54 protein-coding genes (1 of these 54 running past the window's edge) are annotated in these 57671 nt (G+C 51.3%); 40 read left to right on the top strand and 14 right to left on the bottom strand.

The genetic code is table 11. The features are described from left to right. From ACO0LF_RS27150 to ACO0LF_RS27185, 8 genes are all read left to right on the top strand, one after another. Positions 1-4643: beta strand repeat-containing protein (locus ACO0LF_RS27150; protein WP_423019790.1), on the top strand; the 4643-nt coding region annotated here is incomplete at its 5' end. Positions 4644-5147: 504 nt separating this feature from the next. Continuing rightward, a complete protein-coding gene (locus ACO0LF_RS27155) occupies positions 5148-5558 on the top strand; it encodes a GntR family transcriptional regulator (protein ID WP_423019792.1) in 411 nt (136 codons plus the stop codon). Positions 5559-5560: 2 nt separating this feature from the next. Continuing rightward, positions 5561-6430, top strand: coding sequence for an ABC transporter ATP-binding protein (locus ACO0LF_RS27160; protein WP_423019794.1), 870 nt, complete (start codon positions 5561-5563; stop codon positions 6428-6430). A 57-nt stretch (positions 6431-6487) separates the two neighbouring features. After that, positions 6488-7930, top strand: a complete 1443-nt coding sequence (locus tag ACO0LF_RS27165; protein ID WP_423019796.1) for a hypothetical protein — start codon at positions 6488-6490, stop codon at positions 7928-7930. A gap of 14 nt (positions 7931-7944) precedes the next feature. Then, positions 7945-8151 (top strand): hypothetical protein, encoded by a 207-nt coding sequence (locus tag ACO0LF_RS27170; RefSeq protein WP_423019798.1) that lies wholly within the window; start codon positions 7945-7947, stop codon positions 8149-8151. A gap of 56 nt (positions 8152-8207) precedes the next feature. Beyond that, entirely contained in the window at positions 8208-8765 is a 558-nt protein-coding gene (locus ACO0LF_RS27175) for a helix-turn-helix domain-containing protein (RefSeq protein WP_423019800.1), read from the top strand. Positions 8766-9083: 318 nt separating this feature from the next. Next, entirely contained in the window at positions 9084-12800 is a 3717-nt protein-coding gene (locus ACO0LF_RS27180; protein WP_423019802.1) for a two-component regulator propeller domain-containing protein, read from the top strand. A 35-nt stretch (positions 12801-12835) separates the two neighbouring features. Next, on the top strand, positions 12836-13462 hold the full coding sequence (locus tag ACO0LF_RS27185; RefSeq protein ID WP_423019804.1) for a LuxR C-terminal-related transcriptional regulator: 627 nt from the start codon (positions 12836-12838) through the stop codon (positions 13460-13462). A gap of 1 nt (position 13463) precedes the next feature. Here the strand turns inward: ACO0LF_RS27185 and ACO0LF_RS27190 are convergent, their stop codons facing one another. After that, positions 13464-14279 (bottom strand): phosphate/phosphite/phosphonate ABC transporter substrate-binding protein, encoded by an 816-nt coding sequence (locus tag ACO0LF_RS27190; protein ID WP_423019806.1) that lies wholly within the window; start codon positions 14277-14279, stop codon positions 13464-13466. 263 nt (positions 14280-14542) lie between these two features. Here ACO0LF_RS27190 and ACO0LF_RS27195 point away from each other — a divergent pair, with 263 nt between their 5' ends. Beyond that, positions 14543-14998, top strand: coding sequence for a DsrE family protein (locus ACO0LF_RS27195; RefSeq protein WP_423019808.1), 456 nt, complete (start codon positions 14543-14545; stop codon positions 14996-14998). A gap of 174 nt (positions 14999-15172) precedes the next feature. Continuing rightward, entirely contained in the window at positions 15173-15493 is a 321-nt protein-coding gene (gene sugE, locus ACO0LF_RS27200) for a quaternary ammonium compound efflux SMR transporter SugE (protein WP_423019810.1), read from the top strand. A 51-nt stretch (positions 15494-15544) separates the two neighbouring features. Here the strand turns inward: sugE and ACO0LF_RS27205 are convergent, their stop codons facing one another. After that, a complete protein-coding gene (locus ACO0LF_RS27205) occupies positions 15545-15835 on the bottom strand; it encodes a YciI family protein (protein ID WP_423019812.1) in 291 nt (96 codons plus the stop codon). Positions 15836-15974: 139 nt separating this feature from the next. Here ACO0LF_RS27205 and ACO0LF_RS27210 point away from each other — a divergent pair, with 139 nt between their 5' ends. The 6 genes from ACO0LF_RS27210 to ACO0LF_RS27235 all read left to right on the top strand — a co-directional run bounded on the left by ACO0LF_RS27210 (position 15975) and on the right by ACO0LF_RS27235 (position 20576). Next, the gene (locus ACO0LF_RS27210) at positions 15975-16619 is read left to right on the top strand and encodes a hypothetical protein (protein ID WP_423019814.1); all 645 of its coding nucleotides are present in this window, start codon (positions 15975-15977) and stop codon (positions 16617-16619) included. Positions 16620-16682: 63 nt separating this feature from the next. Beyond that, a complete protein-coding gene (locus tag ACO0LF_RS27215) occupies positions 16683-17108 on the top strand; it encodes a hypothetical protein (protein ID WP_423019816.1) in 426 nt (141 codons plus the stop codon). A gap of 167 nt (positions 17109-17275) precedes the next feature. Beyond that, positions 17276-17764: an RrF2 family transcriptional regulator gene (locus ACO0LF_RS27220; RefSeq protein WP_423019818.1), complete on the top strand. Its 489-nt coding sequence runs from the start codon at positions 17276-17278 to the stop codon at positions 17762-17764. Continuing rightward, positions 17733-18650 (top strand): NAD(P)/FAD-dependent oxidoreductase, encoded by a 918-nt coding sequence (locus tag ACO0LF_RS27225; RefSeq protein WP_423019976.1) that lies wholly within the window; start codon positions 17733-17735, stop codon positions 18648-18650. The genes ACO0LF_RS27220 and ACO0LF_RS27225 overlap by 32 nt, the downstream gene beginning before the upstream one ends. 135 nt (positions 18651-18785) lie before the next feature. Next, positions 18786-19223, top strand: a complete 438-nt coding sequence (locus ACO0LF_RS27230) for a hypothetical protein (RefSeq protein WP_423019820.1) — start codon at positions 18786-18788, stop codon at positions 19221-19223. Between the two features lie 597 nt (positions 19224-19820). Further along, positions 19821-20576 carry a hypothetical protein gene (locus ACO0LF_RS27235; RefSeq protein ID WP_423019822.1) on the top strand — a complete coding sequence of 252 codons (756 nt, stop codon included), beginning with the start codon at positions 19821-19823 and terminating at the stop codon, positions 20574-20576. A 166-nt stretch (positions 20577-20742) separates the two neighbouring features. Here ACO0LF_RS27235 and ACO0LF_RS27240 read toward each other — a convergent pair whose 3' ends face one another. Both ACO0LF_RS27240 and ACO0LF_RS27245 read right to left on the bottom strand, forming a co-directional pair. Next, entirely contained in the window at positions 20743-21111 is a 369-nt protein-coding gene (locus tag ACO0LF_RS27240; RefSeq protein WP_423019824.1) for an MmcQ/YjbR family DNA-binding protein, read from the bottom strand. 129 nt (positions 21112-21240) lie between these two features. Continuing rightward, a complete protein-coding gene (locus ACO0LF_RS27245) occupies positions 21241-21651 on the bottom strand; it encodes a hypothetical protein (RefSeq protein WP_423019826.1) in 411 nt (136 codons plus the stop codon). 135 nt (positions 21652-21786) lie between these two features. On the opposite strand from ACO0LF_RS27245, the gene ACO0LF_RS27250 reads away from it, so the two are divergent. From ACO0LF_RS27250 to ACO0LF_RS27265, 4 genes are all read left to right on the top strand, one after another. Continuing rightward, positions 21787-22611, top strand: coding sequence for a helix-turn-helix domain-containing protein (locus ACO0LF_RS27250; protein ID WP_423019828.1), 825 nt, complete (start codon positions 21787-21789; stop codon positions 22609-22611). A 70-nt stretch (positions 22612-22681) separates the two neighbouring features. Next, the gene (locus ACO0LF_RS27255) at positions 22682-23323 is read left to right on the top strand and encodes a glutathione S-transferase family protein (RefSeq protein WP_423019831.1); all 642 of its coding nucleotides are present in this window, start codon (positions 22682-22684) and stop codon (positions 23321-23323) included. A gap of 137 nt (positions 23324-23460) precedes the next feature. Continuing rightward, complete coding sequence (locus ACO0LF_RS27260) at positions 23461-25152, top strand: SEL1-like repeat protein (protein WP_423019833.1); 1692 nt, start codon at positions 23461-23463, stop codon at positions 25150-25152. A 38-nt stretch (positions 25153-25190) separates the two neighbouring features. Further along, positions 25191-26576 (top strand): tetratricopeptide repeat protein, encoded by a 1386-nt coding sequence (locus ACO0LF_RS27265; RefSeq protein ID WP_423019835.1) that lies wholly within the window; start codon positions 25191-25193, stop codon positions 26574-26576. Between the two features lie 59 nt (positions 26577-26635). Here the strand turns inward: ACO0LF_RS27265 and ACO0LF_RS27270 are convergent, their stop codons facing one another. From ACO0LF_RS27270 to ACO0LF_RS27280, 3 genes are all read right to left on the bottom strand, one after another. Next, the gene (locus ACO0LF_RS27270) at positions 26636-27451 is read right to left on the bottom strand and encodes a substrate-binding periplasmic protein (RefSeq protein ID WP_423019837.1); all 816 of its coding nucleotides are present in this window, start codon (positions 27449-27451) and stop codon (positions 26636-26638) included. 435 nt (positions 27452-27886) lie between these two features. After that, the gene (locus tag ACO0LF_RS27275) at positions 27887-28741 is read right to left on the bottom strand and encodes a hypothetical protein (protein ID WP_423019838.1); all 855 of its coding nucleotides are present in this window, start codon (positions 28739-28741) and stop codon (positions 27887-27889) included. Between the two features lie 152 nt (positions 28742-28893). Then, positions 28894-29877 carry a jacalin-like lectin gene (locus tag ACO0LF_RS27280; protein ID WP_423019840.1) on the bottom strand — a complete coding sequence of 328 codons (984 nt, stop codon included), beginning with the start codon at positions 29875-29877 and terminating at the stop codon, positions 28894-28896. Positions 29878-30154: 277 nt separating this feature from the next. Between ACO0LF_RS27280 and ACO0LF_RS27285 the strand changes: the two genes are divergently transcribed. After that, positions 30155-33475: an AAA family ATPase gene (locus ACO0LF_RS27285; RefSeq protein WP_423019842.1), complete on the top strand. Its 3321-nt coding sequence runs from the start codon at positions 30155-30157 to the stop codon at positions 33473-33475. 22 nt (positions 33476-33497) lie between these two features. On the opposite strand, the gene ACO0LF_RS27290 is transcribed toward ACO0LF_RS27285, so the two are convergent. Next, entirely contained in the window at positions 33498-34097 is a 600-nt protein-coding gene (locus tag ACO0LF_RS27290) for a short chain dehydrogenase (RefSeq protein WP_423019844.1), read from the bottom strand. Between the two features lie 283 nt (positions 34098-34380). Here ACO0LF_RS27290 and ACO0LF_RS27295 point away from each other — a divergent pair, with 283 nt between their 5' ends. Next, a complete protein-coding gene (locus ACO0LF_RS27295; RefSeq protein WP_423019846.1) occupies positions 34381-35277 on the top strand; it encodes a LysR family transcriptional regulator in 897 nt (298 codons plus the stop codon). On the opposite strand, the gene ACO0LF_RS27300 is transcribed toward ACO0LF_RS27295, so the two are convergent. Then, entirely contained in the window at positions 35278-35886 is a 609-nt protein-coding gene (locus ACO0LF_RS27300; RefSeq protein ID WP_423019848.1) for a rhomboid family intramembrane serine protease, read from the bottom strand. Positions 35887-36161: 275 nt separating this feature from the next. Here ACO0LF_RS27300 and ACO0LF_RS27305 point away from each other — a divergent pair, with 275 nt between their 5' ends. From ACO0LF_RS27305 to ACO0LF_RS27345, 9 genes are all read left to right on the top strand, one after another. After that, entirely contained in the window at positions 36162-38243 is a 2082-nt protein-coding gene (locus ACO0LF_RS27305) for a TonB-dependent receptor (RefSeq protein WP_423019850.1), read from the top strand. A gap of 212 nt (positions 38244-38455) precedes the next feature. Further along, the gene (gene soxC / locus ACO0LF_RS27310; RefSeq protein ID WP_423019852.1) at positions 38456-39820 is read left to right on the top strand and encodes a sulfite dehydrogenase; all 1365 of its coding nucleotides are present in this window, start codon (positions 38456-38458) and stop codon (positions 39818-39820) included. Then, positions 39804-40826, top strand: coding sequence for a c-type cytochrome (locus tag ACO0LF_RS27315; protein ID WP_423019854.1), 1023 nt, complete (start codon positions 39804-39806; stop codon positions 40824-40826). The genes soxC and ACO0LF_RS27315 overlap by 17 nt, the downstream gene beginning before the upstream one ends. A gap of 178 nt (positions 40827-41004) precedes the next feature. Next, positions 41005-41493 carry a thiosulfate oxidation carrier protein SoxY gene (gene soxY, locus ACO0LF_RS27320; protein WP_423019856.1) on the top strand — a complete coding sequence of 163 codons (489 nt, stop codon included), beginning with the start codon at positions 41005-41007 and terminating at the stop codon, positions 41491-41493. A gap of 212 nt (positions 41494-41705) precedes the next feature. Then, the gene (gene soxZ, locus ACO0LF_RS27325) at positions 41706-42017 is read left to right on the top strand and encodes a thiosulfate oxidation carrier complex protein SoxZ (protein ID WP_423019858.1); all 312 of its coding nucleotides are present in this window, start codon (positions 41706-41708) and stop codon (positions 42015-42017) included. Positions 42018-42029: 12 nt separating this feature from the next. Then, the gene (gene soxA / locus ACO0LF_RS27330) at positions 42030-42863 is read left to right on the top strand and encodes a sulfur oxidation c-type cytochrome SoxA (protein ID WP_423019860.1); all 834 of its coding nucleotides are present in this window, start codon (positions 42030-42032) and stop codon (positions 42861-42863) included. Between the two features lie 10 nt (positions 42864-42873). Beyond that, complete coding sequence (gene soxX, locus ACO0LF_RS27335; protein ID WP_423019862.1) at positions 42874-43521, top strand: sulfur oxidation c-type cytochrome SoxX; 648 nt, start codon at positions 42874-42876, stop codon at positions 43519-43521. Between the two features lie 476 nt (positions 43522-43997). Continuing rightward, on the top strand, positions 43998-45716 hold the full coding sequence (soxB, locus tag ACO0LF_RS27340) for a thiosulfohydrolase SoxB (RefSeq protein ID WP_423019864.1): 1719 nt from the start codon (positions 43998-44000) through the stop codon (positions 45714-45716). A gap of 69 nt (positions 45717-45785) precedes the next feature. After that, entirely contained in the window at positions 45786-46337 is a 552-nt protein-coding gene (locus ACO0LF_RS27345; protein ID WP_423019866.1) for a hypothetical protein, read from the top strand. An 81-nt stretch (positions 46338-46418) separates the two neighbouring features. Here the strand turns inward: ACO0LF_RS27345 and ACO0LF_RS27350 are convergent, their stop codons facing one another. Then, positions 46419-47111 (bottom strand): helix-turn-helix transcriptional regulator, encoded by a 693-nt coding sequence (locus ACO0LF_RS27350; protein WP_423019868.1) that lies wholly within the window; start codon positions 47109-47111, stop codon positions 46419-46421. A gap of 256 nt (positions 47112-47367) precedes the next feature. On the opposite strand from ACO0LF_RS27350, the gene ACO0LF_RS27355 reads away from it, so the two are divergent. From ACO0LF_RS27355 to ACO0LF_RS27370, 4 genes are all read left to right on the top strand, one after another. Then, positions 47368-47712 carry a plasmid stabilization protein gene (locus ACO0LF_RS27355; RefSeq protein WP_423019870.1) on the top strand — a complete coding sequence of 115 codons (345 nt, stop codon included), beginning with the start codon at positions 47368-47370 and terminating at the stop codon, positions 47710-47712. 97 nt (positions 47713-47809) lie between these two features. After that, a complete protein-coding gene (locus tag ACO0LF_RS27360; RefSeq protein ID WP_423019872.1) occupies positions 47810-48004 on the top strand; it encodes a hypothetical protein in 195 nt (64 codons plus the stop codon). Positions 48005-48110: 106 nt separating this feature from the next. Next, positions 48111-48557 (top strand): hypothetical protein, encoded by a 447-nt coding sequence (locus ACO0LF_RS27365; RefSeq protein WP_423019874.1) that lies wholly within the window; start codon positions 48111-48113, stop codon positions 48555-48557. A gap of 112 nt (positions 48558-48669) precedes the next feature. After that, positions 48670-48930 carry a hypothetical protein gene (locus ACO0LF_RS27370; RefSeq protein ID WP_423019876.1) on the top strand — a complete coding sequence of 87 codons (261 nt, stop codon included), beginning with the start codon at positions 48670-48672 and terminating at the stop codon, positions 48928-48930. Here the strand turns inward: ACO0LF_RS27370 and ACO0LF_RS27375 are convergent. Beyond that, positions 48927-50213, bottom strand: a complete 1287-nt coding sequence (locus tag ACO0LF_RS27375; RefSeq protein WP_423019878.1) for an MFS transporter — start codon at positions 50211-50213, stop codon at positions 48927-48929. The two genes, ACO0LF_RS27370 and ACO0LF_RS27375, sit on opposite strands and share 4 nt — an antisense overlap. 297 nt (positions 50214-50510) lie before the next feature. On the opposite strand from ACO0LF_RS27375, the gene ACO0LF_RS27380 reads away from it, so the two are divergent. Then, complete coding sequence (locus tag ACO0LF_RS27380; RefSeq protein WP_423019880.1) at positions 50511-51209, top strand: tetratricopeptide repeat protein; 699 nt, start codon at positions 50511-50513, stop codon at positions 51207-51209. Between the two features lie 84 nt (positions 51210-51293). On the opposite strand, the gene recQ is transcribed toward ACO0LF_RS27380, so the two are convergent. Both recQ and ACO0LF_RS27390 read right to left on the bottom strand, forming a co-directional pair. Beyond that, complete coding sequence (gene recQ, locus ACO0LF_RS27385; RefSeq protein WP_423019882.1) at positions 51294-53144, bottom strand: DNA helicase RecQ; 1851 nt, start codon at positions 53142-53144, stop codon at positions 51294-51296. A 24-nt stretch (positions 53145-53168) separates the two neighbouring features. Continuing rightward, positions 53169-54014 carry an undecaprenyl-diphosphate phosphatase gene (locus ACO0LF_RS27390; protein ID WP_423019884.1) on the bottom strand — a complete coding sequence of 282 codons (846 nt, stop codon included), beginning with the start codon at positions 54012-54014 and terminating at the stop codon, positions 53169-53171. 272 nt (positions 54015-54286) lie between these two features. Here ACO0LF_RS27390 and ACO0LF_RS27395 point away from each other — a divergent pair, with 272 nt between their 5' ends. The 4 genes from ACO0LF_RS27395 (at position 54287) to ACO0LF_RS27410 (ending at position 56675) form a co-directional block, all read left to right on the top strand. Then, positions 54287-54973: a hypothetical protein gene (locus tag ACO0LF_RS27395; protein WP_423019886.1), complete on the top strand. Its 687-nt coding sequence runs from the start codon at positions 54287-54289 to the stop codon at positions 54971-54973. Between the two features lie 168 nt (positions 54974-55141). After that, positions 55142-55594, top strand: a complete 453-nt coding sequence (locus ACO0LF_RS27400; protein ID WP_423019888.1) for a hypothetical protein — start codon at positions 55142-55144, stop codon at positions 55592-55594. 186 nt (positions 55595-55780) lie between these two features. Then, positions 55781-55978: a hypothetical protein gene (locus ACO0LF_RS27405; protein WP_423019890.1), complete on the top strand. Its 198-nt coding sequence runs from the start codon at positions 55781-55783 to the stop codon at positions 55976-55978. Between the two features lie 160 nt (positions 55979-56138). After that, positions 56139-56675: a hypothetical protein gene (locus ACO0LF_RS27410; protein WP_423019892.1), complete on the top strand. Its 537-nt coding sequence runs from the start codon at positions 56139-56141 to the stop codon at positions 56673-56675. Here the strand turns inward: ACO0LF_RS27410 and ACO0LF_RS27415 are convergent. Next, on the bottom strand, positions 56672-57671 hold the 3' portion of the coding sequence (locus ACO0LF_RS27415; RefSeq protein WP_423019894.1) for a methyl-accepting chemotaxis protein. 719 nt of this gene lie beyond the right edge of the window; the window shows 1000 of its 1719 coding nt (coding positions 720-1719); the start codon falls outside the window, past its right edge; it ends in the stop codon at positions 56672-56674. The genes ACO0LF_RS27410 and ACO0LF_RS27415 overlap by 4 nt on opposite strands.

Genomic DNA, 57671 nt, shown 5'->3' on the forward strand with positions numbered 1-57671 from the left:
ACACAGGCAACAACGGTGCTAACTCTGCTGACCTGACAGCTGGTACAGGCATTGAAAGCGCAGTCGTCATCGACGCACGTACACTGAGCGCAACTAGCCGCTTCAGCTACAAAGGCGAAGAAGGTGCTTCCCGCACAGCCGACCGTATCATCTTCACAGATGCGAACTTCAATGGCTCCCACGCGATTGACGGTGGTGCAGTTGACACAATCACGACCAACAACAGCCAAAAGAACGACGACGTTATCGAACTGCGTAATGCAACAAACGCTTCCATCGGTGACTTCAACGGCATCAAAAACATCGGTAACATCGAACTGACAAACGACACAGCGATTACTCAAGTGTCCCAAATCCAGTTGAATGACACCATCGTTGATGCATTGGTTGACAGCTTCCAGGCTGCAAACACAACAACTCACGTAGAACGTCTGACGATCCGTGCTATCGACAACACCAACGTTGCTAACGCAACAGTCGGCGTATCTATCGATGCAGGCGCATTGACAGCACAATCTGCACTGGACGTGACACTGGGCCGTGGCGCCAACTTCCTGCAACTCGGCGCTGGCGCAGACCGCGTTGTGTTGTTGGGTAACTATGTTGCCGGTACATACAACGTGACAGAAAACGGTGTGAACCTGAATGCACAATCCACTGCAACAGCAGCGGCACGTGTAGTCACAGACACCATCAATCTGGGTGCTGGTAACGATACACTGGTGACTTACGGTGCGATCAATCTGGCTGGTGCAATATTGTCTGGCGTGGAAAACATTGTTTCAAATTCAGCAGTCGTCATTACGGCAAGTCAATACGCTGCCTTGATCGCTGCGCGTGCAGCACTGAATCTGTCTGGCCCGGTATTGACCTTCTCTGGTGCAGGTCCACATCAACTGACTATCGTGGATGACATCGCTGGTGCAAACAATATCGACCTGTCGTATATCTCCATCACTGGTGGTACGCTGGTGTATGACGTGACATCAGCTTCGAATGCGACTGGTGGTGGTGTGAATAACAGTACGACTTCCGGTGCTGTGACGGTATCCGGCAGTGGTGCCGCCATCGCCGGTACCATAGGCACCAGCCCATCGAATGGCGGTGGCCAGGCTGCCAATGGTACTGCGCTGACTGCCGGTGGAACATTCAATGGCACGGCTGGTCTCAATGAAAATTTCACAGGCAATGCCGCTGCCCTGGTCGGTACAACCGTCAACGGTAACAATGCTGACTCTGACACCATCACCATCTCTGGTGGTGGTACGGTGAATATCGGTAGTGGCAATACCATCACCAATATCAAGACGCTGACGTTGAACAGTACTGCTGCCAATGTGGTTTTCTTCACGGTAGCGAATTCTGGCATTACCACCGTCAATGGCGGCTCAGGCGATGATTATGTTGATCTGGCGAATAGTGCCAACTCCATGCTGGCTGGCAATATCAATCTGGGTGCAGGCAACAATACTCTGATCATGGAAGGCAAAACCTATACCGGCACCTTTGTAGCTGGTTCTGGCACATCTGATACCTTGTACCTGTTCAATGGCAGCAATATCAGCGCGGCCAATGTCAGTGGTTTTGAAACCGTCAATATCAACAATAACGCGTCTGTCACCATGACAGCAGCACAGTTTGCCAGCTTTACCAGCTTCACTGCCGCAGGGACAGAAACAGTCAACATTACGACTGCCGGCAGTATTACTGGCAATAGCAATGTAGAAAATTATGTACTGGCAAATGGCGGCAACACCTTCACAGCAGCAACCGGTCTGGTCTCTGTAACGGGTGGCACGGGTAATGACACCATCACTGCCAGCTCAGCCATTATCGCTGCTGCCGCCACCATCAATGGCGGTGCGGGGACGGATACTCTGAATGTCGGTGCAGTGACAGCAGCTCTTGACCTGTCTGCCAAAGTCAGCAATGTAGAAGTCATCAACGTCACCGGCGGTACGACGCCAGCCTGGACCGTGACGAATGAAAACGGCGCAGGCGTCACGCTGAACTTTACCAAGTCTGCCGCTAACGACATCAACAACATCACCCTGGGCTCAGGTGGCCAGACCCTCAATATCCTGGGCACGGGTACAGGCCGCACGACCATCACTGGCGGTTCTGGTGCGGATATCATCAATTTGTCCACCACTGCAACTGGTGCGGATGTCATCGCGCTTGGCTCAAACATCGCTGCCATTGATACAGTCAATAATTTCAAGGCAGCAGGTGCAGACATTTTTGCTACCGGTGTTTTGCCAACTTCATTGTTTAATCTGACTATTGCCAATGCCGACAGCAGCAGCCTGGCCGCAGCCATCGCAACAGCGGCAACTGCAGCGGGCGCCAGCCTGGCAAATACAGGTCAGGCTTATACCATTACCGTTAACAGCGGTACTGCGGCGGGCATTTATGCCTTCCAGAATATTGGTGGCAGTGTAGGTGCAGTTGATGCCAGCGATTTCATCGTCAAACTGGGTGGCACAACAGGTACTATCTTTGTCAATGATTTTGGCATTGCCAATGCGGTCTCGGTCACTACGGGCGGCACTTACAACGGTACGGCGAGTACCAATGACATCTTCATGTCCACCATCCCTGGCCTCAATGGTACGACCATCGCCGGTAATGCGGGAGACACCGATATACTGACCCTGACCACGGCAGGCACAGTCAGCATCAACAATGGCAGCACTGGCGGCACACTCAGCAATCTCAAGGTATTGAATCTGGCGAATGGCACCAACACCATCACCTACAATACTTCTGCGGGCTTCACCACCATCAACGGTGGCTCAGGCAACGACACCATCATCCCTAACACGGCCTTATTGCCTATCGTGATCAATGGCGGCCTGGGCACCGACACCATCGTCCTGTCCGCAGCCTATGCTGCTGTCGCCTCCGGTTCGGGTACGTTTGCCAGCAATGTGACAGGTTTCGAAAAATTGCGTCTGACCAGCGTCACCTCCCAGACCGTCGATGTGCAAACCCTGGGTAACTACACCGACATCACCCTGGGCGCAGGCGCCAACGGGCTGACCTTGAGTAACCTGGCCAGCAATAGCACCGTGACACTGACAGGCACCGGTACCGCCATGACCTTTTCCAATGCTGCATTTACCGGCGGTGTCAACGATATCGTCAATCTGGTACTGACAGATGCCAGTACTACTGCCGTTGCCTTTGCCACCACGGGTATTACGGCGTCCGGCGTCGAGACTTTCAATATCACGACAGTTGACGGCCAGGCCACGCCTACAGGTCTTTTCAATGACACGCTGACCATCCTCGGTAGCTCGGTCAAGAACATCTATGTCAGCGGCAATGCAGGTCTGACCATGCCAGCCACCAGCACCTCGCTGATTAATGTCGATGCCAGCGGCATTACCCTCGGTGGCTTTACCTGGACCGCCAATGCCCTGACAAGTACGGCGACTGTCAAAGGCAGCGCCACCGGTACTAATACCGTCAATATGAACTCCGCCACGGCGGGGGTTGACTACACGGGTGGTACAGGTAACGACAATGTCACGATCAATGGCACGGTTTCCAGCACTGCAGCACTGGGTGGTGGCAATAACAGCCTGGCCCTGAATGGCGTAACCATCCTCGGCACTTATACTGCTGGCAATACTGGTACAGACAGCCTGGCCTTCTTCTCGTCTATACCAGATATCAGCAATGCCACTGTCACTGGCTTTGAAAACCTGACAGTCGTCAATAATGCCAACATCACCATGACTGCGGCGCAGATGGCGCAATTTACCGGCACCGTCAATGCTTCAGGAACCGAAACCATCAACCTGACAACCGCTGGTACGGTCACCGCCTTTAGTACCGTAGAAAAGTACAACCTGGCCAACGGCACCAATAACTTCACCTCAGCCAACGTGGCTGTCAGCGTGATTGGTGGTACCGGTACGGATGTCTTCAATTTCACGGCCAACCAGATCGCCAACTTCCTGACCACCATTGATGGTGGCAATGGTATTGACGTTCTCAATGTTGGCACCACCAGCGTCCAGAACCTGGACTTCAGCACCAAGATCGCCAACGTCGAAATCATCAGCGTGGCGGGCAGTACTGGTACAACCAGCATCACCAACCAGGATGGTGCGGGCGTGACCTTGAACTATACCAAGAGCACAGGCGACAATACCATTGTCCTGGGTACTGGCGGCCAGACTCTGAACCTGCTCGGTTCCAGCTCCTCTTCCACCACCATCACTGGTGGTGCGGCTGTGGATACCATCAACCTGCAGTTCTCAGGTTCTGGTTCTGAAACCCTGATAGAAACTGGTGCCAATATGTCGAACAGGACACAGGTAGACATCGTAGGCAACTTCAACTCGACAGGCACTGATTACTTCAAGACTGGCGTCAATGCGGCGAGTGTGGGTTCCTACATCATCGGCAATGCCGATACGGGCAACTACCTGACTACGATTGCTGCAGGCCTTGCCGTCGTTTTTACCCAGACAAACCAGGCTTACCTGATCACGATACAAACAGGTACAGCAGCGGGTACTTATCTGGTTCAGAATACCGGTTCAGATGTCACCCATTTTGATAATACCGACTTCTTTGTACAATTGACGGGCACGATAGGTACGATTTCGACTGGCAATCTGATTGCATAAAGAAAAGCATCATCAGGGCAGGCGTCAATTCTGACGCCTGTTTGCGGTATCGCAGTATTGCATTACTTGAGACGCCAGCTATGCTGGCGTTTTTTTATGGCCGTTTGCTTTTAAGGCATGCATAACAGGGCTAAAAAAATCCTTGAAATTGTAAATTTACTGTATTACTATATTAATACACTGATTGGTGGTGTATTAGACTTGTATTGGTGGTGTATTGGTTCTGTCTTCCTTATTATCAAGGAGGCATGATCAGGACAACCAGTAGGACTTACGCAAAATTGTCCCAGCAAGGCTAACGCTTTTATGAAGCCACCCTTGCATGGGAGGCTCGTTACGTTGGCAGACAACATGTTGTCTGAAACCCCAACTACACCGTAGCGACGAAGACAGTACTTTAGTACCTAATTTGCTAAATGCGGGAGCTGCAACGCAGCTGGGGCGGTTTTGCGTAAGTCCTAACCAGTTAACAACAATGAAAGGTCGGACCATGGAGCATGAAACATGACGCCCCTGCACTCGCGCCAGTTGGGTGCAGAAATATTTCAGGTGGCGACGGGCAGTAGCGAGCCGATATACCGGCAGTTGATCGAGCAATTACGGCGCTTGCAGGCGGGTGGGCAGATTGCTGCCGGAGATGGCATGCCCTCCGTGCGCGATGTTGCCAGTGAGCTGGGAGTCAATCCCATGACCGTATCCAAGGCCTACAGCATGCTTGAGGCTGAAGGCTTGCTGGTACGTCGCCGGGGCCTGGGCATGGAAGTGGCATCCCAGGCCAGCAGCAACTCTGATCTGGAATCCAGACTGGAATTACTCAGGCCCAGTCTGGAACGCATTGCCCTCGAAGCACGCCAGCTGGAATTGGATTCCAAGGCAGTCATCACACTCTTGACCAGTATTCTCAAAGGAAAATGAACATGCAAGCTCAGTTGAACGCACCTCTACAAATACAAGGATTGAGCAAATCCTTCAGCGGTCAAAGCGTATTGAAAAACCTGGACTGGCAGATCGCGCCAGGCAGTATTGTTGGCCTGCTGGGGCGTAATGGTGCAGGTAAATCCACCTTGATAGAATGCTTATTGGGTTTGCGAGATATCGATGCAGGCAGCAGCAGTTTATATGGCGAAGTCGCTGGTCAGCTAAGCGCTGTCACCAAGGCCAGGATCGCCTATGTACCACAACGCAGTGATACATTTGAATGGCTGACTGCCCGGCAAATGCTGGCCTATTTCCAGCAGCTATACCCACGCTGGAATGAGAGCAAGGTACAGTCTTTGATGCAAGCCTGGGATCTGCCGTATGACAAGGTCATCAATAAACTCTCGGTAGGACAAAAGCAGCGACTGTCCATCATCCGTGCGCTGGCGCATGAACCAGAATTGCTGATACTGGATGAACCGGTATCGAGTCTTGATCCTGCCGGTCGCCGTGATTTTTTGCGTGAATTGATAGACCGTGTCATCGACAAGCAAACCACCATCGTGTTCTCTACGCACATCTTGTCTGATCTGGAGAGAGTCGCCATGGATGTCGCTTTTCTTCATGAAGGACGCATCGTCCATCAACAGGCCCTGGATGACCTGATGGATAACACGGTGCGCGTTACCGCAACGCCAGCTGTGCTGCAGCAATTGCAGGCGGTAAAAATCCTGCGCCAGCCAGGACAAGCTGATGGCAAATTGCTGGCGCAATTCAGCGCCGAGCAATTGCAGTTCTTGCAGGCGCGCCCGGATGTGCGGGTAGACAAACTGAGCCTGGAAGACTTGTTCATAGAAATGACACGTTGAAAACATCATGACATATCTGCCTGATCAACAATTCAAACGCGTTGCGAAAGAAAAAATATGAAAGCCATTATTTCCGTATGGATGCAGCCTGTGTATGCACGCATCAATACTGCTAGTTTAAAAGTTATGTATATTTTACTTGGACTGGTTGCCGTGATACCTTTGGCTGTCATGTTAAATCACGCCGGACCAAAAGCAGACTTGAGGCTAGTGCTGCTGGCATTGGCATTGGCAATAGGCTTGGGAGCTGTCCTGGCGCTCTCACTACTGCTCTGGTTTATTTTGCTGGTACCCAGTATCGCCTTGCAATATACGCCTGCCAATGCTGGCCTGGTGCCCGGCATGAAGCGCCAGATGCAGCTGGCATTGGCCCTCCCGGTTCTTTTGATCCCTATCCTTATTTCACTGGCCATCAACTTGAAGTCGCCTGAATATTTCTTCATAAACTGGTTGCTGGGAGTGCTCGTTTTTTTGATGTATTGCGCAACTTTGCGTAGTAAATGGGTCGCCCTGCTGATTGTATTGATGACGCAACTACCTATGTTTTTGGAAGATAAATTCAGCAGGATAGAGCAATCGAGCTGGAATCATCCCCTCTTGTTGCTGCTGGCTGGGCTGGCTTTGACAGCGCTGGTCTTGCACTGGATTTTTGCTATCCGTGGTGATCAGCATTTCAAGCGAGAAGAGAACTTTGCGGCGATGCAAAAAGTCATGAATGGCCAGGAGATGCGCACAAATCAGCAGATGTTGAATTTCGTCAATTTGTATGGTTTTTTGCTGCGTTCATGTCTGGAAAGAGTGCGCAAGGCACCAGATACAGTTGGGCAATTAATTCCATTTTCGCTGGGCTGGCAGGCTTTTTGGTTGAGTAATTTTCTATCGGTGACGGTGATGAGTGCGGGCTTGAGTGTTTACTTCCTGCTTTTCATGGGCCAGTCATCAAAGTTCGATGACAAGAACATGGTCATGGCGTATTTTGCTGCAGTGGTGTCCTATATCCTCCTGCCGCCTATCTATGTTTCTCTCGCACGCCATTCAGTGCAGCAACGCAGGGTTGAGCAAGGCTTGCTCATGCTGGCTGCCAATCTGCCTTCTGCGCAGGAGCAAAGCAAAATCATGTTGAAGTTTTTATTACGTCAGTTCTTTGGCCTCTGGCTGATGACGGTCCTGGTGGTCGGCATAACAGTGCATTTTTCTCCGGCTTCTCAGTCCATGGCTGAAATGGTCTGGATTATTTGTTTTAGCCTCTTGCCCTTGAGTGTCATGAATCTGACCAACTATGCGCGTATTAATTCTGTCTATCAGACTGCCATGTTGAAGGCTTATGGCGTGCCATTCATACTGGGACTGGCCTCGCTGGGTTTGCACAAATTAATGCCAGGTTTGCCAGTGTGGCTCATCTGTGGCTGGATAGTGACTGTTACCCTGGCGACTTTAGGCAGACGCTGGAAGCAACTCATGCAAGTGAGTGCAGTGTTCCCGGCTGGTCGGGCAGTATAAAGAGTGAGGGTATCATGCGTGCATTGATATTTTGCTGCAGTTTTTTCATCATGGCCAGCATCTTGTTGCAGCCTGAGCTATTGAGCGAGCAGCCAGCATCAGCACGCATGGACACCCAGGTAGTATGCAAGACTGAACTCATCAAATGCATGCAGGCAGGGCTCAGGCAAGGCCCGCGCTTGCTGCGTTCATACTTAAGTATGGGGCACGGCAAGCCTTAAATCGCCTATATTCTGTCCCTTATCGGAGTTGAATATGTCGACTTAAGGATGTCAGAATGAATATGGTCATGCAAATGGGTTCGCAAATAGTAAATTCAGCAAACTCGGTACACAAAGAAGATGCCAGAAGCCTGAGTGCACTGGAACAATATGAAAGACGCCGCCAGGTGGTGCGTGCGCATCAGCGTGGTGCCAAGAAAGTGCAGATTGCGCGTGAGCTTGGTCTCAGCTATACGGCAGTGTGCCTGATTATCACGCGCTACCTGAACCAGGGGGCCGATGCCATACTGCCGCACAAGCGTGGTCGTCGCACTGGCGAAGGGCGTGCCTTAAGCAGTGAGCAGGAACAGGAAATACAAGAGATGATACGCGACAAGAAGCCGCGTCAGTTGCAATTGGATTTTTCAGACTGGAACCGTCCTGCGGTAGCAGAGCTCATCAAGAAACATCTAGGTGTTCGTATGCATATACGCTCAGTCACCAACTACCTGAAGCGCTGGAATATCGTCGTGGAAAGGGCCGAGCCCAGGTCACAACAGCATAGGATAGAAGCCCAGGTGAGCGAGACTATCAGTAGTTCTCAGCCAACACCTCCGTCCCTGAATGTAGAGTAAGTCATATTGCAGGCATACAAGGCGGGCTGAATGGCAATTTTCAGCCTGCCCGGCAAGATTATCGCGCTTCGTCTCAAAAATAGGTAGTTCCATCCCGCCAATCAGCCGTTCCAGGCCTTTCCCTCACACTATCCAGTTACTGAAGGTTAGAATCCCAAGTACAACTGAAGCCAAGGTATACGCCAAACGCTGCAGTTGTAGACGATAGTGCCTACCAGGCATTTGTCATCATATCTTGTTTGATTTTCCTTCGGGCCTGCTGATTTGAACGCACTTCGCCATTTAAGAAATACTTACCTATTCCATTCGTTGGTATTGGTGGTATTTTTATTCCCTTTATTGGCGCAAGCGTCCGCCTTGCGCAGTTTGCGCTTTCAACATGTGAGCCTGGAGCAGGGCTTGCCTATGCAATCTGTGCAAACGATTGCTCAAGACCCCCAAGGTTTTTTATGGATGGGCGGACAAGCTGGCCTGGTCCGTTTTGATGGTTATCGTTTCACATCGTACAAAAATACGGCTGATGATATACATAGCCTCAATAGCGACTGGGTAAGGCAAATTTATTTTGACCGCCAGGCCCGCATGTGGATCATCACCGCTGCAGGTGGTCTGCATTTGTATGACAGGAACAGGGATCATTTCCAGCGCTTTGTCATACCCGGCGACGCTCACTCGCAAGTACAGAATAGTGCCATCAATGACATCATCGACGATGGACAGCAAGGTTTATGGCTGGCTACAGAAAACGGGCTGGCCCATTTTATCCCCGCTACCGGAAAAATACGCTGGTGGCATCATCAAGCAGGGCAAGCGCAGAGCCTGGCGCATGAGCGCGTCAATACCATGGCACTGGACAGGCGTGGACAGCTTTGGCTGGCCACTGAAAATGGACTGGACTTGCTGGCAGCCGATGGTAATAGCTTTGTGCATCATCAAGTCGATAGCAGGCCAGATGCTGACAAAAAAAACAATGCTGTGAATAAAGTCCTGATCGATGCGCAAGGTAATTTTTGCTTGGGCATGCGCAGGGGTATGCTGTCATGGATGCAAGGTAGACCTTGGGATGAGCGCAGCAAGGTCAGTTTGCCGGAAAAGATCCAGCAGGCTTCCATCAAGGAACTGTATCAGGACCAGGCTGGACAAATCTGGATAATACCTCATGCACAAGGTGTATTACGCTGGAATCCTGTGACGAACAATATGCAGCATTTTTTGCATGAGGCGGGCGATAGCAGTAGTTTGGCCGACGATCAGGTCGAAGCGGTATTTCAGGACAGGAGCGGCATTCTGTGGCTGGGCTACTGGACCAGCGGTGCCAGTCATGTGGACTTGCTAGGCCCGGCTTTCTGGCGCTACGTCGCAGGAGGGCAGCCAGGTAGCCTTAGTAATCCAAAAGTGACTGCTATTGCGGAGGCTGCACCAGGGCAGTTAATGCTGGGCAGTTTTGGTGGTGGATTGAATGTCCTGGATCTGGCGACAGGTATCGCCAGCGATGGCAATAGCGCCTATGGGCTCAATGGCAAAACGGTACTTAGCATGTATCCCAGGCAAAAAGACCAAGTCTGGGTGGCGACAGAGACCGGTATCTATAGCGTAGATTTGCATGCCAGGAAAGCCCAGCCGCGTGCTGTGCAGGCTGGGGAGCCGCCTACGCATCAGTTGCAAAACATCACGGTTGATCATCATGGCATTTTCTGGTCTGCCAATACACGCGGTTTGTTGCGCCTGGACCCGGCCAGCAATCAGTTAAGTATTTTCAGGCATAGCAGCACCGATGCCAGCAGTATTGCTCACGATGGTGTGATGGCCGTGCTGGAAGACAGCCAGGCCCGTTTGTGGGTAGGTACACTGGAAGGTTTGGACTTGCTGGACCAGGCGAGCATGACATTTCGCCACTACCGCCATGATCCCAAAGATGCAGCCAGTCTGGGTAGTAGTTTTGTGACTTTCCTGTTTGAAGATAGTCAAAAAAACCTATGGCTGGGCACCAGTGCTGGCCTGAGTAAAATGCAAGTCAAGCAAACAGGCCAGATAGGTTTTGACAACTATGCGACCAATTCTGCGGTGGATTGCATCATGGAAGATCAGGCTGGCAAACTGTGGTTGAGCACAGATGCCGGAATAGCGCGCTTTGATCCGGCCAGTCAACAATTTCGATATTTCACTGGCAAAGATGGTTTGATAGACGGGGGGTATTATTCCTCATCCTGTTTTCGCGACACGCAGCAGACGATGTATTTTGGCGGCCTGACCGGGATGAGTGCCTTCCAGCCAGCAAATATCCGTGAAAATACCATTCCACCCCCAGTCCTGATTACCGGTTTGCAAATCTTTAACCAGCCACAAGCGGCAGGCAAGACCGCAGAAGGTTTCAGCCTGCAAGGGCAGATCCAGGACAGCAAATCTATCAGCTTATCGTATACGCACACGGTATTTTCACTGGAATTTGCCGCCCTGCATTTTGCAGATCCACAAGCCAATCGCTATGCCTATCAATTGCAGGGCTTTGACAAAGAATGGGTGTATACGGATGCCAGCCGGCGCTTTGCCACTTATACCAATCTTGATCCTGGTGAATACCTGTTTCGCGTCAAGGCAGCCAATAAGGATGGCATATGGAATGAAACTGGCGCACAGCTGCGCATCACCATCACTCCGCCATATTGGAAGACCTGGTGGTTTCGCGTTTTGCTGGCCTGCATTTTGTTCGCCATCTTGTGGATGACTTACCATTATCGCCTGCAGCAATTACTACAACAAAAGAAACAGCTGGAAGTCGAAGTCGATAAAAGAACGGCCGAGATCGCCAAGCAAAAACAAGAGATAGAATCCAAGACCGATGAACTGGAGAAAACCGTAGGCGTGCTGGCGCTGGCGAATAAACTGCAGCTTGAACACCAAAGCGAGTTGACGCGCTTCCTGGCAGTTGCCAGCCATGATTTGCGCCAGCCCATGCATGCACTGAATTTGTATCTGGAAGCATTATCCCTGGAAGAATTGTCGGGTAGTTCACAAGGACTGCTGTCCAAACTCAAAAAATGTGCGGGGACCATGGATGGCATGTTTCTGTCACTGCTGGATTTATCGCGTCTGGATGCCAGGATAGTAGAACCCAATGTAACTGAATTCCCGTTAGCGCAGTTGCTGAAAAAAATAGAACTGGAATTCGCCCCGCAAGCACAAGAGAAGTCGCTTTATTTTAGAGTTGCAGAAACCCAGGCCTGGGTCAAAAGCGATAGTGATTTGCTGGAACAGATTTTACGCAATCTGGTGGCCAATGCGATACGTTATACCCATAGTGGCGGGATAGAACTCAGTTTTGCCGAAGTGCGACAGCACTTGAACCTCATCATCAGCGATACCGGCATAGGTATCTCCGTGCACCAGCAAGCAAGCATTTTCCAGGAGTTTTTCCAGGCGGGTGTACACAGGCGTGACAGTACCAAAGGTCTGGGTCTGGGCCTGGCTATCGTCAAAAGGCTGACCAATTTATTGAGCATACCCATGGTGCTGCATTCTGAGCTGGGGCAGGGTACGCAATTCAGCTTATTGCTGACGCGGGCACACATGCAGGCAGAAGTCGTCGTGCCCTTCCATGATGAACGCGAACATGCCAGCCAGTTGAGTGGCAAACGCATAGTCATCATTGACGACGACGACGCCATACTGCATGCCACGCAAAGCTGTCTGCTGCAATGGCATTGCGAAGTCACGGTGGGCCATAGCAGTGCCGAAGTGATTCATAAAATTGCCGATGATATGCGTATCCCGGACATTATTATTTGTGATTACCACCTGGGTGGTAATGAAAATGGACTGGAAGCCATCGCCAATTTGCGTGACATGTTCAATCACGACATTCCCGCACTGATCATCACCGGTGATATGCAGGTGGAAGAACAATTAAAAAATACAGGCGATGCCATGCCCATACTCTACAAACCGGTATCCATAGGTTTTTTACAAAAAGCCCTGGTTCAACTGGGGTTGGCGCAATGTTCTGCACCTAAAGCCGATGATGAGTTCTTTGACTGAAGCAAATGTCGATTCAAACATAAATGATGGATGCCATGTACCCAATAATACTTGTGATTGAAGACCACCCCCTATATCGTGACGCCTTGATCGTCAGTATGGAGCGCATGCTCAAGAGTATGGTTTTTGCGTCGGCCAATAGCGTGGAAGAGGTGCAGAAAAAATTCAAAGTTGACGACAGAATAGATTTGCTGATGCTGGACCTGGGTTTGCCTGGCATACAAGGTGAGAAGGCGGTCAATTTTTTGAGAAAACTCTACCCGGCAACACCTCTGCTGGTCTTGTCAGCGCAAGAAGAGAGGCGTGAAGTCAATGCCTGTCTGGCTGCTGGTGCCACCGCTTTTGTTTCCAAGAGTGTCACCGTCGACGTGATTGCCGATGTGCTGACAAAAATACTCAGCAGACAAATGCTTGATAGCAAATGGATAGTACCCCGACAACGCATAGTCAAGGATACGACAAGCAGCTTTGAGCTGACTTCGCGTCAGCAGGAAATTTTGCTCTTGTTATGCCAGGGATATTCAAATAAAGAAATTGCCAGGCGGCTCGATATCGTTGAACTGACTGTCAAATCCCATGTTTCGACCATCTTCAAGGCTATGAATGTCATCAATCGCATACAGGCTGTGCAACTGGTCAGGCAAATGGGCATGCATCCATGAATCAGCCCAGCCATTTCAACAAGTCGCGCAAGCGCTGATCGTCGCTGGCGGTATCAAATTCCTTGATACCCAATTGCTTGAGTACAGCCTTGCCTGCTTCATTGTCATTCAATTGTGCCAACTCTTTTTTCAAGGACTGGATTTGCGCTGCCGTGATTTTAGGATGAGCGATCAAGGGTTGGTAAGGCTGGGCCTGGCTGCTATGTATGACCTTGTGGCCAGTTTTTTCCAGGTTTTTGGCAACCCCGGAATACGAGGCAACACCACCCACATCGGCCAGTTGATTGTCCAGGTAAAACAGGACTGCTCCCTGTTCTTTTGCATACTGGATTTTTTCTGTCGCCAGCTGGAAGCCATTGTGTGCCAGTTCAGCCGAGCAGAATTTCGACATATATGAAATTTTCTCAGGTAAGGCTATCCGCTTGCCTTTGACATCATTGATGTTTTTTAAACTGGATGTCTTGGGTACGATCAGCAGACACTGGCCATCAGGTTTTGAGGTGGAAACCAGCTGGTATTTGTAGTCGCGCACACCGCGCGCAGGGTAATCGCTGGGGCGGGCGATGACAAAATCCATCTTGCCTGCTTTCATACCTTCTTCCAATTGAGAAAACTCACGTGCCACAACCACAGTCACTTTCTTGCTCAGGGCCTTGCTCATGACATCGGCCAGACCAGTATATTTATCGATGACCTGGGCGGCATCCAGGCCGCCGGAAGTACCTTCACTGACATACAGGCTATAGTTGCCTTGTGCCTGAGCCTGGCTGGCAAAACTTGTCAGGATACCAGCTGCAAGCAAGAGCAATTTTTTCATGTCAAAGTCCTGGAAAACTGTTGATACCCTTGTTTGCAAGTCAACTTATCGCTTTGCAACAAGGATATTTGTAGCCTCAACTGAACTACTGGAAAAACAACTGTAATCCAGATAAGTCCTTTGAAGCAATCCTTTTTAACATTCTTGTTCTTGCCTGTAGACTTTTAATCATAAGAAGAGCTACAAATTTCATGATGAGTCTCGCCATAAATCTGCTATCGTTGATGAAAATAATGCCCGCAAATAAATTTGCAACAGGAGTGATGATGAGACAAGTTTCTGACTATGCACGTGTGTTTTTTATGGCTCTGTCCATCGCGGCTCTGGGGCAAACCGATGTCATGGCGCAGCAGGATGCCAGGACGCAAGTTGTGCAAAAAACCAAAGTTGTTTTCCAGATTAGTGATGGTGACAACCGCAAATGGGACCTCGCCCTGAATAATGTAAAAAACGTCATCAAAGACATGGGCAAGGATAATATTGAAGTCGAGATCGTCGCCTATGGCCCTGGCGTAGACATGTTCAAATTCGAGTCGCCAGCCGCCAGCCGCATAGACGAAGTCATCAAGATGGGCGCGCATGTCGTGATCTGTGAAAACACCATGCGGGCACAAAAAATTTCCAAGGCGGATATGCTGGAAAACCTCGGATATGTCGAGGCTGGCGTGTCACAACTGATCAAGCGGCAACAACAGGGCTATGCGTATATACGGCCCTAAAGCAGTCCGAGCCTGATAATAAACCGCAGTGTGCGTTATAATTCTGCTTCCAGCTGTTATTAAAGTACCAGTACGGCTTAAAGGAATCTAAGCAGATTCAATTCGGAGGAACGACCTTCCCCACTTTGGGAATGAATGTCCGGGACGGCCCGGCTCTTTGAAAGGAGAGCTGCTATGGCTTGGATATGTTTGTTATTGGCCGGCATCTGTGAAGTTGTCTGGGCCTACTCCATGAAGCAATCGCAAGGCTTCACAAAACTGATTCCCTCCTTAATCACCATCGTTGGCATGCTTGTCAGCGTAGTCTTGCTGGCACTGGCCATGCGCACCCTGCCGCTGGGAACTGCCTACACTATGTGGACAGGCATAGGCGCTGTCGGTGCTTTCATCCTTGGCATTGTTTTGCTGGGCGAACCTTTGAACTTCGCCCGTGTTTGCGCTCTGTTGCTGATCGTTTGCGGCCTCGTCTTCATGAAAATGTCATCGACGCATTAGCGCGTCCTGATATCCCGGTGCGTTCTGACGCACCGGGACCAGGGCAAAAATTCAGGCCAGCTTCAAGGTTTCCAGGCTGGCCTGCGTCGCCTTGCAATCAAAATCCAGGATCTGATAATCAGCAACATCTGCCTGCACATAAGAGTCTTCTGCCAGGATTTGCAGTAGCTGCTCTTTCTCCATGCTCTGCACGGCAATGACGCCACCCAGGCCGCTCTTTTTAGGACCCGCGAACAGGAAGATACCTTCTTTCAAATAACGGCCTACCCATTCACCATGGGATTTGATATGGGCTTCGACTTGTGCCGGGTTTTTGCTATAGCTGACATTGAGTAAGTACATGATGTGTCCTTGTATAAAATTGAGGTATCAAATTGCTGCCAGCTTGTGAAACCGGCTGGCCATCCAGGTCTGTCCGTATCATGCGAAACAGATGTGAGCAGTATGCTTAACAGAATTAATTTGATAAAGTAGCAATAACTTGATACATTTCGAAGCACCAGTGTTGAATCCGGCGACGATTGCAGACGCAGGCATCGCCACAGTCGCTACTTACAATGAAAGTCACATTATTGTGTTAAACCTGATACGGAAAATTGCCTCTGTCCTGCTGTTACTGTGTTTCATCCTGCCCCTTTCCAAGTGCTCTTGGAAAGAAGCAGCGCCAGAGCAGACGCAAACGCAAACTCAAACGCAAACTCAAACTCAAACTCAAACTCAAACTCAGTCGCAGTCTGCCGGTGCGAGCCAGACTGTTCCGCCAGCACCAGTCAAAGAGCACACCGTGTATGGCTATGAAATATTGAGCGGTGCCTGGCAAGATGTCCGTGAATCCAATTTCATGGGCGGTTGCCTGAATATACTGGCGGTATTGACGGTATTTTTCTTGCCTTGTGGTTTATTGCTGGCAAAAGAAAAGCCACAAGCCATCATCACCCTGTTTGCCAGTCTGTATGCAGCTTATGCCTTGTTCTTTTGGGTGTTCTGGTCGACTGAAATACAAATTGGCGGGTTCCTGGCGATAAGTTGCTGGAGTAGTTTGCTCATCATCAGCCTGGTTGTGACGACGCGCTGGTTCATGCAGTGGTGGCGGGATCGCAGCCTGGTTCCAACGATGAACGGTTAAAAAAGTCATGGCCTATCAGAGCAGATATTTGCTGCCTCTGCCAATGAGAATAAGATGAGTTTTATGAACGAACAAAATCAAATCAATACAGACCTGGCAAACCAGGCCGAGCCCGCCTCTCCCATCCAGAGTGCCGCCTCAAACAAGCTGCCTGAGACAGCACCTGTCGTCATCTTATTCATGATTGCTCACCTCATCCTGACGGGAATTTATGCGCAATATTACGTGGATCTGGTGCGCACAGGGCAAGTGGGCGCGCTGACCTTTTTGCTGGCATTGCTGGGAGATATGTTTCTTTATCTCGGTGGAATACAAAACGCCAGAAAATCCAAAAGCAGCGGCATACTCTGGATGATAGCCACCGTATTGCTGGCATTGGCCTTGCCTGGCCGTGATTTAACTTTTCTGCCAGATACCTTGATCTTGTGTGGATGCTTGCTGGCCCTGTCAGGCTGGTGGGCAGTGCGACAAGCTAAAAAAGTAATCTAGCTGGCGACTGGCAAGTCAGACATATTGCAGGACATTTGCCCGGTTGCTGACAGGGCATGCAAAAACAGGGATAGCTCAAATGGACTATCCCTGTTTTTTTATTTGTATTTTCAGATGCATTTTAAAAATTCCAGCACATTTCTCAATTATGTACTATCATAAGTTACATGAGGCAAGACAGCAAACTTTCTTCCATCCTCCACGTGCTATTGCACATGGCGCATGGGCAACGGGCCATGACTTCTGAAGAACTGGCGCAATACCTGACCACCAATCCGGTACTGGTCAGGCGCGTACTGGCGGGCTTACGCAGCCGTGGCTATGTGAGTTCAGACAAGGGCCATGGTGGCGGCTGGGTGATTTCTTGCGACTTGCAAACGGTGACCTTGCGTGACATCTACGATGCCCTCGGCGCACCTACCGTATTTGCCATGGGCAACCGCAATGACAAGCCTGAATGCCTGGTTGAACAAGTCGTCAACGAAGCACTCGCAACTGCCTTTGATGAGGCAGAAGCCCTACTCATCGCCCGTCTGGGTGACGTGACACTGGCTGATCTGGCGAGAGAATTCAGTCGCAAATTTAATGCACACAGCAAGAACAAGGGAAAAAGCCATGACCACCATGACAACCATCACCAAGGACATGATGTTTGATGCCATCATCATCGGCGGCAGCTATGCCGGGCTCTCTGCCGCCATGCAACTTGCACGCGCCAGGCGGCAGGTGCTGGTCATCGATGGTGGCCAGCGCCGCAACCGCTTTGTTGAATACTCGCACGGTTTTCTGGGGCAGGATGGCAAAAAAGCCAGCGCCATTGCCAGTGAAGGCAAGGCACAGTTGATGGCCTATAAAACCGTCACCTGGGTAGGAGGGCAGGCAACATCGGTAGCTCGCCAGGATGATGGGTTTATAGCGGCAGTTGAGGGACAAGCTCATTACCAGGCGCGCAGGCTGATACTTGCCACCGGCGTCACAGATGATTTGCCTGCGATAGAAGGCCTGGCAGAGCGCTGGGGCCGCAGCATCTTCCATTGCCCATATTGTCACGGCTATGAAATTGACAATGGCCGTATTGGTGTACTGGCTACCAGCCCGCTGTCGTATCACCATGCGATGATGTTGCCAGACTGGGGTCAAGTCACGCTGTTCACCAATCAATGCTTTGAGCCAGATGCTGAGCAATTGCTTGCTTTGCAAAAACGTGGCGTCACAATAGAAGCCGCGCCTGTAAGCAAGATCAGCGGCCTTGCCACGATAGAACTGCAAGATGGCAGGCAACATGAAATGGATGGCCTGTTCACCATGGGCACGATCCGCATCAATAGTCCCTTCGCCACACAACTGGCTTGCGAAATGACAGAAGGCCCCATGGGCACGGTTATCCGCACCAACGAGATCAAAGCCACCAGCGTACCCGGCGTATTCGCCTGTGGTGATGCCGCACGCATGGCAGGCAATGTCGCTATGGCGGTTGCAGACGGCGCTATGGCAGGAGTGGCAGCACACCAGTCCATGATCTTTGAGGCCCAGGTTGCCTGATAGCTTGACGGTATCACTGAGAGAGCGGAGGGACGGCGAAGTATATTCTGGTCATGTTCATGACATAAATCTGGAATAAATTTCTGTCTGCTGTTTTGACAGAAATTTCCTCCACCTGACCTGATCATTGATGCCATGAACCCATCTGAAAACCGTCGCCACCAGCGCGTGCAATTCTTCTTAGTTCCCCTGGGTACCCACGAGATACGCCCGGTCTGGGTATTCAATTCCCCTGACCACGCAGATGCTTTGCCTGCCTTGCTGGTGAATCTCAGCACAGGTGGCCTGCAAGTATTGACTGAGCTGGAATCCGAGATGCCCAGCGGTCAGTATCAGCTCAGTTTTCTGCCAGATGAAGCCCAGCCCGATATGACACTGGCAGATTGCCACCTGCAATTGCTGTGGACAGAACGCGAAGCTGGCATGCACACCAGATCAGGCTTTGCCTTTGTTGAACAGATACCGGCAGACTTGCAAGATTTGCTGACGCATGAAGATGCGGCAAAGCTGTTTTTGCGTTGCGTCATCATGCCAGTCAATGAGGTGCAGCAGAGTGGTCTGGAGATTGTTTGAGCTTGTTTTAGATAGTTCAAATATGCTTATCCTTAAGGGCGTCATTCCTGCGTGATGTTGGCAGGAATCCAGTGGCGTTTTGAGTGAGCTTGTAGATGGATTCTTCCTGTTTTGCACATGTGTTATCAAATAAATCTGCAACTTATTTACTGCACCTTTAAGTCGTTGACATCGGTCTTTGAAAAAACTTGTACCACCAGATGAAGTATCGCTTGCAAAATCAGGCTAGCCTCGTCAGGCCTCCTGTATATCTGAATTTCGCTATATCTTCTTAAGCTAAAGCAATCGCAAGATGAGGCCAGCCTGTCACCTTGCAGGGAGCGTCATGCGCATCATTTTTAATGCAAACGCAGCTGTTTACGAAGCCAGTTTGCATTTGAACGATAAAAAAAGTATATAGTGAAATTATTGCAATTAACGAGGTAAAATTACAAAAAAAGAAACTTGGAAATAGTGTTGAATTCCATTTTCCTGAGCAAGCGGAGCCTGGTGGTATCTTCCTAGAAGATTTGCCAATGATGATTCATGGTAGCTGCGTATAGTGATTTAATTTTTTTCAATAAGTTCTGCCAATAGCGGTTTAAGAATTTTCATGCGATGAAAACCCCATCAAAGTATTCGATCAATTATTTGCTTTTTGGCCTTTTTTTATCTGTCTTATGGCCATTTATTTCTGTAGCGAAAACGCAAGAAGCCTCCACGCAATCCGTGACTGTTGCGTCCACAAGAGACCCTCAATGGATGTCTTACCGAAAAGCACATTACACGCTGGAGTGGTTGGAGTCGTATCCAAAACCAAAAAATTATGTCAGGTTGACTTTTCATCTATGGCCAAAAGATTTAAATGAATCAACCGAAGGTGTGCAATTAGAATTGGTCGGTGAAAAAACAAGAATGGTTTTGCCATTTGAGCTTGGTTTGCAAGTTACGATTCCGAAACTTAAGGAAGCTTATGAAGAAGACGCTGAATTTAGAATCAATCGACGTGCAGGTACCTTTTTTTTTCAAAATACTGGATCAATAAAATTAAATGCCAATGGTATATATCCAATAAAAGAGTTACGCATCGCTTGCAATCAATTGTTGTCGGTTTTGCGTGATGGCAGTATCACATACCGCCTGCAATATATGGGGAAAGAATGTAAGGGTGTGGAATTCATTTATCCTAAAAACACAGTAAGGCCATCAGTTTTTACTCGAGATAAGCAAGGTAATACCAGCAAATTAGAAAATTTTATAGCTAGCAAAAAAAGGCAGGAGCTTGAGGTCGCCTATAGATTCTCTCCTGAGGCTGAGGCTGGCGAAATTATCTCTGAAGATTTGCCGATAATGATTCACGGCATCTACGAGTAGTACTCTGATTTCTATTGATCTTGCTTAGAGATATTGTATGCCAGGCTCTCTTTTGCTTTCGTATAGTCCGGATAGTCTCATCCGAGGCAGGAATGACCTTAAAACGGAAGTGGTTTGTCAGCAGTGCTTGGTCAGGACCTAAGGTAAAAGCCAAAGAGCGGCCAGCTCAAACAGCCGCATCCGACAAAACCTCTTCCCGCTTCTTCTTCGTCAAACTGGACAAAGCCTTCTGATAAGAATACTCCAGCAATTCGCGCAAATACGCTTCTGGAAATTGCTCCACCGCGACGATGGTCACCCAGTGAAAACGCCCCATATAACGCGCAGGTTTAACGCCAGGTGTATCCGTCAGCTCAAGGAAACGTTCAGGCGTAACCCGTATGCTAAAACGCCAGCGTTCTGGTTCGCTGGTCTTGAAATAGGCGAAAGATTTTTCGCCCACGCTATATGCCAGTACATTGCTGGGATCGGCATACAGTTTTTCTCTTGCACCGGCATAAGCGGCACATAGTTTTTTAAGGGCAGCTAGTTTCATTTTGAGATAGAGGTGAGCATGCAAATGGAAGAATATGAGCGCTCAAGTGTATTGCAATTGCGATAATTTTGCTTGCACTGCTGAAATACAAAAAGAGGCGAGACTGGCCCGCCTCCTGGGTCTGCTGAATTAACTGCGCAAGCCGCGGTATTCCAGCACAGTAAAAGCCAGTACCACCAGCGCCTGCACACTGACAAAAACAAAGCCCGCTACGCTGGGTGCAAACCAGACTTCCATCGTCAGGACACTGGCAATAAACCAGGCAAGGTTGCCGAGTATGGTGATCCATACCAGCAAGGCTGGCGGATGCTTTTCACGACCTGTGCGGCTGGTAAAACCCACCAGTGCAACGACCGGGAACAGGCTGATGCCTGCCATGAATAAAAAATCCCGGGGCAGGCCCAGCAAGCCAGATAGCAGACCAGAGGTAGTGACCAGCAACAAGCCCATGGCCAGGCTGGTCAGGGCATCTATTGCCAGCACAATTCTCAAGGACAGGGCAGGTGCATGCAATTTGACAGCGCTAGATGCAGTTGACATGATGTATCTCCAAAAACGTTGAGGGGATTGCAGTTTCGCGCTACATTTGCCGCAAGTCGATTACCTCGCAGGTAATGGTAGTGATGCGTGAAAGCAGAGATAATCCAGATTTAGACTTGCCATCAGGAGCAATCATTGACACATCTCATTTCTACTACAGATCAGGGTGGGGCATCTGTCGGCACCCTGATACGCGAATGGCGCACCCAGCGTAAATTGAGCCAGATGGAGCTGGCACTGGATATCGACATTTCGCCACGTCACCTAAGCTTTGTAGAGACTGGCCGTTCCCGCCCCAGTGCTGAACTTTTGATGAGCATTGCCAGCCAGCTCGAGGTGCCTTTGCGCGCCCGCAATACCTGGCTGCTGGCGGCGGGTTATGCCCCGCGTTATAGCGAACAGGGCCTGGATACGGCACGCATGGTGCAGGCCAGGGCGGCTGTGCAGCGCTTACTGGATACCCATGACCCCTATCCTGGCGTTGCGCTGGACAGGCACTGGAATGTGGTCTTGCATAACCGTGCGGCAGAAAAACTCATGGCTTTGCTACCGTCAGAATTGCTGACGCCAACTATCAATATCTTCCGGGCCAGCCTGCATCCGCAAGGTTTTGCTGCCTATACCCGGAATTTTTCTGAGTGGGGCAATTATCTTTTGCAAGTGCTGCAAAGATTGATGCTCAACGCCCGCGATGAAGACCTCATTGCACTGGCAGAAGAAGTACATGCTTATCCCAATGTCATTGCCCTGAAACAGCAGGCACCTGACACGCAGGCGACAGAGCCTGCCTTGCTGATACCCTGCATCATGGAATTGCAGGGACATGTGCTCTCACTGTTCACGACGCTGACGACCTTCGGCAGCCCGCGTGACATCACCCTGCATGAATTATGTGTGGAATTGTTTTATCCTGCTGATACGCAAACTGAGGTATTTTTGAAGACCATGGGCGGCGCATAGCGCTGCAGCAGGCACAATCAGCGAGTTGTTGGTAAGATGCCTGTTCTCTCCCTACTTAAGGACTTGCATCATGTACAAACTGCATAGCCTCTGCCAGTCAGGTAATTCCTTCAAGGTCGCTTTTTTATTGCGCGCCCTGGATCAGCCCTTCGAGCTTGCCTATGTCGACATGTTCCAGGGCGTGACACGCAGCAATGACTGGCGCGAACAAGCCAATCAAATGGGCGAAGTACCTATTCTCGAAGATGGTGAGCGCAGGCTGACACAGTCTGGTGTCATCCTCAGTTATCTGGCCAATAAGCATGGGGCTTTTGGCGGCAAGGATGAAGATGAAAAACTCGAAGTCTTGCGCTGGTTATTATTCGATAACCACAAGTTCACCAGCTATTTTGCTAGCTACCGTTTCAATAAATCCTTCGGCCCCGCAGCCCCCGATCCAGCTGTACAAGCCTGGTTACTGGGGCGTATAGACAATGCCTTTACTATCGTCAACAAGCATCTGGCAACCCGCGCCTACATGGTCGGCGATGCACCGACGATTGCGGACTTTTCCCTGAGCGGCTATCTGTTTTACCCGGAAAATGAAAGCGACTATAAGCTGGAAGGCCGCTATCCGCACATCATCGCCTGGCTGGAACGCCTGCGCGCCTTGCCGGGCTGGGCCTTTCCGTATGATATTTTGCCGGGTGAGCGGATTGTTCCCAAGTGGTAGTTCGTTTGACTGTGATGCTCAGGCACGCCAACTTTAGCCGTCAACGGATTAGTCGCTAGCCTTGGTTGCCTGCCATTCTGCATCACTGCATAATGCATGTTTGTGCTGCGATGCATGCTAATAATTCACTTCCAAACATGAAAAGACTCTTGCTGGCAGCCAGCCTGTTGGTGCTTGCCCAGCCAGCCTGCGTGCTGGCTGCTCCTGATAATAGTATTTCTGGCATAGATTTCCAAAAGATCCTACCCAAGAATGAGAGTGCTGAAAAAGCCTTGCTCTCCCTGCGCAGTCTGGCAGAAAAGGGCAATGTGCGGGCACAGAACTCTCTCGGTTTACTGTATTTTGTTGGCGACGAAGTTGAGCAGGATTATGCTGAAGCCTTTAAATGGTTCAGCATGTCGGCCGCGCAAGGAAGTGCGCTAGGGCAGGGTAATCTGGGTTTGCTGTATCTCGAGGGTAAGGGCGTTGCCAGGGACGAGAAGCAGGCAGCAAGATGGATCAAAGAATCTGCTGCCCAGGACAATGCCGCTGCGCAAGCCAATCTTGGCATGCTGTATCTGGAAGGGCGGGGCGTGGACAAGAATGTCGCCCATGCCTTGCTATGGATACGCAAGGCGGCTGCACAAAAGAATGCTACAGCCTTGTTTACCCTTGCCAATATGATCAAGGCAGGTACGGGTACTGAGCAAAGATATAGCGAGGCCATGGCCAATTACCGCAAGGCGGCCGAACTTGGTCATGCCGGTGCCCAATATGCCCTGGGGCAAATGTATAAGTCTGGTCAGGGCGTGCGCCAGGATCATGGCGAAGCGATTTCCTGGTTCCGTCTGGCGGCAGAGCAGGGAGAGGCTACTGCCCAACTCAGTCTGGCTTATGCCTATGCCAAGGGCCTGGGTGTCATCAAGGATGGCGACACTGCTTTGCGCTGGTACCGGTTGGCGGCGGCTTCTGGCAATGCGGCTGCGCAAGCGAATCTGGGTGGCATTTATTTCAGTGGCGATGGCGTGCCGCAAAACCTGCCCGAAGCCTTGAAATGGTATCGCCTGGCAGCAGCCAAGGGCGATGCCGATGCCCAGGCCAGCCTGGCGGGCATGTATGAGCAAGGCAGGGGCGTACCGCAAAATGATGTCGAGGCACTCCGCTTATATCGGCTGGCGGCGGCCCAGGAGCAAGGCGCTGCCCAGCTCAATCTGGCCTTGATGCTGATGGAAGGTAAAGGCACGGCCCGTGATGATGTAGAAGCCGTCAAATGGTTACGACTGGCAGCAGAAAAAGGCAATGTGCAGGCCCAATACAATCTCGGTGTCTTATTGACACAAGGCCAGGGTGTGCCCCAGGATTTTGAAGAAGCCGTCAAATGGAGCAAGCTGGCCGCCGAGAAAGGGCATGCGGGTGCGCAATTCAGCCTGGGGATGCGCTATAGCCAGGGCCAGGGCATAGAACGTAATGATGAGTCTGCCGTGAAATGGCTGCAAAGGGCCGCGGATCAAGGGCATGCCCTGGCGCAGAATAGCCTGGGTATGCGTTATGCCAAAGGGCTGGGAGTAGTGGCAGATCAGGCTGCCGCTTTCAAATGGTATGAAAAATCAGCCAGGCAGGGGAATGCTAATGCACTCAATAATCTGGGGCTGGCGTATGAACAAGGCCAGGGTGTCAAGCCAGATGTGGCTGCTGCCTACCTGTGGTTCACGACCGCAGCCAAGGCCGGGCTGGCTGAAGCACAAAAGAATAAAACTAGGCTGAACAAGAAAATCAACAAACAGCAAATCAATAAAGCTGAGGCGCAGGCAGACGAATGCAAAAAACACTTATTCAAAGACTGCGTTTGAGCAGCGATGCACGTATATCCATAATAACAGGAGCAGGTGTGAAAGAATTTTTTGCTCGCAGTTTGACAGCCAGCATGCTCTTGGTGGCCATGCATGCACATGCGGGCCCGGCTGAGGAGGTGGCTGACAATAAAAAGCCTGGGCCCACGATCACCGCGCTGTCCAGGGTTATGCCCGACATCAAGGATCTGGCTGACAAAGCTGCCGCCGGTGATGCCAAATCACAACTCGCTTATGCACGCGCGTTAGCCAGTGGCAGGGATATCAAACAGGATTTGACCCAAGCAGCCAAGTGGTATCAGTTGGCTGCCGAACAGGGCAATGGCGATGCCCAGGCCAGCCTGGGTTATCTCTACATCCATGGTCGGGGCGTAGAAAAAAATATAAACGAAGGCATCAAATGGTACAAGCTGGGTGTGGCCCAGGCCAATAGAATGGCGCAGAACAACCTGGCCCATCAATATATGAATGGCCAGGGCGTAGAGAAAGATGTGCTGGAAGCATTTCAACTATACAAACTGTCGGCGCTACAGGCCTATCCGCTGGGGCAGGCCAACTTTGCATATATGTATGAGCGTGGTCTGGGGACGGAAGCGAATTATGCCGAGGCCGTAAAATGGTATGGCCTGGCTGCCGCACAAAAAAGCCCCGAGGGCCAAAATGGCATGGGCAATATGTATGCCAATGGCAGGGGTGTAGACCTTGATTTTGCCGAGGCTGTCAGATGGTATAGGTTGGCTGCACAGCAAGGTTTGGCACTGGCGCAATTCAACCTGGCCTATCATTATTTCAAGGGCGATGGGATAGGCAAGGATGATATCCTGGCCGTCAAATGGTATAGCCTGGCTGCCGAGCAAGGTCTCGCCAGAGCGCAGTATAACCTGGCTAACCATTACGCCAATGGGCTGGGCATAGGCAAGGACATCGGGCAATCTATCAAATGGTATACCCGCGCTGCTGAACAAGGGCATTCCGGCGCTCAGGCCAATCTGGGTATGACTTATGCGGCCGGGGCCGGTATTGCAGCCGACCCTGTGCTGGCATTGAAATGGCTGACACTGGCAGCAGAGCAGGGTGTCGATCGTGCGCAAAATTATTTGGGAGATAAATATCTGAAGGGAATAGGCGTGGAAAAAGATACCGTGCTCGCCCAGAAATGGATACGTCTCGCGGCAGAGCAAGGCTATGCACCCGCCTTACTGAATATGGCTGAAATGACAGAAAAAGCTGAGGGCAGCGAGGCTAATCTTGAACGTGCCTATATGTGGTATACACTGAGCGCGGACTCCAGCGCTGCTTATATCCGCGACCCGGCACAGGCACGTTTGCAGGCACTCGCAGCCCGATTGAATGCAGAACAAATTAGCAGGGCCAATAGTATGGCTGCCAGTTGCAAAGAGCGTAAATTTAAAAAATGCGGATAAAGCCCAGAGGAAGCTTTGTGGAAGTGTTATAGCCTATCTCTGGTGACTCTGCCTCAGTCTCAGAATCTTGGCCCCTCATACCGCAATTCACGCGCCAGTTTGCTGCCTATATGACGGGCAAAAATCTGTTCCAGCGTGCCATCGTCTGCCATGCTGTAGATGGCTTTTTTCAGCAAGTCACGCCTGGTTTTACTGACCCTTTCTTTGGAGACGATAAGGCCATGCACCAGGCTGTCTTGCGGTGTCCAGTCCAGCAACTGGACTTGTTTGCTGATGTCTTCTTTTTTCAATAGCGGTTCCCACACCGTGGGCAGGGCCATGATGGCATCGACCCGACGCGCAAAGAACAGTCGCAACAGACTATCAAGGTCGGATGCTTCATAGACTCGTTTTTGTGCCCATAGTTTTTCCAGCCATTCATCAAACTGTGGGCCATGCTTAAAACTCTTGATGACGCCGACTTTCAAATTGGCATCGGCCAGAAAGCCCGCCATGCTCAAGCCTTGTGCAGGCATGTCGCGGTGTAGCAAGACATAATTCCTGGTGGCAAAGTAGGGGATGAATTCGGCAAATTTTTCCCGCTCAGGCGTGGGTATGCCAGAGACTGACATGTCCAGGCTATTGTTTTTCAACTGGACCCAGATGCGCACGCGTGATTCCAGCACGGTATCAAACTGGCAGCCGCTACGCCTGGAGACTTCTTCCACCACGTCCTTGTCTATACCAGCATAACTGCCATCGGCATTGTGGTAATACAGGGCGCCCAGTTCATAATAAGCCACTTGTATGGTGCCGCAGCCAGAGCTGGCGTCTGCCGCGCTGGCAGGCATGCAGCTCAAGCCCAGCATGAACAATATCAGTGCAATACGCTTCATTTGCACACCCCTTAGCCATCTTTTCTTCAGAACCTGTTTGCGATCTTAAGCGCAAGCGTGATCGGGGCTCATGTGCTGCTCAAAATGCTCATGTACTTAAGTACATTCCGCTTTTTGCGTTGCTCTTCTCCCCGCTGACGCTCGCTCGCTACAGATCGTAAACACGTTCTCAGACTAGTGTCAGAAAGCAAGTTGCGCAATAGTCGAAACGATAAGACTGGCTAGTCAGGGCTAGGCCAGATGCGCAGGGGCCAGCTAGATTTATGCAGGGTCAAAGATGTTTTCCTGTCTTTGCCCTTGGTTTCACTCTGAAGCCAGTGCATTGTCCCCATGACTTGTCGAGGATTTTGCTTGTCTATGCAAGCAAAACTTCATTGCTAACAATTGTAAATTAGCAGTCCCACTGTGTGCACTAGCGTTCTGTGCACATTTGTATCACTGTTCAAACAATTTACTACCAGGATAGGGATGCCTGGTCGGCCGTAATTCTTCATGATAATTCGGCGCGCGGGTTTGCATGGTGTGCTGGTTGCCCAGGATGGTGGTGGTGGTCAGTGCGGCTTTGTCCGTGCCCCAGCATGCCAGGGCAGAGTTGCGATTGCCGTGCAAGTCAATGATGATGCGCCTGGCGATGTCGTAAGGCAGTTTTTCTGTTGGTGGTGCCGGGCGGGTCTTGGGTGGCACGACGATGGCATCGCCAGGTGCTATCCACAGATCTGCCAGTGAGATTTCCTGCACATAGGGGCGCCAGCGAGCCACACTGATGACCAGGGGTTTATCATCCTGGGAGAAAAACACATGCGGGAAATCATGGAATTCCAGGTCTGTAGGGTTGTAGGTCAGCAATTCACGCCGGCGGCGACCACCTATATACGGTGACTGGTGGCCTGCCCATTTGCCGTAAGTGTACTGGGCCATGATCATGCCCTCGTATTCAAAGCGCAGGCATTCACCGCTTTTCAACAGCGTCATGCCAAAGGCCTGCACGCTTTCTTTGGTCGCGGTGATGGTTTGGTAATGGACTTCAGGCGTCTTGAAATCGAATTCAGTAATCTGGTAAGGGTGACCATCATTGGGGATGATCTTGGGCTGGTGGCTGATGTCCTTGTATTTGATACCCCGCTCAAGATCGGGATTATCTTTGGCAATGCTGATTTCCGTGCCAAAAGCCAGGCGCAATTGCTTGCCATGGCCATGATCGTTATACAGGTAGGGATATTCCCTGGGCAGCAAGTCTATATAGGGTCCGTCTTCTATGAAGATGGGGGCGTCAAAGGCTTCATTGCTCACGGTGCTACTCCTTGTGTTGAACCTGTATCGATTAATTGTGCTGCATATCTTATCTTGTTATCCAGCCAAGATGCTAAAAGCACCGGGAGATTGCTGCATGCCAGCCTCAAGACTGACATGCAACAACATGCCCGGTGTTTATAGACCTGGTTTTATGCTACTTCTGCGGTTTCCAGTTTTGGCAGGGTATTTGGTTGCAGGTATTCTGCTTCCAGTTTTTTGCCGCGCACTGCCAGGTAGACGCCCCTGAAATCATCGAAACTGAATGGTGGCTTGGTTTCATCGACGAAGCGGAACACGGCCTTGGCCTTGTAATGCACATCGAGGGTGGCAGAAGACACCACGCCCTTGGCAAATACGACCGAATTGGGTGGCACGATCGCGCTCATTTCCATGGTGAAAGTCTTGGTTTCACTATGGCCTTGGGCAAAAGAGATTGCGCCAGTATAGGAGAAGCTGAATTCCTTGCCCATTTCAGCGATGCCAACGCCACCCTTGACCGAGATCTTGAAACCCACGGAAAAAGAATGGGTATGCGTGAACGTGGTCGTGTCAGTGTGGCTGGCTTGCCAGGTTTGGCGGCAAGTCTGGGCGACACTGGAATTATTCCTGAGTTCCAGCCATTCCACAGCATCAACGCTGGAGAGGTTGCCCTCTTTCATGTCGATAGAGATATTCGATAATTCCACTTCCTTGACGGCTTCCATCATGACAAAGCCCAGGCTGTCCACGTCTGAACCTGCGTTGCCAAAAATACCCAGCAGCGTGCCAGTGCGTGACAAATCGATCTGGGTGTTGCGCCAGTTGCCGGATTTCATGCTGTTACCAAAATTGGTGTGCAACTCTATCCAGCCACAGCGCCCGCCACGATAACCACTGGTGCCCAGTTTGGCAGATTTGATATATTCCCCATCCTGCAGTTCGAGGGCGTGATGTTCACCATCCTCTGTACCTACCAGATAACCCTGTCTTGGATTTTCGCGGAAATACACTTTGATGCCGCGTATGGTTTGACCAGTTTCCCAGGTCTCGATTTTGCTGATCGCGCTTTTGTTATTGCTGACAATTCTGTAAGGCCTGCCGCTAGGTCCACCTTGTGTTTCAGTGTCAAAAATAAGATCGTCCCATGTATGCATGATATTTCCTTTTAATGTTGATAAAACCGGATTTGATTGTTAAACGTATAATGTGGAATTGCCAACGAATTATCAGGCTTGCCTCTTTTGCACGCTGGTACAGCTTGGCATCAGTGCAGGATCAGTTTGGTATCAGTTGGATAATTATTTTTTAGCAATTACCTGTTGCCAGTACTTATTGCATAGGCGGCTTTCTCATGAGATGGGCTGTCATCAGGATGAATTTCACCAGCAGGAACAAGATGTTTGTCGTTAAAAATGAGAAAGCAGGACAGCAATGATGGATACCGGACCTGCGCATTCTTCTTCAGGCTATATGCCTGGTCTGGAGCTGAGCCACACGCCGCTGGACGGGCGTATCTTGCTCAATGCGGGCAAGCTCAAGGGTTTGCGCAAGGCGCGTGGCATTAGCCAGGAATCCCTGGCTGAACTATGCTTCAACCGGCAACTCTGCGTATCGATTGCCTCCATCAAACGAGCCGAGATGGGCAAGCCGGTGTTGTATCGCACGGCGCGTCACCTGGCGAATGTCTTTGACGTGCAGCTGGGCGAACTGGTGATCGTGACAGATCAGGTGCAAGCACCAGCCGTGCCCGGACATATTCAGATATCCCAGCAGCAGACCGAGCTGCATGCACTGCCCTTGGACCTTGAGCGCTATGTGCTTGAGCTAGGTTTTCATCTGCATTTGAATGGTGATGATGCCAGTCCTTTGCAATTGGCAATGCAATTGATCAATGAATTCGGTGGCACCGTGGTGCAACAGGCAGATGCTCAGATGTGCGTGCATTTTGGCTTCCCCAAGGCTTATCGCAGTGACAGCGAACGCGCTTTGCAATGTGCATTTGCTTTGCTGCAAGCCGCTTGTATCAAGCCTGGCCATCCTGTGTTTCTGGGCCTGGCGATAGGGGGATTGAGCAGTGAGAAATTGCCTTTACTGCTTGACCATCACGCCATCTCAGACCCAGATTCTTCCATCCGCATTTATGTGGCCCATGGCCTGGTCAGTCAATTGGCAGTGGGCTTTGATTTTGCAGAAGCTAGCGCGCCTCATGCTGCTTATCAACTATGCCAGGGGCAGCGGGCTGCTATTGCTACAACGCCGGATTTGCTGGTGGGGCGAACTATAGAAGTGTCGCAATTCAAGGCCGTCATAGAAACCACACATGAATGCCAGGATACCCATATCGTTTATTTGCGTGGCATGGCAGGTATAGGCAAGACGCGCCTGTTGCTGGAATTTACTGACCTCGCCAGGCAAGCCGGGTTTGCCTGCCATCATGCAGCAGTGCATGACTTCGGCATGGAAAACTGGCAGTCACCCTTGACACAGTTGTTGTGCAGCCTGCTCCAGATAGCAGGCATCTACCGGCGTCAGGATCAGGCCTTGCAACAGGCAATGAAACTGGCCCTGCAAGCATCGCCCCTGCCTGAAGAGAGCAAACCGTTTTTACTCATGCTGGCAGGCGCTTCTGTCGATAGCACCACCATGCGGCAATACACTGCCATGAGCGTGGATGAGCGCCATCTCGCCACCCTGCAGGCCTTGCGCCTGCTGCTGTTACAGCAAGCCTTGCGTCAACCCTTGCTGATCTCTATCGAAGACTTGCACTGGGCCGACGCCCATTTTCTCCATCTGCTGATAGAGCTGGTGGCAGCCAGCGATGAAGCAGCGATAGTCTGGGTACTCAGTTCCAGGCCCGAGCGCGATCCTCTGGAGAATAACTTGCGGCCTCACTGGACACGCGCACTCAGTGTACTTGACCTGGCCCCCTTGCGTAGCCGTGACGCCATGCTGCTGGCTGAAAAACATGCTGGGGTGGATGCCGCTTATCGTGCCCTGTGTGTCGACAAGGCCCAGGGTAACCCGCTCTACCTGACCCAGTTGCTGGCCAGCCCGGAGCAAAGCCTGCCGGACAGTCTCAGGCATTTGATACAGGCGCGCATAGACAGGTTGCCCGGTGCTGACCAGCAAGCCCTGTATCTGGCGGCTGTCATCGGCAGGCAATTTGAATTGGCAGTGTTGCGTGCAGTGCTGGGACAGGCAGATTATCTGCCGCAGGGAACGGTATTCCATAGCCTGCTGCGTGAAACCCAGAGCGGCGTGTATGTCTTCGTACACGACCTGGTGATGCGCAGTATTTACGAGAGCATACCGCCAGCACAACGTGAGAGCCTGCATTACCGCATAGCTCAGGCTTATAGCAAGCTGGACTTGCTGCTGCATGCCCGGCACTTGTTGCATGCCCATCATCCTGCTGCTTTTGATGCCTTGCTGGCTGCCATGCGCGAGAGTTTGCAGCGCTATCAATATGAAAATGCACTGAACCTGGCGCAGCAATGTGCGCAATTTTCTGATCAGGCGGATGGCAGTTTCACGCTGGCCTTACTGTCTGGCTATGCCCGTGCAGGTTGCGGCCAGAATGAGGCGGCACGCCTGCATTTCCAGGGTGCCATGATGCTGGCGCAAACGCCCAGGCAAAAGCTGGATGTGGCCCTGGGGCTGGCACCGGTGCTCAATACTCTCGATAGCCTGGATGAAGAAGAACAGCTCATCAATATCAGCCTGCCACTGGCCAGACAACAAGAGGCAGACGCTGCCGTGGCACTTTTGCTTTACCTGAAAGGCAATATCTATTTCCCGCGTGGTGATTACCAGCGTTGCCGCAGCTACCAGGAAGAGGCATTGCACTATGCCCGCCAGAGCCACATCGTGGAAACCGAGGCCCGCGCCATCAGCGGCATCGGTGACTCCCTGTATGCCGAAGGGCGCATGCAGGATGCCCATGCCGTATTTGAACAATGTGTGCAGTTGTGCAGGCAACACCAGTTGCTGCATGTAGAGGCAGCCAATCTGAGTGCACGTGCTTCCACCTCCATTTACCTGGGCCAGCCCGGCCTGGCCTTGCAGGATGCCACTGATGCCACGGCACTGGCACGCAAGGCTGGCAGCCTCAGGACAGAAATATTTTCCAGACTGACAGCCTCCTGGGTGCTGGTGGCCACGGCACAAACTGCTGCGGCCAGGGAAGAACTGGATTTTATCCTCAGTACAGCGCGCCGCATGGGGGCCCGGCGCTTTGAAGCCATCGCCCTGGAGGGATGGGCGCGCCTGGCCTTTCATGAAGGCGATCAGGGTAGTGCACTGGCTTTCATCACAGAAGCGCTTGCTCTGGTCGAGCGACATCATTTGCAGCGCTTTATCGGCCCCTGGGTGTGGGGTAGTTATGCTCTTATCAGTGACGACTTGCAGTTGCGTCAGCAGGCAATGGCGCAAGCGACATTGCAGCTGGGCCAGAACTGTCTGGCTCACAATGGCCTGCGTTATCATCTCGCCGCGGCGGAATTGAGTTTGCTGGCAGGTGATATCAGCGGCGCACAAGAGCATGCCCAGAAAATGGGGCAGTTTGCCGGCACTGCCTGCGCCTGGGTCAGCCATCACCAGGCCTTGATAGCCGTACTGGCGACAGCCCTGCAAAGCTCAGAGGCGCAAGCCTGCCTGGCCTGGCAAGGCATGCAGGGGCAGGCCAGCCAGCTAGGCTATGGGATGACCATGCCCAGGCTGGCACGCCACCTGCTGAGAATTGCAGGGGACTGAATATGCTGATGAAGATGCAGTCTCAACGTACTGTGTACAGCTTGCCGCTTTCTGCCCCTTCCACGCTGCGGGCATAGGCCAGTGCCACGCGCTGTGATGATACAGGCTCAAAACCACGGAACAGGCTGGCCAGCGCCGCCACTGATTCTTCCAGCAAGCCAGGGCTGACGACATTGATGCGCAAGCCACGTGGCAATTCTATGGCGGCACCACGGACAAAACCTTCCAGCGCGGCATTCACCATGGCAGCACTGGCACCTGAACGTATGGGCATTTCACCGACCACGCCGCTGGTCAGGGTAATCGAACCGCCATCATGCAGATAAGGCTGGGCGATTTGCGCGACATTTACCTGGCCCATGAGCTTGCTATTGAGGCCGATATGGAAATGCTCTTCTTCCATCTCGGCCAGTGCCGCAAAATGCACGCTGCCTGCGGCCACGACGACGCCATCTACCTTGCCGGTACGGGCAAACAGTTCATGTATTTGTGCGCTATTGCTGATATCAAGCTGGATGTCACCGCTGGTCTTGCCCACGCGGATAATGTCATGACGGCTACCCAGTTCATTGCTGATGGCGCTGCCTACTGTGCCGTTGGCACCGATGATGATGAGTTTCATGTTATTTCCTTAGAACCTGTTTACGATCTTACTGCGCGAGCGTGATCGGGGCTCATGCGCTGCTCAAAATGCTCATGTACTAGATGTACATTCCGCTTTTTGCGCTGCTCTTCACCCCGCTGACGCTCGCTCGCTACAGATCGTAAACAGGTTCTTAATGTGACTTGGTTAAATTATGTCCAAGGCGTATGCCATGAAATTAAGTATCGCTTAATTTTTAATGTAGATAAATATCCAGAAAATGCATATATTGCTAACTGGTGATTAGTAATTGGGTATGTTGATGGATAAATTACGCAGCATGGAAGTCTTTGTCGCCGTCGTCGATGCGGGCAGTTTTACCGCTGCCGCAGCACAGTGCGAGATATCACCCGTCATGGTCGGCAAACACATACAGTTTTTGGAAAGCCTGCTGGGTGCACGTCTGCTGACGCGCACCACGCGCCGCCAGAGCCTGACAGAACTGGGTTTGCAATATGCAGAGCAATGCAAGGGCATACTGGCACAGATCAGCGAAGCAGAATCCGGGGCAGCCAGGATGCGTGGCGGTGCCCGTGGGGTATTGAAGATCACTTCACCAGTCACCTTTGGCAGTGAATTGCTGGCCCCGGCCATGGTCGATTATCTGGCGCAATATCCAGAAATGCGCGCTGACCTGCACATGAATGACCGCCTGGTGGACCTGGTGGAAGATGGCTTTGATGCAGCCATACGCATAGGTCAGCTGGAAGACTCCACCCTGGTTGCGCGCCCCCTGCAACCCTATAGCATGATGATCTGCGCTGCCCCAGCCTATCTGAAGCGCAAGGGTGTGCCGCATGCGCCGGCAGATTTGACAGAGCACGAATGCCTGGATTTTTTACACTGGAATAAACATGTGCGCTGGCGCTTGACGGAAGACGCCACAGAAATCCCCGTCAGCCGCCTGCGCTCGAATAATGGCCAGGCTTTGAAAAGTGCTGCCGTGGCTGGTTTTGGCATTGTCATGCAATCAGAATTACTGCTCGCCAGCGAAGTCGCTGCCGGTCGTCTGGTCCCCCTGATGGAGGACTATTTGCCTGCACCACGGCCCATGCATTTGCTGTATCCGCGTGACAGACAACACACGCCCAAGCTGTCGACGTTTATAGAATTCATGATGGGCAGGTTTGGTTTGAAAGCTAAGGGGGAAATCTACTGATCAGGCTGGGTCGTGCCTGCTGGATAAGATAAACAAACAGACCAGACTGAGCAAAGAACCAGTGACAAAACCGGCCAAATGTCCTGCCTTGATATTCCCTATGGCATGCACATCCAGCGCCACTTGTATGGCGACTATCAAGCCTGCAAACCAGGTCAGCCTGCCTCGTGGCAGCAAGATAAACACGCCAGCGCACAAGGCCATCAAGGCTTGCGATGCACCATCCGTGACCAGGTTGGGGTAAGCACAGACACTGGCTATCTGGCCTGCCACACCGCCGACCAGGTAGAGGAGCAGCAGCACTCGCCAGCCATGTTTATGGTCAATAGCGGATGCCAGTATCAATATGCACATGGCATTGAACAGCATATGCAGAAAATGCACATGCAGGAATTGCGAGACCAGCAAACGCCACCATTCATGGCTGACAAATAAGTCCCCGGTCACCGCTCCCAACTGTGGCAGGCTGGCAGATTTTTGCGATGCGAACAGCGAGTGTTCGAAATACAGGGCAGAAATAATCCAGCCCGTCAAAATCAATACGAAGATGAGTATTGCTGCTGGTGATCTGAAGAATACGTTTTTCTGCTGCATGTCGACTTTGTTCATGAATTTCATTGTTCTATGGACAGGAAACCGCTGCGTGCCTGTGAACTGATCCGGCAAGCCCCATGCCAGTGCCTGAAAATATTTAAAAATTGTGAATCTGATTGTTTGTTTCTCACGTAATAAGACTAACAGTGAATTTAGCTAGAGTTCAGTAGAAGAAAGAAAGCGGCCTGTTTTTTGCTTATGTAAAAACAAAGTATCCAGTGTTTGTTTTCTTCTTGAAAATAAAACCAGCTAGATTAAAGCAGTATAAAAATAATATCAATGGGGCAATAATGCAAAGAACAAAAGTCAGTAGCGCGGTGTTGGCCTGCTTTGGCCTGTTGCTGATGCAAAGCGGGCAGTCTGCACAAGCGCAGCAAGTTGCGACTGCCAATGAAGCAGAAAAAATCTCCACGGTACAAGTCCTGGGCAATTACGATAATGCAGTCGGCACCAGCAATGCGGCCAGCCAGGGTTCGGTGACCTCCAATCTGGTCAGCAACCGGCCTGCCTTGCGCACCGGGGAATTGCTGGAATTCGTGCCCGGCATGATCGTCACCCAGCACAGCGGTGATGGCAAGGCCAACCAGTATTTCCTGCGCGGCTTTAATCTGGACCACGGCACTGACTTTGCGACTTTTGTTGATGGCATGCCAGTCAATATGCGTTCGCATGCGCACGGCCAGGGATATTCTGACTTGAACTTCCTCATGCCTGAACTGGTGCAACGCATCGATTACAAGAAGGGCACTTATTTTGCTGACGAAGGTGATTTTGCTTCGGCCGGTGCCGCACACCTGCGCCTGACAGACAAACTGGCAGCAGGCATCGCCAGCCTGTCTTTGGGGCCATATGGCTACCAGCGTGCCGTGCTGGCCAATTCCATGGCAGTGGCAAACGGCAACTTGCTATATGGCCTTGAAGTCAATCGCAATGACGGCCCCTGGGTCACACCCGAGCATGTGCGCAAATACAGCGCCGTCCTGCGCTATAGCCAGGGTAATGCCGATGATGGCTATAGCCTGACGGCAATGGCCTATAAGAATCAATGGAATTCCACCGACCAGATACCGCTGCGGGCTGTGCAGTCTGGCCAGATCAGCCGCTATGGCGCGATAGATCCCACCGATGGCGGACAAAGTTCACGCTACAGCCTGTCGTATGCGATGAAAAAACGCAATCAGAATGGCGTGTTTGAAATGGATACCTATGCCCTGCAATCCAGCCTGGACCTGTACAGCAATTTCACTTATTTCCTGGCCAATCCCGATACCGGCGACCAGTTCAGCCAAAGTGAAAAACGCCAGATGCTGGGTATGAACATCAGCCAGACCTGGCCTGTGACTATCGCTGATCTGGAGATGCATAACAAGATAGGCCTGCAACTCCGTTACGATAAACTGTCGCCAGTCGGCATCTATAACACGGTCGCGCAGCAACGCATATCCACCATACGTGAAGACAGTGTCAAGGAAGCCAGTGCAGGTTTCTATGCAGAAAATACCATACAGTGGCTACCCAAATTTCGCAGCATAGCCGGTCTGCGTTATGACGCTTACCGTTTCGATGTCAATAGCAGCATAGCGGGCAATTCAGGCAAGGCCAGCGACCATATCGTCTCGCCCAAGCTGTCGCTGATCTTTGGGCCCTGGGACAAGACCGAGTATTTCATCAACTATGGCACGGGCTTTCACAGCAATGATGCACGTGGTACTACGCAAACACGCTTGCCCGACGGTGGTGCATCCACACCAGTCACACCCCTGGTAAAAACCAGGGGCGCAGAACTGGGTATGCGTACAGAAATCATCCCCGGCCTGCAAAGCTCGCTCGCCTTGTGGCGGCTGGATATCGCTTCTGAATTATTGTTTGTTGGCGACGCTGGTGAAACCGAACCCAGTCGTGCCAGCCGCCGTACCGGCATAGAATGGAATAACCATTACACGGCTGCACCCTGGTTATTGTTTGACCTTGACCTGGCAGCATCGCGTGCACGTTATACCCAGAATGATGTGGCGGGCAATTACATCCCCGGTTCCATCGATAAAGTAGCATCCTTCGGTATGACCATGACTGACATGGGGCGCTGGTATGGTGGTTTTGAATTGCGTTATTTTGGCCCGCGCCCTTTGATAGAAGACAATAGCGTGCGCTCTTCTGCGACGACCCTGGCCTATGCCAGACTGGGTTACAAGATCAATGCCAGGACCAAGCTGAACATGGACGTGTTCAACCTGTTCAACAAACAGGCCAGCGACATTGATTACTACTACCAGTCACGTCTGTCGCGTGAAAGTATGGAGGGTGCCAACGATATTCATTTCCACCCGGTCGAACCACGTTCCATCAGGTTGACACTGACACACAATTTCTAATGCATGACGAGAAAAGCTGATTTTGTGCGTTGCACATAAGAAAGCATTTGCTTTTTTTTGCTCCTTATTTGATTATGTGCGCAAATAGTATTATTTGAGTGTCGTCAGCATCGTACAGTGTACGTTTAGTAGATGTTTGCTCAAAAAGTGCTTATGCTAGCCAGATCATGGCCAACGCAGAATGCAGTATCTCATTGGAAAGTTTCAGCCTCATGTCTATCCAGATAAAAAAATCCGGTCTTTTGCGTCGTGCGCCCGAGAATTTTTTGGATGCGCCTTTGCGCCAGGCAATCACTGAACAAGGCTTGAATGACGAAAGGCGCGGCTTCCTGCGCAAGAGTTTCGCAGCCGCCACTGCTGCCCTGGCAACCGGTGCGGCCATGGCTAAACCGGCAACGGCACCAGAAGGGGATGGTGACCCGCTTATCCTGAATTTGCAAGACCATGCCAAGACCCTGGGCAACCCGGTGGTGATGCAGGGCTACGGCCAGCCATCCAGGTTTGAATCCAATTTGCAGCGCCGCCAGTCACCGGGTTTGACGCGAGTACCGCAGGCTTCGGTCTCCTTCGCACCCTTGCAAGGCTTCTTTGGCATCATCACTCCCAATGGCCTGCATTTTGAACGCCATCACCAGGGCTGGATAGATATAGACCCGCAGCAGCACCGCTTCATGATCAATGGTCTGGTGCGCGAAGCCAAGGTCTACACCATGGATGATCTGATGCGCCTGCCCTCAGTCTCACGCATGCATTTCATAGAATGCGGTGCCAATAGCGCGACTGAATGGGGCAATGTCGCCGTGCCGACCGTGCAATACACTCATGGCATGCTGAGCTGCTGTGAATACACCGGCGTGCCCTTGTCCGTCCTGCTTGATGATTGTGGCATAGACCGCAAGAAAGCCAAATTCGTTTTGGCTGAAGGTGGCGATGGTTCGGCCATGACACGCACCATCGACATTGCCCGTGCCATGGATGATGTCATCGTTGCTTATGCCATGAATGGTGAAATGCTGCGGCCAGAAAATGGTTATCCGCTGCGCCTGGTCGTGCCCGGCGTCCAGGGTGTGTCCTGGGTCAAGTGGCTGCGCCGCATAGAAGTCGGTGATCAGCCCTGGGCTGCGAAGGATGAAGCAATTCACTACATAGACCTGCAACCCAGTGGCTTGCACAGGCAATACACCTCAGTGCAGGAGTGCAAATCCGTCATCACCACACCGTCAGGCGGGCAGATGTTGCTGGAAAAAGGTTTTCATAACATCACCGGCCTGGCATGGTCAGGCCGCGGCAAGATCAAGCGCGTGGATGTATCTGCCGACGGTGGCCGTAGCTGGCGCACCGCCAGGCTGGAAGGCCCAATACTGGGCAAATGCCTGACTCGCTTCAATATAGACTGGAACTGGGATGGCGGGCCAGCGATACTGCAATCGCGTGCGATCGATGACACCGGCTATGTGCAACCCAGGATCGCACAGTTGCGCGAAGTGCGCGGCACGAAGTCGATTTATCATAACAATGCCATACAGTCCTGGAAAATCAATGAAGATGGCGAGGTCAGCAATGTACAAGTGGCCTGAAATTCGCAAGTCTTTATCTGCCTTCGTGCTGGCTGGTTTCAGTCTTGCCGCCAGTGCCGCAGACTATACCAACATAGGCCGTGCTGCGACCCCCAGGGAAGTAGCTGCCTGGGACATCGATGTACGCCCCGACTTCAAGGGTTTGCCAAAAGGGCGTGGCAGTGTAGACCAGGGCCAGCAAGTCTGGGATGGCAAGTGCGCCTCTTGCCATGGCACTTTTGGCGAATCCAACCAGGTCTTCACGCCCATCGTTGGCGGTACGACCAAGGACGATGTCAAGAATGGCCGCGTTGCCGCATTGACAGGTAATAGCCAGCCGCAGCGCACTACCCTGATGAAGGTGGCGACAGTTTCTACCTTGTGGGATTACATCAACCGCGCCATGCCCTGGAATGCACCCAAGACCCTGACTACGGATGAGGTGTATGCCGTCACCGCCTACATCCTCAACCTCGGTGGCGTAGTCGCAGATGACTTTACCATGTCGGACGAGAACATCGCCGAAGTGCAAAAGCGCATGCCCAACCGCGATGGCATGACAGAGAAACACGGCCTGTGGCAAACCACAGGCAAGCCAGATGTGAAGAACACTGCCTGCATGAAAGATTGCCTGAAAGAAGTCAGGATCACTTCTGAATTGCCTGCTTTCGCCCGCAATGCCAATGGCAACCCGGTAGAGCAAAACCGGACTATAGGTGCCGTGCGCGGCATTGATTTGAACAAGGCCGCCGTGGTTAAAGCCAGTGCACCAGCGCCTGAAGAAGGCTTGAAGCTGGCCAAGCAATATGCCTGCACTGCCTGCCATGGCATCAAGGATAAAGTAGTAGGTCCGGGCTTTGCCCAGATCGCTGCAAAATACAAGAGCGACGCCAATGCCGAAGCCAACCTGAGCAAAAAAATCAAGGAGGGTGGCAGTGGTGCCTGGGGCGATATCCCCATGCCACCGCAAGCTCACGTCAAGGATAGTGAAATCAAGACCATGCTGGAATGGATCATGCGCCAATGATGTTATTGATGCAGTTAGCTGATGCAATAAGCTGATGCAGCAAGGATTTTTTCAGCATTGTCATATCGATGGCACGATTTCGCGTTAAGCTTATCAATATTGAGTAAAACCAGCACCACGGCACCACAGCACCACAGCACCACAGCACCAGACAATTGCACCATTTCAGGAGACAGCAATGAAGCAGGCAAGCAAGATCAATGATGACGGTCAGCAACGCCGTGATTTTTTACGCATATCCACGGTATTTGGCCTGGCCTTTGCTGCTGGCTTGCTCAAACCATCCGAGGTCTTTGCTGCTGAATGGCAAGCCAAGGCTTTTGAAGCCAAGAGCCTGCAAGATGCCTTTGCCGCACTCGGTGCTGGCAGCCCGGCTGTCAGTGCCGACATCGTCATCAGCGCACCAGATATTGCTGAAAACGGCGCAGTAGTCCCCGTCAGCGTCAGTAGCAAAGCCGCCAATACCGACTACATCGCCATCCTCATAGAAAAAAATCCCAACGCCATGTCTGCCGCTTTCAACATCCCTGAAGGCACAGAAGCCTCCGTCAGCACCCGCGTCAAGGTAGGCGAAACTTCTAACGTACATGCCCTGGTCAAAGCTGATGGCAAATGGCTGGTGGCTTCGAAAGAAATTAAAGTTACCTTAGGCGGTTGCGGCGGTTAATTTTTAAGACCTCTCAACACAGAGGCACAGAGAAGTTTGCGCAGGTTGGGCTACGCTTCACCAGCCCAACACTTGGCCTGACAATAACGTAATACTTAATTCCAAGCCGTAATTTTTACCGCTTTACTCATGCTTTTCTCTGTGGTGAGCTTTCAGGTCTTGACCTGTCTTAATCAAGTAACTATTTAAAATTAGCAAAAAAAGGAAACATCATGGGCGATCCTATGCGCATACGAGCGACGGTTAGCGGCGACGTCGTTGAGGTCAAAGTATTGATGCGCCACGATATGGAAACTGGCCAGCGTAAAGACCTGGAAGGCAAAGTCGTACCGGCACATTTCATTAAAAATTTGCAAGCCAAATGGAAAGACAAACTGGTGCTCGATGCACAGTTTGGCCCCTCTGTGTCCAAAGACCCTTTCCTGTCTTTCAAATTCAAGGGTGGCATCAAGGGAGATAAAGTGTCGGTGACCTGGACAGACAGCAAAGGTGACCAGCGTACCGATGAAGCAGCCATAGCCTGATAAGGAAAACCCATGTCACGTCTTGCCCTCAAATCGTTGTCATGCATGCCGCTGTGCGCCATACTGGCATGCTCGGTGTTGTCGTCTGCACAGGCCCAGACTGCAAGCCCATCTGCGACCGATGAAATTGCCAAATATCGGCAAATGCTGGCCGATGGCAACCCGGCAGAATTATGGGAAATGCGCGGCCAGGAACTCTGGCAAAAAAAGCAGGGGCCGAATCAGCAATCGCTGGAGCAATGTGATCTGGGCAAAGGCCCGGGCGTGACCAAGGGTGCGTATGCAGAATTGCCGCGTTATTTCAAAGACAGCAACAAGGTCATGGACCTGGAACAGCGCCTCATGCACTGTCGCATGAGCCTGCAAGGTTTGACGCGAGAACAAGCCAGCAAGACACCTTTTGGCTCTGCCGGTAATCCCTCTGATATCGAAGCCCTGGTATCTTTTTTAACCGCAGAATCACGCGGCATGAAACTGGTGATCAGCACCAAGCACCCGGCAGAAAAACAGGCTTACGAAATCGGCAAAAAGATATTTTATTATCGCGCCGGTTCCCACGATTTTGCCTGTGCATCCTGCCACTCTGCAGACGGCCAGCGCATACGCCTGCAAGACTTGCCGAACCTGAACAACAAGGAAAACGCCCAGTCCGCCTATTCGACCTGGCCCGCTTACCGCGTCTCGCAAGGCGAAGTCAGGACCATGCAGCACAGGCTCAATGACTGCTTCCGCCAGCAACGCTTCCCCGTGCCCGACTATGCTTCGGACAGCATCACTGCACTGACCATGTTCCTGGCAAAATCTGCCGACGGTGCGGTCATGAATGCACCTGCATTGAAACGCTAAGGGGATATACATGAAAAATTCACATATAAATTCACGCATAAGCCCACGCATAAGCCATATCAGTGTTTTGCTGGCAGCCATTTGCAGTACGGCGCTGGTTTCTGCCGCAGAGCCAGATTACGCCAAGGCCGCACTGGAGATGATGAAGGCTGACTTCAAATCCAAAGGCCCGGCCACCATGGAACGCATGGTGCAACAGGACGAAGCCCAGGCACTGTGCAGTGCCAGCCCGCAAGGCTTGAAACCCAAGATCGCAAAAAAACTCGAACAGTCGCAACTCGCTAGCGTCAAATATCCGGCTGACGGTCAGTACATGGGGGACTGGAAGAATGGTGAAAAAATCGCCCAAAATGGCCGCGGCATGCAGTCTTCAGATGCGATGGGCTCAGTCAATGGCGGCAATTGCTATGCCTGCCATCAAATGAGCAAGACCGAGATTTCTTTCGGTAATATCGGGCCCTCGTTATATCAATACGGCAAAACGCGGGGCAGCAGTCCTGAGATTTTAAAGTACACCTGGAGCAAACTGTATAACGCGCAAGCCTATAACGCCTGCTCCCGGATGCCGAGGTTTGGGCATAATGGGGTGTTGACTGAGGCGCAGTTGAAGGATGTGATGGCGCTGTTGCTGGATGGGGAGTCGCCGGTGAATAAGTAGGGGCTTTGCTTTATTGTTCTGAGACGACTGTGTCGGAGCCCGAGTCTCTCCTTGTTACTATAACCTTAATTACGTCGCTCCAGCGGAGGCTGGAGCCCAGCGGCGTTCGATGTATACCGTGTCGTTTGAAATGGATTGCCCTTCGTGGACACAGGCCGGGTCTCGGCCCGGCAGCCGAATCCCTTTCTTTGCTTCGCCAAAGAAAGGAATCAAAGAAAGGCGACCGAGGCGTCGCTGCCCCTTCGGGGGCCCCTTTGCTGCAAGTCAAAAAATGGGAAATGCCCGAAACTCGCTGCGCTCAGACAACGGTCATTTCTTAATCCATTTTCTGCCTCGCAGCAAAGGCATCGACACATCGGAACGACTAAAGTCAAAGGCAACAGCAACCCCAAAGTCAAAAACAACGACAACATCAGAATCAGCAGCAGCGTCAAAATCAACGACAAAGCAACACCAAAAAAAGAAAGCAAATCACCATGGGCCTGAATCGTCGCGATTTTTTACAAGTAATGGCCATTGCCGCTGCAGGTGGCATGCAGATCGATGCGCAGGCTGCCATCGCCAATCCGGCGGCAGATAAACTCTATGACCTGCCGCGTTTTGGCAATGTCCATCTCATGCATTTCACCGATTGCCATGCGCAGTTATTACCGCTGTATTTTCGTGAACCCAGCGTCAATCTGGGCTTAGGTGCAGCCTTTGGTAAAAGCCCGCATCTGGTCGGTGAGCATTTGCTGAAGCAGTTTGGCATCAAGCCCAATACGCCTGAAGCACATGCCTTTAGCTGTCTGAACTTTGAACAGGCGGCAGCGACTTACGGCAAGGTTGGTGGCTTTGCGCATTTGACCACGCTGATCAAGCGCATCAGGGGCAACCGGCCTGGCGCGCTCTTGCTCGATGGTGGTGACACCTGGCAGGGATCAGCCACGGCCTTGTGGACCAAGGGCCAGGATATGGTCGATGCCTGTTTGCAGATGGGCGTGAATGTCATGACGGCGCACTGGGAAATGACGCTGGGTGACAAGCGCGTCAAGCATATCGTCGAGAATGACTTCAAGGGCAAGATTGATTTCGTCGCGCAAAATATCCAGACTACCGATTTTGGTGATCCTGTCTTTGAAGCCTACACCATGAAAGAAATGAATGGCGTACCTGTCGCCATCATCGGCCAGGCCTTCCCGTATACTCCCATCGCCAACCCGCGTTATCTGGTGCCGGAATGGAGCTTTGGTATACAGGAAGAGAATATGCAAAAGACTGTCGATGCAGCACGTGCCAGGGGCGCGAAAGTCGTTGTCGTTCTCTCGCATAATGGCATGGATGTCGATCTGAAGATGGCGTCTCGCGTGCGCGGTATTGATGCCATTCTTGGTGGCCATACCCATGACGGCATGCCTGCACCAGTGATAGTAGAAAACGGTGGTGGCAAGACCCTGGTGACCAATGCAGGCAGTAATAGCAAGTTCCTCGGCGTGCTTGATTTTGATGTGAAAGAAGGGCGCATACAGGGCTTCCAGTACAAGCTGTTGCCGGTGTTTGCCAACTTCCTGCCAGCGGATGCCGACATGCAGGCACTGATACAAAAAATCCGTGCTCCTTACACTGCAAAGCTGGCTGAAAAACTGGCGGTGACTGAGGGCACGCTGTACCGTCGTGGCAATTTCAATGGCAGCTTTGATCAATTGATTGTCGATGCGCTCATGGAAGTCAAAGATGCAGAAATTGCCTTCTCACCTGGCTTTCGCTGGGGTACATCTTTGCTGCCCAATAGCGCCATCACCATGGAACATGTGATGGACCAGACCGCCACTACCTATTCCAACACCACCGTCACAGAAATGACAGGCGCCGCCATCAAGACTGTGCTGGAAGATGTGGCCGACAATCTCTTCAATCCCGACCCCTACTACCAGCAAGGCGGCGACATGGTACGCGTGGGTGGCCTGACGTATGCCATGGAACCCGCAGCAGCCATGGGCAAGCGCATACAGGACATGCGCCTGAACGGCCAGCCCCTGGCAGATGGCAAAGTGTATAAGGTCGCTGGCTGGGCACCCGTGGCAGAAGGAGCAAAGGGCGAGCCAGTCTGGGATGTGGTGGCCCAATGGCTGCGCACCCACAAAAAAATCACGCCACGTAAACTGAATACACCGCGCCTGATAGGCGTTACCGGCAACCCTGGTATGCTGAATTAAGGATAGCTAATGCTGGTTTGATGGTGTTGCTCAGTATAAATTTCGCCTCATTATGCTGGCCCAAAGTCGATGGAATCTCTTATTCATCAAAATGTTTTTGCCATGAATATTTTTTTCGATGCCCTGAAAAATAAAACCTTGCATGATGTCTTTGTTGGCGGCTATCTTGAGAAGCAGGGAGTCATACAATTTAATCCCATGTATGGCTGTCTTTATTTTCGATTTGAGGATGAGCTATTTGAGATCAAAGCTGATCTTCAATTCTCGGCTCAGCGCGTGAAAGAGATCACCCCATGTTTTGATGTCGAAGTCGATGATGAATTTTGTATCGCCTCAATTTATGTGCAATGCTTCAAAACAGAAGATCCCATAGCCATCACTTCAATCGAATATTATTGTGAAGCAGCGAATGAAGAGACGGTTTTGTTTTTTGAAATTAATTATCATATTGGGGAAAACAGGGAGACTGTCTATTTCAATCCAAAAAATGTTTTTGGTGTTCTAATTTCCCACGGTAAAAACGAAAAAGACAACTGGCTTGAAGAAATGCATGCATTAAAAATAGCTGTTCATCAAAAAATATGGGAAAAGGCAGATGGAAATGCTGTTCACAAAACCTGAATGAATATGCTAAATCACAGTCACTAAATCATAGTCAATTTGCTGGTGCTGAGGCTGGCGTTCAAGTCTATGCATGTGTGTTCAACGCTCAGCCCTGATCCCCTGTTGCTCGCGCCATTCCTTCAATAAGACTTGTCTTGAGCGTGGATAGGTCGCCTCTACCACTTCCAGGCTGAGTATGCGATCAGTACGGAAATGCCGGAAATCATTGCGCAATTCGCACCAGGCGACAATGACACGCAGGCTGTCGAAAAATCCCAGGGCGCAGGGCCAGATGGTGCGCAGGCTGGCTTTGCCGGTTTCATCCTGGTATTCGAGCACCAGCTTATGCTGCTTGCGTATGGCCAGACGTATCTGGCGCACTTGCTCATCATTAGCATCATTCTTGCTGCTGGGGCCTATCAGCAAACCACTATTCTCCAGTTCCAGCCTGGCTTCTGTCGGCAAGACTGCGGCAATTTTTGCCAGTGCGTCACGGGCTGCCAGGGCCAGCTTGTGATCAGCCTGTTCTGCTACCCAGCGCGAACCCAGTGCAATGGCGGCTATCTCTTCTTCGCTGAACATCAAAGGGGGCAGGGTAAAGCCAGGTTGCAGGACATAGCCTATGCCCGCTTCCCCTGCAATCTTGGCACCCTGGCTTTGCAATGTAGCGATATCGCGATACAGGCTGCGCAGGCTGATACCCAGTTCTTGTGACAGCGCTGCACCGCTGACGGGATAGCGATGCCTGCGCAGGATTTGCATCAGTTGTAACAGGCGTTCAGTACGCGACATGCGCTTGCTCCGGTGTAAATGGGGATAATTTTATCTGTCATTCATTCATCCCATGATTTTACCTTGATGCAAGATGGCATGTCTGTTTGTCCAGCTTATCTGCATCAGCTTAAAAAAAATGTCAGTCTAGTCTTACGCGACTATCGTCTTAGTCCGATTTTGTTTTTCAAGGCTGGCGACTATGATTCAACTCATGGATGCAGGGTATTACATAGATGTTGTTAGCAAATGACGAACATCAATACAGGAGTTGACGATGCCACAAAGTATCTGGAGTGCGAAACGCGAGCGCCAGTTCAAACATATCAAGGATAGCTTGATACAAGGTGGCCGTAAACCAGGCTTGGCTACAGAAATTGCTGCACGTACCGTTAACAAAGAACGGGCTCAGCATGGCGAGAGTAAGGAAGCGAGCAAGACCTCCCTGCAGGATATGCCTGCAGGGAGGCGGGGCGGACAACGGTCTCATACCGGGGCTGCAGGGCGGACTTATGCACAGTTATACCAGGAAGCGCGGCACAAGAATATTAAGGGGCGTTCTTCCATGAACAAGGCGCAGTTGGAGACGGTAGTTGACGCTTCTAAGAGTAGCAGGCGGTAGTTTTCAGCAGGGCTAAAGAAGTAGCAGATGTGAAGTGAAAAATAAATAATAACAAGAAGCAAAAAATAGTTAATAAAACATATAAATCAATTTCTGCATGGGTAAGATCATGATCATCATCGGTATCAATAAAGCACCAGCACAACAATGGTTTCTGGTTGCTCTACGTACTGCCAAGGCAGCGGCAGAAGCCAATGAAGTTGAGTGGGAATATGCGCATATCAGAATAGAGTTACCGCAAGGTCGCTCGTATTCCAAGTTGCCAGGGCATTTGAACCTGGTTGAAAATTAATCGTAGCTTAGCACTGGTAGAGGAAGATCATGAACACGCCACAACTCATCGCATATGGAGCTCTGGCTTTGATCTTGCTGACTTCATTTCTTTTGAAGAGATGATCATGAATATCCATCAGCCTATATTATTTTCTTGTGTATTCATCATTTTGGGTATGCAAGCGGCAAGTGTTCAAGCAACTCAAGAACCCCAGGAGCCTGTCAACGTCGCAAGCGCGGCAACTGAGCAGGGATGGACGCGAGCAGACATGAATGCGCCACCTGTTGCTGACGAGAGCCGTAATGCACCCTTGGGTGACAGAGGTGCATCGATTCCAAACAAGGATGGGCAAGGTTTGTATGCCCGAGTTACGAAAGAATATTACAGCCAGTCTGGTGCGCAAAATAGCAAACCTGAAAAACCTGAGACCTTGTCCAAGTTTGGCTTTCGTTATTCCCCTTCGGGCAATGAGCGCTTATGGCTGGAATATCGTTTCAGTGAAAAAGGTGCATTGCGTTTGCGCAGCGCCGGGCATAGGGGTGTCAAAATTCTGGCAGCTTGGGAATATTGATGCTGCACGCGGGGCGGGGCAATAGCCTGCCTATAAGCTGTTTCATTCCTTTTTTTATAGTCTTTTTATTGCGGCCCAGATGAGCAAGTTTATTACACCCTCTGGAGGTATTATGAACAGTAGACTTCAAGCAAAAACAGAACGAACGCCGACCATGCAATACAAGAATTTTGATATTTTTGTGATTGCCTTCCCCAGGCCTGATGGCCACTGGTTTGCCAGCGGCGAGGTACAAAAAAATGCCGCCGGTGGTATAGAAATCATCCAGCAATTTAGCGGCCCCTTCAAGGCTGTCAACGAAACCCAGGCTAAGCTAGCGGTGATCCGTGATGCCAAAATGAAGATCGATGCAATGCTGGCTGAGTTAGCTTAAGTAGTTTTTCTTTCCATCATCCGCGCTGCCATCATAAAACAAGGTATAGCCAACAGCCATGGTGTCATGCCCAGCATCACTGCCCTGGTAATCGGTGTGCTATAGGCCGCGGCCCAGAACACGTCGGTCAGCCATCCCACGGCCACATTGCCAAGAGACGTGCCAAACAGTGTCATGCATAAAATCATGAAGCCTGTCATGGTGGAGCGTAACTGCGCAGGCACCAGGTCTTGCAGGCTGGCGAAGAGTGGGCCATAACCTATAGTAATCATCATGCTGCCTATGAACATGCAGATGTAAAATGCCATTCCTGTCGTATCCAGCAGGCGATAGACATATCCTATAGGCACACCTATCATATAAATGTATGCCAGGAACCACAGGCGGCCTCCAGCACGGCGTGTTTGCAGCAGATCAGCCAGGTAGCCACCGAGCAGAGCACCCAGCACGCCACCAGCGACGAACATTGCGCCTGCCAGTCTCTGGGCATACTGACGATTCAGATGACGTTCCTCAACCAGCCATAACTGGTCAAGTACAAACGCACCCTGGGCAAATATCACCAGCACGCCTCCAAGGATGAGCAGGCACAGGGCTGGTGAAGCGCGCAGCGCTTGCCAGACTTCTGCAAAGACGGCGCTGACAGGGCGTTGGGCGACGTCCCCGGGCATGCCTTGTTCATGGCGTGGTTCGCGTAATAAAAATAGCAAGCCGGTTAATATCACGCCAATTGCACCCAGGCTGAAAAAGCAATGACGCCAGCCTATCGCGGCTCCCAGTGTGCCAGCAATAATGAAAGCTGCACCTATTCCTATGGGAGCGCCCAGATAATAAAATCCGGCAGCAAAACCGCGCTGCTGACTGTTAAATCTATCGCCGAGCAAACCCAGCGCCGCCGGTGTCAGCGTCGCTTCTCCTACGCCAGTAAACATGCGTGCCAGACCTAGCTGGGCAAAGTTAGTGGCCAGCCCGGTAGCTGCAGTCAGTGCACTCCAGCTAAAGATGCCGATGGCGATCAGACGTGGTCTGTGCACCCTGTCTGCCAGCGCTCCCATGCACAAACCCATGACGGTGTAAAAAGTGGTGAAGACAAAACCTGTTAATAAGGTAAATTCAAGATTGCTTAAATGCAGATCATGAATCATATCTATTGCAAAGCCCTGCATCAGAAAGCGATCAGCAAAATTGAGGATATTGAGCAAGGTCAGGAAGATCAAAACGATCCTGGCATGCCCGGTCTGAGTGGAAGAAGGATTACGCACCTGGATTTCCTGTCTTGGCATGTGTTTATCAAATATTGGTTAATTGCCCAATATTTGAAGGTTAGATGATTTGCGATGGTAAGGCAAGGTATATTTGGTTAGACAACCAAAGTTACTGAGATTGTGAAGTGATGCTGCAAAACCCCCTACTTTAGTGTGAAGACAGGCACTTTATTGCCATCTAGCCACTGAATCCGCTTAGTATCTGGCTATTATCTGGCTAGGATCTGGCAGTCAAAATGACAGGTTTTGCCAGAGACAGGGGCTGGACTTTTTTACATTGATGAAAACAACCTGGAGCATAGCTTGAGACTTTTAATGCACTTACTGATATCCGGCTCCCTGATCTTTCTGGTGCCAGCCTGGGCGCAAGAAAGCCAGACTGCAGCTACTGAAGAAGCCGCTTCCCTGCAAAGCTTGAATGAAGGGGCAGGCCTGATCAAAGCGGGCAAGGCACAAGAGGCCATCCCTTATTTCGACAAAGTCATCGCTACATATGCCAACAAATACCGCGACAGCCAGCAGAAAATCTTTTGCGCGCATTCCCCGACGGAAGTATTAGCCTATTTGCTGGAGGCGGCCAATCAAGGCAAGGGCGGTGCCACGGTCATCTCAAGCAACTGGGCCGACGCCTACTATATGAAGGCTTTTGCGCTGGTCAGCCAGCGCCAGTTTGCCCAAGCCAGGCAGGTCTTGCAAAACGCCATTAACTTGTCACCAGGTAATTCTCAATATCGCTCAGAACTCGGCCATATTTATCAACAGGAAAGAAACTGGGAACTGGCACTCAGCAGCTTTGAGCTGGCGGAGACGAATGCACGTAGTTACTCTTTAGCAGCCACCCAAAACACGGAGATCGCACAGGCTATGCGCGGCAAGGCCTATGTCCTGGTAGAGCAAGGCAAACTGGATGAGGCCGAGCAAATCTATCTCCAATGCCTGGAAATGGACAAAGGCGATGTCAGGGCACGCAATGAATTGACTTATGTACGGCAACAAAAGTCCAAACTTCGATGAACTAAATGAGGGAAATCAGCTTGAAGAGCGGCATTGCGCGCCTGGAGCTTGCTGGTGCTGTGCCCATGCCCTGCTGAGTTTGAACTAAGCCAGCAATTCCTCAATCAGACTGATGATCTCCTTGCCATAGCTTTCCAGCTTCTTGTCACCCACACCTGAGATGGCACGCAAAGCAGGCAGGCTGGCGGGTTGCTGGCGGGCGATTTCGCGCAGGGTGGCGTCGGGGAAGATGACGTAGGCTGGCACATTATGGGTGCGTGCAGTTTCCACGCGCCACCAGCGCAGCTTGTCGAAGACGCTTTGTGCCTTGCTGTCGAGATCGGACTCGGCAAAATCCTTGGCAGACTGGCGTTTGTGCTTGACGGCTTTTTCGGCTTTTTTATACTGGCGCAACTGTACCTTGATTTCACCACGCAAAACGGCGCGTGATGCTTCGGTCAGTTTCAGCGAGCTATAGTTTTCATAATCGACTGCCACCAGGCCCAGGGCGATCAACTGACGCAACAGGGCGCGCCATTCGGCTTCGCTCTTGTCTGAACCTATGCCATAGGTAGACAGCTTTTCATGTCGCCATTGCTGCACGCGTTCAGTATCAATGCCGCGCAAGATATCGATGACATGGCCAGCGGCAAAACGCTGGTCTACACGATAGACCGTGGACAGGATTTTCTGTGCCGCCACGCTGCCATCAAAAGAAACTGGCGGGCTCATGCAGGTATCACAATTGCCACAGGGTTCAGCCTGCTGGCCAAAATAATCGAGAATGTGAACGCGACGGCAATTCAGGGTTTCGCACAGCGTGAGCATGGCATCAAGCTTGACGCTTTGCACGCGCTTGTACGTCTCATTGGCTTCTGACTCATCGATCATGCGGCGCTGTTGCACCACATCCTGCAAGCCATAAGCCATCCAGGCATTGGCGCTGGCGCCATCGCGGCCTGCACGGCCAGTTTCCTGGTAATAGCCTTCTATGCTTTTTGGTAAATCCAGGTGGGCGACAAAGCGTACGTCGGGTTTGTCTATGCCCATGCCAAAGGCGATAGTGGCACACATGACAATGCCATCTTCGCGCAGGAAGCGGGCCTGGTTGCGGCTGCGGTCTTGCAAATCCATGCCCGCATGATAGGGCAGGGAAGTGATACCGTTTTCATTCAAAAATTCCGCAGTTTCTTCGACTTTTTTGCGTGACAGGCAATACACAATGCCAGCATCACCACTGTGCTGGGCCGTGATAAAGTCCAGCAATTGCTTGCGGCCATTGGCCTTCTCAACGATCTGGTAACGGATATTCGGGCGGTCGAAGGACGACACGAACTGCATCGCATTTTCCAGCTGCAACCTGTGGATGATCTCATCGCGGGTTTGCTGGTCAGCCGTGGCCGTCAGCGCAATGCGAGGGACGTTCGGAAAACGCTCATGCAGGGCCGACAGCTTGATGTATTCAGGGCGGAAATCATGGCCCCATTGTGAAACGCAATGTGCTTCATCAATGGCAAACAGGGCGATGTTGACAACTTGCAGCAGTTCCAGGCAGCGCTGGGTCAGCAGACGTTCCGGCGCGATATACACCAGGTCGATATCACCTTCGCGCATCTTCTTTTCCACCGCCAGGATTTCATCAAAACTTTGGGTGGAATTCAAGAAGGCAGCACGCACACCGACCTCGGCCAGGGCATCAACCTGGTCTTGCATGAGGGCGATCAATGGTGATACCACAATGCCGACACCATTGCGCAGCAGGGCTGGTATTTGGTAACACAAGGACTTGCCGCCGCCAGTCGGCATCAGCACCAGGGCATCGCCGCCATTGACGACATGCTCGACGATTTGCCCCTGTTGCGAACGGAAAGCCGGGTAGCCGAAGATAGTCTGCAATAAATGCAGAGCCTGGGCTACGGTATTGCCGCTTGTAGAGGTATTACTTATTTCTGTCACCGCTGGTATCACTGATATCACTGATTAGTCAGCCCAGGTAATCACGCCAGTGTAGGCAGTAATCAGGATCATGATGCCGAAGGCAATGCGGTACCAGGCAAACACATTGAAATTATGCGAGCTGATATAGCGCAGCAACCAGCGCACACAAAAGAAAGCCGAGATAAAGGCTGCGACCGTACCCAGGCTGAACATCGGCAAATCCGCCATCGATAATTCTTCGCGTGCCTTGTACAGCGAGTAGACGGTAGCACCCAGCAAGGTAGGTATCGCCAGAAAGAAGGAAAACTCAGTAGCAGCCTTGCGCGACAGGCCAAACAGCATGCCGCCTATGATGGTGGCGCCAGAGCGACTGGTGCCTGGTATCAGGCCCAGTGACTGCGCCAGACCGATTTTAAGTGCATCCATGATGCTCATGTCATCCACTGACTGTATGCGGGCATGATTACTGTCTTTTGCATCAAGCTGTTTTTGCTTGCGTTCAACGATCAGGATGATGATGCCACCGATGATGAAAGCCAGCGCCACTGGCACTGGAGCAAACAGCAGGGCTTTGATTTTCTTGATGAAGAGCACGCCTATGATGGCCGCCGGCAAAAATGCGACTACCAGATTGATAGCGAACTTGCGTGCCTTGGCATCCGTGGCCAGGCCAGTCACGACAGAGATAATTTTTTGTCTATATTCCCAGCATACTGCAAATATGGCACCTGCCTGTATCACGATTTCAAATACCTTGGCGGTTTCTGTCGTGAAATTCAGCAGGCTACCCGTGAGTATCAGGTGTCCGGTGGAGGAGATGGGCAAGAATTCCGTCAAGCCTTCGACGATACCCATGATGATGATTTTGATGGCGAGTAGTAAATCCATATGACGCTAAAAAGTATGAAGTTAAGCAAGAATTATCCGGGACGAAGCTTAGCATGGCGCATGCTGGCCCTGCGCAGAAATTTGCGGCCTGCCGCTCGCATGCAAGCGTAAAAATGCTTCGCTTGAGCATGACTTACAGCTTGCCATATTGCAGTAGCCTGCACCTCAAGTACCGTATTTTAATACTTTCTTGAAATTCATTGTCGCACAACTTCTCAATGGCGATACTTCAGGCTGTTAATAAAACTGCATAACAAGCACATCCCAGACTCATGCCTACGCAGCCAGAACGATATAGCTTTTATTGCAAGCATGGCATCACTGCCAGCCTGCTACTGGGCTTGTTCGGTTGCAGTAGCACCATGCCTGTCCAGCCATCCATGGCCTTTCAGGAGTCGAGTCAAGGCGGGCGGGTATTAAGTGAGTACCGTAGCCAGCAGGTAGAAGTCAGCATGATCAGGCAGCAATATATCTGGCGTTTTCCTGATGCCAACCAGCATTTGGCGCAGTTTTCTCGCCATATACAGCTGGATGGCACGGTGCCAGTGCGGTTACAGGATTTTGTGATTACTTACCGCAAGCCCCTGCGCTTTGCTCATCGCCCGGCAACAGATGCCGGCTCAATGCTGAGTAAGGCCGGTGACGAAGTGCAGATCAGTAGAAATGAGCAGTTCCTCGTGACGGAAGTCATCGCTCCGGAGTTTACGGGTGAACAAAGTTACCGTCGCCTGGAGGCGGCCAGGCTCAAGGTCGGTGATGAAAGCTATGTATTAACCGTGGCAAATGGTTTTTTGCACCGTCCCCTGTGGCTGGCAATTTATGCCGCAGATGGTCGTACGGTGTATCGCATAGGTCTGCCACATGGACATTGGCAATTTACTGAACATGCCGATGGTATCTCCATGGTGGATACCTCGGGTTCCGGCCGGCGTGTGTTGATCAGACCCGAACACGAATAAAGACCAGGCTGCGGCGTGATGCCTTGCATGCCTGACTATGTATGAATTTGAGTGGCTGCTTCGTGCCACTGCCATTGCCCACTGCTGGCGGCGGTCATGCCGGCACAGGGCGGGAGCGATGCAGCCAGAGAAGTAGCTAGCAATTACCCTGAATTTAAGGAGAAACATGTGCAAACTGAAATCACCCAACAAGTAACAAGCAAGACGCGCGCTGACCGTAATAATTATTTTGCCGGCTTTGCCGAGCATGTTCACGTGCGTCGCAATATGCCCACCAGGATGGGCTCATTTGAATTCAATTTTGTCCGCTCGGGCACGGATAATGGTGTGCTGATCCAGGTCTATCACGATGGCCTGCGCATCATGCTGGAACGCATACCTTCGACTTTCTACATGGGGGAGTTGCAAGCCAGTGAAGTGCAAATAGGCGGCCGCGACTATCTCTTGCTGGCCGCCAATTCCCGCACCAGCACTCAACGCATGTGGTTTGGCATTTTCCGTCATGACGGCAGCAAACTGTATGCTGCCAGCCTGGAGCAGTCTGTGGTGCGCGTCAATCAAAATGAGGATGGTATTTCGCTATTCTTTTTGAGTGGTGATTCCATGCGCATCAAGATTTAAAGCTTGTCGCTCATGGTAAGGACGGTAAAGCCGCAGTAATATTTGTAAAAAAACAAAATGGACCAGGTACGAACTTCCCTCTGGAGGATGAAATCTGTACTTGCGACATGCTTTGGTATGGGGTGGTTTTTCTTTGAATAAAGTTTATGCTGGCGGGTGTTAATGAAATGGGGTGGCCGACACACCATGCAAGTTATTCCACTCTTGTTATTTTTCATCCAGCTCGATGCAGCCGCGGTTACGAATATTTTGACCGCGTTACTGCACCAGCAGCAAGCTGTATCGGCCTGTTCTGACATAATAAATATTGCTGATTTCCTGCCTGACGGGCAGCCTGGTAGCCAAATGGAGCCTGGCATGGCTTGCCGCCCCTCATCTTTATAAAGAGCGTCGAAGTGCATTGATTATGGCGACTACTGTTCCCTCATCCTGCCGGTGTCATGTTGGCGATGACAGCAATGCTGGTGTTGGTCTATTATTTCGGCTTTCGCCTGGTGTATAAGAAAGCGGCGAAGGTAATTGCCGAATGACACAAGGATGATGAATGAAACAACAAATAAGCCCCTGTCTGCATTTCAGTGCTTGGTGGTGGCTAGTTGCCAGTTTTATGGGGATGCCTGTTCTGGCAAGTGCCATGTGTACAGATGGCCGTGCACCAACAGTAAAAGCCGAGTTCTTAATTGCCCCGAAAGTAGTGCAGGCACGTGTAATCAATCAGAAGGTGTTGCAGGAAGATGCTGAAGATCCTGAGGGTGTCACTGCAACTGAATACACTATTCAGGTCGATGTCTGGTACAAGGGCGCGAGTAAAAAAAGAAAACTGCTAATACGCGATGAAAATACTTCATCAAGATTTCCTATGGATGCAGGAGAAAGCTATTTGCTTTTCCTGACAAGATACAGGCTTGATTTCCCCGGCCAGTATTTTATAGATAGTTGTGGCAATTCAAAACGCATGGCTGAAAGTGAGGCTGAGCTGAAAATTATCAGGAACATAAAAGCTGCAAAAGAAAAAAAGCCGGGAATCTTTCATCAAAGACTCCCGGCTCGCAATGAACCCCAGCTTAAAACACTGGCTTAAAACTCTTCCCAATCCTGTTCTGCCTGTGCCGTTCGTCGCTGAGGAATCTGACGAGGTAATGCTCTGGCCGGCTTATTGGTCAACTTACTGGCCGCTCTGGCCAATGCTGGCGAGCGTCTTGTATTGGTAGTGCGACTGGTTTTCTCCAGCGGTTTTTCTATTTGTTCCATGATCTGGAATTGCGTGACCAGTTCAGACAATTGAGCTGATTGCTCGCGCATGCTTTCTGCCGCAGCCGCAGCTTGTTCCACCAGGGCGGCATTTTGCTGCGTCATCTCATCCATTTGCGTGACAGCCAGATTGACTTGCTCGATACCGGCGCTTTGTTCCTGGCTGGCGGCGGTGATTTCACTCATGATGTCCGCCACATGCTTGACGCTGGCGACGATGTCCGTCATGGTTTGGCCAGCCGTATCCACCAGCCTGCTGCCATGTTCGACCTTGCCTACCGAGTCATCGATGAGGTGCTTGATTTCCTTGGCGGCAGAGGCACTACGCTGTGCCAGGTTACGCACTTCGGTTGCCACCACGGCAAAGCCACGGCCTTGTTCACCGGCACGGGCCGCTTCCACCGCGGCATTCAGGGCCAGGATATTGGTCTGGAAGGCGATGCCATCAATGACCGAGATAATATCCACAATCTTGCGCGAGCTTTCCTTGATCGAGCCCATGGTGGTCACCACCTGGCCTACCACTTCGCCACCCTTGACAGCAACACCGGATGCCGAGATCACCAGTTGATTCGCCTGCCGTGCATTGTCGGCGTTTTGCTTGACTGTGGATGTCAGTTCTTCCATCGACGATGCAGTTTCCTGCAAGGAGCTGGCTTGTGATTCTGTACGTGAAGACAGGTCAGCATTGCCAGAGGCAATTTCAGCCGCTGCCACATTGATGGTTTCAGTGCCATGACGAACATTGCCGATAACGCTGCTGAGGCCAGTGTTGATGCCATTGATGGCATGCATCATCTTGCCGATTTCATCATGCAGTTTGATT

It is taken from the genome of Undibacterium sp. Di27W (assembly GCF_049340345.1).
Taxonomy (GTDB): Bacteria; Pseudomonadota; Gammaproteobacteria; order Burkholderiales; family Burkholderiaceae_D; genus Undibacterium.

What these genes read in the sequence shown, in the direction of transcription:
- ACO0LF_RS27155 (WP_423019792.1), top strand. Translation starts at nt 5,148, where the DNA reads ATGACGCCCCTGCACTCGCGCCAGTTGGGTGCAGAAATATTTCAGGTG.
- ACO0LF_RS27160 (WP_423019794.1), top strand. Translation starts at nt 5,561, where the DNA reads ATGCAAGCTCAGTTGAACGCACCTCTACAAATACAAGGATTGAGCAAA.
- ACO0LF_RS27165 (WP_423019796.1), top strand. Translation starts at nt 6,488, where the DNA reads ATGAAAGCCATTATTTCCGTATGGATGCAGCCTGTGTATGCACGCATC.
- ACO0LF_RS27170 (WP_423019798.1), top strand. Translation starts at nt 7,945, where the DNA reads ATGCGTGCATTGATATTTTGCTGCAGTTTTTTCATCATGGCCAGCATC.
- ACO0LF_RS27175 (WP_423019800.1), top strand. Translation starts at nt 8,208, where the DNA reads ATGAATATGGTCATGCAAATGGGTTCGCAAATAGTAAATTCAGCAAAC.
- ACO0LF_RS27185 (WP_423019804.1), top strand. Translation starts at nt 12,836, where the DNA reads ATGTACCCAATAATACTTGTGATTGAAGACCACCCCCTATATCGTGAC.
- ACO0LF_RS27190 (WP_423019806.1), bottom strand. Translation starts at nt 14,279, where the DNA reads ATGAAAAAATTGCTCTTGCTTGCAGCTGGTATCCTGACAAGTTTTGCC.
- ACO0LF_RS27195 (WP_423019808.1), top strand. Translation starts at nt 14,543, where the DNA reads ATGATGAGACAAGTTTCTGACTATGCACGTGTGTTTTTTATGGCTCTG.
- sugE (WP_423019810.1), top strand. Translation starts at nt 15,173, where the DNA reads ATGGCTTGGATATGTTTGTTATTGGCCGGCATCTGTGAAGTTGTCTGG.
- ACO0LF_RS27205 (WP_423019812.1), bottom strand. Translation starts at nt 15,835, where the DNA reads ATGTACTTACTCAATGTCAGCTATAGCAAAAACCCGGCACAAGTCGAA.
- ACO0LF_RS27215 (WP_423019816.1), top strand. Translation starts at nt 16,683, where the DNA reads ATGAACGAACAAAATCAAATCAATACAGACCTGGCAAACCAGGCCGAG.
- ACO0LF_RS27220 (WP_423019818.1), top strand. Translation starts at nt 17,276, where the DNA reads ATGAGGCAAGACAGCAAACTTTCTTCCATCCTCCACGTGCTATTGCAC.
- ACO0LF_RS27225 (WP_423019976.1), top strand. Translation starts at nt 17,733, where the DNA reads ATGACAACCATCACCAAGGACATGATGTTTGATGCCATCATCATCGGC.
- ACO0LF_RS27230 (WP_423019820.1), top strand. Translation starts at nt 18,786, where the DNA reads ATGAACCCATCTGAAAACCGTCGCCACCAGCGCGTGCAATTCTTCTTA.
- ACO0LF_RS27235 (WP_423019822.1), top strand. Translation starts at nt 19,821, where the DNA reads ATGAAAACCCCATCAAAGTATTCGATCAATTATTTGCTTTTTGGCCTT.
- ACO0LF_RS27240 (WP_423019824.1), bottom strand. Translation starts at nt 21,111, where the DNA reads ATGAAACTAGCTGCCCTTAAAAAACTATGTGCCGCTTATGCCGGTGCA.
- ACO0LF_RS27245 (WP_423019826.1), bottom strand. Translation starts at nt 21,651, where the DNA reads ATGTCAACTGCATCTAGCGCTGTCAAATTGCATGCACCTGCCCTGTCC.
- ACO0LF_RS27255 (WP_423019831.1), top strand. Translation starts at nt 22,682, where the DNA reads ATGTACAAACTGCATAGCCTCTGCCAGTCAGGTAATTCCTTCAAGGTC.
- ACO0LF_RS27260 (WP_423019833.1), top strand. Translation starts at nt 23,461, where the DNA reads ATGAAAAGACTCTTGCTGGCAGCCAGCCTGTTGGTGCTTGCCCAGCCA.
- ACO0LF_RS27270 (WP_423019837.1), bottom strand. Translation starts at nt 27,451, where the DNA reads ATGAAGCGTATTGCACTGATATTGTTCATGCTGGGCTTGAGCTGCATG.
- ACO0LF_RS27280 (WP_423019840.1), bottom strand. Translation starts at nt 29,877, where the DNA reads ATGCATACATGGGACGATCTTATTTTTGACACTGAAACACAAGGTGGA.
- ACO0LF_RS27285 (WP_423019842.1), top strand. Translation starts at nt 30,155, where the DNA reads ATGATGGATACCGGACCTGCGCATTCTTCTTCAGGCTATATGCCTGGT.
- ACO0LF_RS27290 (WP_423019844.1), bottom strand. Translation starts at nt 34,097, where the DNA reads ATGAAACTCATCATCATCGGTGCCAACGGCACAGTAGGCAGCGCCATC.
- ACO0LF_RS27295 (WP_423019846.1), top strand. Translation starts at nt 34,381, where the DNA reads ATGGATAAATTACGCAGCATGGAAGTCTTTGTCGCCGTCGTCGATGCG.
- ACO0LF_RS27300 (WP_423019848.1), bottom strand. Translation starts at nt 35,886, where the DNA reads ATGAACAAAGTCGACATGCAGCAGAAAAACGTATTCTTCAGATCACCA.
- ACO0LF_RS27305 (WP_423019850.1), top strand. Translation starts at nt 36,162, where the DNA reads ATGCAAAGAACAAAAGTCAGTAGCGCGGTGTTGGCCTGCTTTGGCCTG.
- soxC (WP_423019852.1), top strand. Translation starts at nt 38,456, where the DNA reads ATGTCTATCCAGATAAAAAAATCCGGTCTTTTGCGTCGTGCGCCCGAG.
- ACO0LF_RS27315 (WP_423019854.1), top strand. Translation starts at nt 39,804, where the DNA reads ATGTACAAGTGGCCTGAAATTCGCAAGTCTTTATCTGCCTTCGTGCTG.
- soxY (WP_423019856.1), top strand. Translation starts at nt 41,005, where the DNA reads ATGAAGCAGGCAAGCAAGATCAATGATGACGGTCAGCAACGCCGTGAT.
- soxZ (WP_423019858.1), top strand. Translation starts at nt 41,706, where the DNA reads ATGGGCGATCCTATGCGCATACGAGCGACGGTTAGCGGCGACGTCGTT.
- soxA (WP_423019860.1), top strand. Translation starts at nt 42,030, where the DNA reads ATGTCACGTCTTGCCCTCAAATCGTTGTCATGCATGCCGCTGTGCGCC.
- soxX (WP_423019862.1), top strand. Translation starts at nt 42,874, where the DNA reads ATGAAAAATTCACATATAAATTCACGCATAAGCCCACGCATAAGCCAT.
- soxB (WP_423019864.1), top strand. Translation starts at nt 43,998, where the DNA reads ATGGGCCTGAATCGTCGCGATTTTTTACAAGTAATGGCCATTGCCGCT.
- ACO0LF_RS27345 (WP_423019866.1), top strand. Translation starts at nt 45,786, where the DNA reads ATGGAATCTCTTATTCATCAAAATGTTTTTGCCATGAATATTTTTTTC.
- ACO0LF_RS27350 (WP_423019868.1), bottom strand. Translation starts at nt 47,111, where the DNA reads ATGTCGCGTACTGAACGCCTGTTACAACTGATGCAAATCCTGCGCAGG.
- ACO0LF_RS27355 (WP_423019870.1), top strand. Translation starts at nt 47,368, where the DNA reads ATGCCACAAAGTATCTGGAGTGCGAAACGCGAGCGCCAGTTCAAACAT.
- ACO0LF_RS27360 (WP_423019872.1), top strand. Translation starts at nt 47,810, where the DNA reads ATGGGTAAGATCATGATCATCATCGGTATCAATAAAGCACCAGCACAA.
- ACO0LF_RS27365 (WP_423019874.1), top strand. Translation starts at nt 48,111, where the DNA reads ATGAATATCCATCAGCCTATATTATTTTCTTGTGTATTCATCATTTTG.
- ACO0LF_RS27370 (WP_423019876.1), top strand. Translation starts at nt 48,670, where the DNA reads ATGAACAGTAGACTTCAAGCAAAAACAGAACGAACGCCGACCATGCAA.
- ACO0LF_RS27375 (WP_423019878.1), bottom strand. Translation starts at nt 50,213, where the DNA reads ATGCCAAGACAGGAAATCCAGGTGCGTAATCCTTCTTCCACTCAGACC.
- ACO0LF_RS27380 (WP_423019880.1), top strand. Translation starts at nt 50,511, where the DNA reads ATGCACTTACTGATATCCGGCTCCCTGATCTTTCTGGTGCCAGCCTGG.
- ACO0LF_RS27390 (WP_423019884.1), bottom strand. Translation starts at nt 54,014, where the DNA reads ATGGATTTACTACTCGCCATCAAAATCATCATCATGGGTATCGTCGAA.
- ACO0LF_RS27395 (WP_423019886.1), top strand. Translation starts at nt 54,287, where the DNA reads ATGCCTACGCAGCCAGAACGATATAGCTTTTATTGCAAGCATGGCATC.
- ACO0LF_RS27405 (WP_423019890.1), top strand. Translation starts at nt 55,781, where the DNA reads ATGCAAGTTATTCCACTCTTGTTATTTTTCATCCAGCTCGATGCAGCC.
- ACO0LF_RS27410 (WP_423019892.1), top strand. Translation starts at nt 56,139, where the DNA reads ATGAAACAACAAATAAGCCCCTGTCTGCATTTCAGTGCTTGGTGGTGG.